The following is a 57,671-nucleotide window of genomic DNA, read 5'->3' as shown; positions in this document are numbered from 1 at the left end:
GAGGAGCCGGCACGACCGTCGGACCGGCTCGACGTCCTGGACCAGCTGCGCGCGTACTACCGGCCACTGTACGAGGCCGGGATCACGGCCGACGTCGTGCACCCCGGGGCCGACCTCTCGGGCTACGACCTCGTGATCGCGCCGCACCTGCACCTGGTCGACGACCAGGACGCGGCGAACCTGCGTGCCGTCGTCGAGCGCGGCGGCGTGCTCCTCGTCGGGCCGTGGTCCGGCGCCGTCGACGCCGACGGCCACCTGCGCACCGGACGGTTCCCGGTGCCCTTCGCCGACGTCGTGGGTGGAGCGGGGGAGGAGTACGTCCCCCTAGGGGACGCCGGCGTGCGCGTCCGGTCGTCGCTGTTCGAGGAGGTGACGGTGCACGACTGGGCCGAGCGGGTCCGGGCCGGTGGTGGCGAGGCGATGGCGACCGTCGTCGGCTCCGACCTGGACGGCTCGGCGGCCGTCGTCCGCAGGCGCCACCCGGCGGGCGGCCAGGGGTGGTACGTCAGTGCGAAGCTTCCGCCAGAGGCGCTCGCCGGGGTGATCGGCGCGTGCGTGGACGCCGCCGGGGTGCTGCCGGTGCTGCCCGGACCGTCTACGGACGGTGTGGAGATCATCAGGCGGGGGCCGGTCCTGTTCCTGCTCAACACCACGGACGCCGCTCGCACCGTCGACGTGGGCGGCACGTTCGACGACGTGCTGACGGGCGACCGCGTCGAAGGCGTCCTGCACCTGGCGCCCGAAGGTGCCGCGGCTCTGCGCGTGCCTGTGTCCTGAGCGAGAGGGGCAACGCCGCGTCGGCATCACGTGCGCGCCGCAAGGGGCTACCCACTGCGTCGGGACGCACGGCTAACGTCCGTCCGTGTGATCGTCTGGCTCAACGGAACCCACGGCGTCGGCAAGACGACGACGAGCGCTCTCGTGCAGCAGCTGATCCCGGACTCGCGAGTGCTCGACGCCGAGAAGGTCGGCGAGACGCTCATGGACATCACGCCGGGGCTGCCCGCGACCGACAACTTCCAGCACTGGCCGCCGTGGCGCCTCCTCGTCGTCGAGACCGCCCGCCGTGTACTCGACTACACCGGCGGGACGTTGGTGATGCCGATGACCGTGCTGGTCGAGCAGTACTGGCGTGAGATCAGCACGGGCCTGGCCGACCACGCCATACCGGTACGGCACTTCGTCCTCCATGCCGACCAGGCGACCCTGCGCGCACGGATCGCAGGCGACACACTCCTCGGCGCCGACTCGCCGTTCCGCCTCACGTACCTCCAGGCCTATGCCGAGGCGTCACGCGGCTGGCTGCACACGGAGGCGGAGGTCGTCGACACCACGAATCTGACCGCCGGCCAGGCCGCCCGGCGGATCGCGGATGCGGTGGACGAGGGCCCCGCGCTCACAGGCGGGAGCGCACCCGGTTCGCGCGGCGAACCTTGAGCACCAGCAGCAGGAGACCGATGAAGAGCACCAGCAGGCACACGTCCCGAGTGATCTCACCACCGCTTGCGCGGTCGACGACGGCGAACGCGACGTTGACGACGCCGATGATCACGAGCAGCACGTACAGCACGACGAAGACCATGTGGCCGAGCCAGGCCGGGTAGCTCTCCGCGCGCACCATGGCGCCGAGCCTAGGCCGCCATCAGCCGTCGGCGACCGGGGCTCTGTCCTCGATCGACGGCCGTACCCAGGCAGGCCCGATGCAGGGCCACATGGGCACATGGGCCACCGGGCCACCGGGCCACTGCGCCGGACGCGTCCCTGTCGCGGGAGGGCGCGACGGTCCGGTGGACGCGCTCACATGCAGCCGCGAGTGGCCGATGGGACTCCGACGCACGTACTCGCCGACCTGCTCGACTCGGCTCCGTCCACCTGCTCATCGCCGGTCCGCCCGCCGACGTCATCCTGGAGTCCTTCATGGGGTCATCCCCGCTGCACGAGCGCGACCGTCTGGCCGCTCTCGCCCAGACCCGGCTGCTGGACACCGGACCCGAGGCGGAGCTCGACGCGGTGGTCGCGCTCGCGGCTCACCTGCTCGCGACCCCGATGGCGTCGATGACGCTCGTCGACGACCACCGCCAGTGGTTCAAGGCCAAGATCGGTCTGACGCATGCGCAGGACCCGCGATCGGAGTCGCTGTGCGCCGTCGCCGTCGACCGGAACGAGCCGTTGGTGGTGCCCGATGCGCGTCTGGACCCCCGGTTCGCGCACATCCCGGCGGTGCGGCGCGGTGCGTTCGTCTCGTACGCCGGGGTACCGATCTCGGGGCGAGACGGTCTGCCCCTGGGCACGCTGTGCGTCCTGGACGTCGTGCCCCGCGCGTTCGACCCCGCGTGGCTGGAGGTGCTGCGGTCCCTGGCGCAGCTCCTCGGCGACCAGCTGGACCTGCGCCGGCTCGACGGGCAGCGAGGCATCGACTCGGGCACCGCCAGGCACGACACCCAGGAGCTCAGCCGGGCAGTCGCACGCGACCAGCTGCGGGTGCACTACCAGCCGATCGTCGACCTGCGCAGCGGTCGGGTCGACGCCGTCGAGGCGCTCGTGCGGTGGCAGCACCCGACCCGCGGGCTGCTGACACCCGACGCCTTCCTCCCTCTGGCCGAGGCGGCAGGCCTCGTCCACATCGTCGACCGCTGGGTGCTGCGCACCGCAGTGACGTCCGTCGCCAGGTGGCGGCGGCTCTCGCCGAGCCTGCGGGACCTGCGGGTGGCGGTGAACATCAGCGTCGGCCCCTTCCTCGACGAGGTGTGGGCCCACGAGGTGCAGGACGTCCTGACGGCCACCGGCCTGCCCCCGGCGGCCCTCACCGTCGAGGTCACCGAGCGGTCGCTGAGCAGCACCTCCCCGGAGTCGCTGGCGGCTCTGGAGGTCCTGATCCGGAGCGGGTGCCATGTGGCCATCGACGACCTGGGCACCGGGACGTCCTCGCTCGCGCTGCTCGCCGACATCCCGGCGACCGAGCTGAAGATCGACCGCTCCTTCGTCCAGTCGATGGCCACGGACCCACGACGAGCGGCCCTCGTCCGCGCCATGGCCTGCCTCGGGTCCGAGCTGGGCCTGGACGTCGTCGCCGAAGGGGTGGAGGACCGCCGGACCGCTGAGATGGTGACCGAGGTCGGCTGCACCCACGGGCAGGGCTACCTGTGGTCCGCCCCCCGGGACGTCAGCGGACTGCTCACCCTGCTGCTCCCCTGAGCAGCGCCGCTCGACGGACCGCAGCCGCGGTCGGCGCGCGTGGGAAGGGTCGCCGGTGCGCCCGCCGTCCGGTGCGCCCGGCGTCAGGGCTCCGGGGGCACGTGGCGGCCGCGGGAGACCACCAGGGCGACTGCGCGCAGGGCGTCCACGTCGAGCATGGGGTCGCCGGTCACGAGCAGCAGGTCGGCGTCGAGCCCGGCGCGCAGCCGGCCGGTGCGGTGCCCGAGTCCGCAGGCGTCCGCGGCCGCGCTGGTCGCCGACGCGAGTGCCGCTGACGGCGGTACGCCGCACTGCACGAGGTCGCTGACCGCGACCGGCATGACACCGTGCGGCTTGCCGGGGCTGATGCCCGAGTCGCCACCGCTGACCAGCGTGACACCGGCTCGGTGCAGCTCGGCCACCTGGGCCAGGCGCGCCTCCCAGGTCATGCCGGTGCGCGCCATCACGGCGAGGACCTGCGGCGGCGGTGGTGCGTCGAGGTTCCGGCCGAGCGTGGGGCACACGGCGATCCCCGCTGCGGCGATGCGCTCGGCCAGCTGTGGTGGCGTACGGAAGCCCGCGGCGGTGAAGCAGGAGCAGTGCTCGATGCCGTCGACGCCGGCGTCGACGACCTGCTCGACAGCCGCGAGCGCGTGCGCGTGCGCGGTGACGGGAAGGCCCCACCGGTGCGCCTCGTCGCATGCTGCCCGCAGCTCCTCGGAGGTGAACTGGCAGGCCAGCACGTCGGTCGTCGTGGTCATCGCTCCGCCGCTGGCCATGACCTTGACCACGTCGGCGCCGCGCTCGTAGCGCTCGCGCACCGCTCGGCGGACCGCGTCCACGCCGGACACCTCACCGCCCATGAACCAGCAGTGACCCTGCACGGACGTCAGCGGCGGCCCGGACGCGACCACGGTCGGGCCGGAGCCCTCGCGGTGCCGGTCGACCACCGCCCACCGCGCGTCACCGAGGTCGCGCACGGCCGTGACACCGGCGGCCAGCTGGTGGGCACCAGCGGTCCTGATCGTGGCGTCCAGCTGGTCGTCGGAGAGCTCGGGCAGCTGGTCGAGGGCACGAGGGCCGCTGTCGCCGCACAGGTGGGCGTGCGCGTCGACGAGTCCGGGCAGCAGCGTGGTGCCCGGGAGGGAGGTGACCGGGCAACCGTCCGGCACTGCGGCGGCGGCAGGCTCCACCCCGACGATCCGGCCGTCCTCGACGAGGACGAGCGCACCGCCGGGCAGGCGGCGCTCGCCGTCGTACGCGGCGTCGGCACGATAGGCGTGCACCGGCCCTCCCCGTGTTCCTCGACGGTGTGGCGGTCACCGGCCCCGACGTCTGCCTCCGACGCGGGGCCACGTCGGTCAGCCGTCGTCGAGGCCCTCGAAGACGTCCGTGAGCACCGGCGTGCCGACGGCGCGCGGCGGCCACGCGACGACGTGCGTCTCGCGCGAGTTGCCGGCGGTGAAGACGGTGTCGTCCACGGGATGGGCGAACAGCACGTGCATCTGGCTGCGGTGCTGCTGGATGCCCGCGAAGACGCGGTCGGCGACCTTCCGGGTCGGGACCTTGACCCCGATGTGCTCGTCCGGCGTGCCGCGCAGGTGGTAGAGCCGGTCCGGCTCCCACTGCGGCAGCCCCTGCTCGTGCAGCCACGCCTGGTGCTTGCGGAAGTACGTCTCGGCGAAGCCCGCGTGCAGCAGGCGCCTGAGGCCGGGCCCGCCGTCACGTCGGACGGCATGGAAGGCCGTGTCGGTCGCCCGGCCGATGGTGATGTGGTCCGGATGGCCCGTCATGCCGTGCGGGCCGAACGTGCACACCACGTCGGGCCGCTCGTCGTCGAGCAGCCTGGCGACGTGGGCCACCACCTCGCCGAACGGCGCCCGCGACAGCTCCCCGTCGGGGTAGCCCAGCCAGTCGTGGCGGTCCGGGACGTAGCCCACAGCAGCCCACGCCAGCTCGTCCTCGCGGCGGCGGTGTGCTCCCAGGCCCTCAGGACCCACATCGACGCCCGGGGCGATCTGGCCGGCGTCGCCGTCGGTCGCGTGCAGCACCGCGAGCCGGAACCCGGGGTCGTCCCGGTGCAGGGCCACGGTCCCGTAGACCTGGAACGTCTCGTCGTCCGGGTGCGCCACGCACACCGCCAGACGCCGGCTCACCGGCCCTCACCAGCGACGCCCGCCACGTCGGCCCCCTCTGCGCGACCCACCCGGCCGTGGTCGGGCCCGAGCAGCGACGAGCGTTCCACCTCCACGTGCCATCCGTCGAGCCCCCCGGGTCAGGGGCGGTCCTCACATCGGCCCGACGACGGTCGATGGCGGGGACGTGCCTGTCAGCGCGCGGAGATCGTCGCGGGGGAGCACAGCCACGGCCGGAGCCGCACCCGCACCGGCCGTCACCCGTCGAGAGAGAGCCCGCGTCATGCCCGCACAGCGGAACCGCTTCGCCAGTCAGCTGCTCCGCCGTGCGGGAGCCGTCGCCGCCGCGCTGGGGCTGATGACGAGCACCGTCCTGATCACCGCCCCGGTCGCCGGGGCGGCAGGCGCGGCCCTGAGCCCGCTGGCCGGGGAGACCTTCACCGGGCCGACGACGTCGTCACCGGACTGGCAGGTCGTCCGCGCCGGTTCGAGCACCGCGGCCTGCCTGACGGCCGGCACGACGACCGCGGGGCTGCCGATCGGCGGCTGCTCGTCCACGGCGATCGACCCGGCCGGGTCGGGCGTCCTGCGGTTGACGACCAACGCGACCGGGCAGGTCGGGACCGTCTACAACGCGACCAGCATCCCGGCGAGCAAGGGGATCGACGTCACGTTCAACACCCACCAGTACAACGGGAACGGCGCCGACGGCATCGCCCTGGTCCTGGCCGCCACCGACCCGACGAATCCCCGGCCGCCGGCGGTCACCGGACCGGCCGGTGGCTCCCTCGGCTACAGCGCCATCGGCAACACCCAGGCGGGTGTCAGCTACGGGTACCTCGGCATCGGGATCGACGTCTTCGGCAACTACCGCAACTCGGCGTTCGGCGGCCCCCTCTGCCCCGCGAGCTCGGCCTCGCCGCAGAACGTCACCGTCCGCGGCCCCGGCAACGGCAACAACGGCTACTGCATCGTGGGCACCGCGTCGTCCGCCGGTCGTCTGGACCGGCTCGCGGCCGGCCCGCGGCCGGTCCCGGTCCCGGTCCAGGTCGCCCTCAACCCCGATACGGTGGCCGCGACCACGGCCTCCGGGCTCACCGTGCCGGCGTCGAGCTGGCTGGTCTCGTGGGTCTCCTACGGCGCTGCGCGCCAGACGCTCACCGGCGCACTGCCGAAGGCGTCGACGCTGAGCGCGCTGGGCTTCCCCGCGTCGTACATCAACCCGACGACGGGTCTTCCGTACCAGCTGACCTTCGGGTGGTCGGCGTCCACCGGCGGGTCGACCGAGATCCACGAGATCAGCAGGCTGTCGGCCACGACGCTGACCGGACAGCTGCCGGCGTACGACCTGGCGATGGGGGACGACCAGGGCGGTCGGTTCCTCACCGGCGGCAGCGCCGTGGTGTCGGTGACCCCGTCGCTCGACCCGCTCCAGGCGGCCGAGCACGAGGCCGCCACGGTGACCACCACGTTCCCGAGCGGTCTGACCCCCCGCAACCCCGCCTCCGGCGACTACGCGTGCACCACGACCGGTCAGGTCGTGACCTGCCGCCACACACCGGCCCAGGCGATCCTGCCGGGTGCGTCGCTCCCGACGCTCGCCATCCCGGTCGCCGTGACCGCGGCCGCCGGCAGCACCCCGACCGTCACCGCCAAGGTGTCCTCCGTCGACGCCAGCCCGCAGACCGCCAGCCGGACCGTCGCGATCGATGCCGTGACCGCCTCGGCGACGCCGACGTCCGTCGGCTACGGGTCGTCGGCCACGCTCGCCACGGCTGGCCTCCCTCCGGAGGCCACCGGCACCGTCACCTTCCGCTCGGGCGACGAGGTGCTGTGCGTGGCGACCCTGCCCGCCACCAGCTGCTCCTCCCCGACGACACTCCTGCCGGGCGACTACCCGGTCCGGGCGGAGTACTCCGGTGACAGCTCGTTCCCGGCGGTGACGGCGAGGACGTCCTTCGCCGTGTCCCGCGCGCCGGCCGTCCTCACCGCCACCGCGACAGCCGGCGAGGTCCCCTACGGGAGCGCCAACACCCTCACGGCCTCGGTCGCGCCCGCCGGCGCCACCGGACCGGTCAGCTTCGCCACCGCGGACGGCACCGTGCTGTGCACCGTCGAGGACCTCGGGTCCGCGTCCGGATGCACCACCGACACGTCCCTCGACGTGGGCGGCGTCACCGTCACCGCCGCCTACGCCGGTGACAGCCGTTTCGCCGGCGCCGTCTCCACCCCGTTCACCTTCACCGTGACCCAGGCCGCCGCACCCTTCGCGGCGGCGGCAGCGGCTGCCACCTCGTCCTACGGGACGGCGAACACGCTCTCGTTCTCCGGCCTGCCGGCCGGAGCGACCGGGTCGGTGACCTTCGCCGGTGGCGGGACGGTGCTGTGCACGGTCGCCGACGTGACCGCCTCGGCGGGATGCTCGACACCCTCCGACCTCGCCACGGGCCGGTACCCGGTCGTCGCCACCTACTCCGGTGACCGGCACTTCGCGTCCTCGACGGCCGAGACCCTCTTCCGGGTGGAGCCGGCCGGGACGGCGCTGGTCGCCGCGGTCAGCGACCCGACGGTGCCGTTCGGGTCGGCCACGACCCTCAGCTTCTCCGGGATCCCGGCCGGTGCCGGCGGCACCGTGGTCTTCAGCTCCGGCGAGACCGTGCTGTGCCAGATCACCGACCTGTCCACGACGAGCTGCGTGTCACCGGTCGCCCTGGAGGCCGGGACCTACCCGGTGACGGCGACGTACTCGGGCGACGCCAACCTCCACGGGTCCAGCGCCACGACGGCGTTCACGGTGAGCCCGGCCGGCGTCCCCGACTTCGCGGCCGGCGTCTCCGACCCCGCGCCGTCCTACGGCTCGCCGGTCACGATGTCGTTCTCCGGCCTGCCGGACGGCGCGACCGGCACCGTCACCTTCCTCTCGGGCGACCTCGAGCTGTGCACGGTCGCCGACGTCACCACCGGGTCGGGGTGCGCCGCTCCGGCGGACCTGGGAGCCGGACCCCGCCCGGTGGCGGTCAGGTACTCCGGGGACCGGAACTTCGTCCCGGCGACCACCAGCACCACGTTCACCGTGCAGCGCGCGGCCACCGGGCTGACGGCCGCGGTGTCCTCCGGCACCACCCCCTTCGGTACCCCCGTGACCCTGTCCTGGGCCGGGCTGCCGGCCGGCGCCACGGGATCGGTGACGTTCACCGCCGGGGACGACGTGCTCTGCACCGTCGGCGACGTCACCGCGGCGAGCAGCTGCGCGGCCCCTGCCGAGCTGGCCGTGGGCCGGTACGCGGTGACCGCGACCTACAGCGGTGACGACAACCACCTCGGCTCCACGAGCCGGACCGAGTTCAGGGTGGTCCCGGTCGAGAGCCCCGACTTCACCATCGCCGCGACCCCGGCCTCGACACCGTTCGGCACGTCCACGGTGCTGTCCTTCGTCGGGCTCGCACGCGGTGCCACGGGGACCGTGACGTTCTCGTCCGGCGGGGCGGCCCTGTGCACCGTCGACGTCGCGACGCAGGCGAGCTGCCTGCCCGGTACGGGCCTGCCGGTCGGTCAGCACGAGGTCACGGCGACGTACTCCGGCGACGCCGATCGCGCGCCGGCCACGGCCGAGGGCCGGTTCGCGGTCGTCAAGGCCGACGTCTCGCCCGTGGTGTCGCTCGGGCAGCCGACGGTGACCTACGGTCACCCCGCCGTGCTGTCGGTCGCCGGGCTGCCGACGGGAGCCACCGGCACCGCGACGTTCGCCGTGGGGGACCGCACGCCCTGCACCGTCGACCTGGCCGAGGCGACGAGCTGCCTGACGCCGGCCGACCTGCCCGCGGGCGAGCACCCGGTGACGGTCACCTACTCCGGCGACGACCGGTACACCAGCTCGACCAGCACGGCCGTGACCCTGACGATCGTGCCCGCGTCGACGTCGATCACCGTCCAGGTCTCGGACGCCGCGCCCGGCTACCTGCAGGGCACCACGCTGTCGCTCGGGCAGCTGCCGACGGGCCTCACCGGCGGCAAGGCGACCTTCACCTCCGGCGACACCGCGCTGTGCGAGATCCCGGACGTGACCGTCCCGGGCGCGTCCTGCGAGGTGCCGAAGGACCTGCCGGCCGGCGGCTACCCCGTGACCGCGGTGTACGCCGGGGACGCCAACCACCTCGGGTCCACGGCGACCGGCAGCTTCGCCGTCCAGCCGCTCCCCACCGCCGTCGCGGTGGCCGTCCCCGACGTGGTGTTCGGGACCGCCGCGGTGCCGTCGATCACCGGTCTGCCGGCCACCGCCACGGGGAGCGTGGCGCTGTCCGACGCCACCTCGACGTTGTGCACCCTCGACGTCACCACCGGCACGGGCTGCGAGGCGGTCGACGGACTGGCCGCCGGCACCCGCACCGTCACCGCGGTCTACGGCGGCGACCGCAACCACCTCGGGTCCTCGGCCACCGCCACGTTCGCGGTGACGCGGCAGCCGACCACCTTCTCCGTGACCGTGCCCGACGTGACGTACCCGGCCGTCGTGGTGCCGGTCCTGGCCGGTCTGCCGGTCGGCGCGAGCGGGACCGTCACGCTGACCGCCGGGGACACCACGCTGTGCGAGCTGCAGGTGCCGGCCGGCACCGGCTGCGAGACGCCGACCGTCGTCCTGCCCGGGAGCCACACCGTCCGGGCCGCCTACTCCGGCGACGCCGACCATGCGGCGTCGGAGGCCGTGACGACGTTCGACGTCATCCGGGCGACCACCGAGGTCGTCGGCACGACCGGCGGTCCGCTCCCGGCGGGCACGACCACCGTGCTGACCGCCGGCGAGCTGCCGGCCGACGCCACCGGCACGGTCAGCTTCGTCGCGAACGGTGTCGTGCTCTGCACGGTCGAGCTCGAGGTGGCTCGCTCGTGCGAGGTGCCGGGCGACCTGCCGCCGGGGGAGTACGCCGTCCAGGTCCTGTATGCCGGCGACTCGAGGTACGCGCCGTCGGCGTCCACGGTGACCCTGACCGTGGCGGACGCCGAGCCGGCGGCGCGGACCGACGTGGTCACCCCGGCGTGGACCGCCGGACCGACCACCCGCGGCCCCGCACCGCAGCCGCACCCCGCGCGCACGTCCCTGGCCGACACGGGGGCGTCCGTGGCCGCGTGGTCGGGCCTCGGCGCGGCGCTCATCGCCGTCGGCGGGATGCTGCTGCTCGGTGCACGACGCCGGCAGAGGACGGCACCGCGCTGACCCGTGGGACCCGGACCCTGCTCGCGGTTCCCGGGGTCCCGTCGTCCCACCTGTGGGCGGTGACCGTGGCCGACACGGCACCGCCCACAGGCGGTCGGTCGACGGGCCCGTGGGCGGGACACCTAGTCGGTGGTGATCGCCCGCAGCACGTCGATGCGCGTCGCTCGCCACGCCGGCAGGACGGCCGCCAGCACCCCGACGACGGCGGAACCGACGAGCACCACGACGACCGTGGGCCACGGCACCGACAGGACCTCCAGGCCGTCGTCGACGAGCTCCTGCTGCAGGGCGACGCCGAAGGCGAGACCGAGGGTCACCCCGAGGAGCGCGCCGAAGACCGTGGTGGCCACGGACTCGATCGTCATGGTGCGGCGCAGTTGCGGCCGGGTCAGCCCGATGGCCCGCAGCAGCCCGATCTCGCGGGTGCGCTCGACGACCGAGAGCGCCAGGGTGTTGACCACCCCGAGGGTGGCGATGACGAGACTCAGCCCCAGCAGGGCGTACAGCAGCCCGAGCACGGTGTTGATCTGGGCGGTCTGCTCCCCGGTGAACTCCCCGGCGTCGAGCACCGACAGGGTGAGGTACTGCGCGGCGACGTCGGTCACCCGCTCGCGCACCTCCGCGACGTCGCTGCCGTCGGCGACGTCGACCACGACGTACTGCACGCCGCCGGACCCGTCACGGCTCTGCAGGTCGGCCGTCCCGGCCGCGTAGACGTCCGCCGAGACCAGCACGTCCGACCCGATGATCTGGGAGTCCTCGTGGACGGCGAGCACCTCCCGGTCGGCGCTCTCGCCGGTCCCGACCTGGACCAGAACGCTGTCACCGACGTCCGCACCGACCTCCTCGGCCGCCGACTCGCTCAGCCACACGCCCTCCCCGAGCTCGTCGAGGGACCCCTCGAGCGCGGTGAGGGTGACCAGGTCGGGCAGGGTCCCGGGGTCGACCGTCATCGCCAGTGCGTCGTCGCCGTCGAGCTCCGCGGGCGTGAACGGCAGCGCCAGCACCGCGGCGACGCCGTCCACCCGCGCCACCTGGTCGGCCACGCCGACCGGGATCGTCGGCGGGCCGCCGTCGCTCACCACGAGCTCGCCCTCCAGCTCGTTCTCGACGATGTCGGCGACCGACGCGGTCGCGGAGCTGGACAGCACCGAGACCGCGCCGACCAGTGCCACGCCGACCATCAACGCGCTGGCGGTGGCGGCGGTGCGCCGCGGGTTGCGCAGGGCGTTGCGCTGGGCGAGCCGGCCGACGGCGGTGCGCGCGAGCGGTGCGGTGAGCAGCCACACGACGGGCTTGGACACCGCGGGGCTCGCGATCGCGATGCCGAGGAAGACCGCCGCGACGCCGGTGCCGAGGACGGGCAGCGCGTTCTCGGTGATGCGGTCCGTGAGGACCAGTGCCATGGCGGCGGCGCCCCCCGCGGCGAGCCCGAGCCCGGCAGCGGCTCGCGTCCGGACCGTCGTGCTCGGCAGTGCCTGGTCGTCTCGCATCGCGGCCACCGGCGCGGTGGCCGAGGCGCGCCGCGCGGGCAGCACCGCGGCGACGGCGGTGACGACGACCCCCACCACGAACGTCGCGACGACCGTCCGCGGCTGGACCGGCAGCCCGTCGAGCTGTAGGCCGAACAGGGAGGCGACGAGGGCCTGCAGCGCCGCCGCGAGACCGACGCCGAGGCCGAGACCCGCGGCGGCGCCGGCCAGCCCGACGAGCACCGCCTCGGCGAGCACCGACCGCACGACCTGCCCCCGCGAGGCGCCGACGGCTCGGAGCAGCGCGAGCTCGCGGGTGCGCTGCGCGACCAGCATGGTGAAGGTGTTGAAGATGATGAACGCGCCGACGAACAGGGCGACGCCGGCGAAGACGAGCAGGAACGTCGTGACGAAGCCGAGGGCCTCCTGCAGCGTCCTCTGCGTCTCGTCGGCCTGCTGCTGACCGGTGATCACCTCCGCGCCGTCCGGGACGAGCGGCGCCACCGTGGCGACGACCTCCTCCTGCGTGGACCCCTCGACGCCGGTGACCAGGATGCTCTGCACCACGCCCGTGGGTGCGAACTGCTCGCGAGCCAGCGCCGCCTCGACGAACACGACCGTCGCCCCGGCGGTGGGCAGGTCGTTCGTGGCCTCGCCCACGATCGTCACGTCGGACGGCGTGCCGTTGACGATGACGACCGTCTCGTCGCCGACGGCGAGCCCGGAGCGCTCCAGCGTGGTCTCCTCCACGACCACCTCGTCGGCGGCCTCGACGCCGCGGCCGTCGAGCAGGCGCACGGCGGGGTCGTCCGGGTCCCAGGCGAAACCCTGCGACGGCGCCCCACCGCTGCGGACGGCCGTGCCGTCGGCACCCTGGAGCAGGGCGCTGCCGGTGAGCTGCGGCACCGCACGGTCGACCCCGTCGAGCCCCTCGATGTCCTCAGCGAGACCGATCTCGAGGCCGGGCAGCTCCGGTCCGGCCGCCTCGTCGTCGTCGTCTTGGGGGAGTCGTACCACCGCGTCCGTGGACTCCGCCGTGGAGAAGATCGCGGAGAACGTGCGGTCGAGGGAGTCGGTGAGGACGAAGGAGCCGGCGACGAACGCCGTGCCGAGCGTCACCGCCAGGCAGGTGAGGAGCAGGCGGACCAGGTGACCCCGCACGCCGGCGAGGGTGACCTTCCACATCACAGGTCCCCGAGGGTCTTCATGCGGTCGAGGACCCGCTCGGCGGTGGGGCGCCGCATCTCGTCGACGAGGCGGCCGTCGGCGCAGAACACCACGCGGTCCGCGTAGGCCGCCGCCGACGGCTCGTGCGTCACCATGACGATCGACTGGCCGAACTCGTCGACGCTGCGGCGCAGGAACCCGAGCACCTCGGCCGACGAGCGCGAGTCGAGGTTGCCCGTCGGCTCGTCGGCGAAGACGATCGCCGGCCGACCGATGAGGGCCCGAGCGGCGGCGACGCGCTGCTGCTGCCCGCCGGAGAGCTGGTTCGGCCGGTGCCCGAGCCGCGGGCCGAGGCCGAGGATGTCGACGACGGTGTCGTACCAGCCGACGTCCGCCTTCCGCCCGGCGATGTCCAGGGGCAGGGTGATGTTCTCGGCGGCGCTGAGCGTGGGGACGAGGTTGAACGACTGGAAGACGAACCCGATCCGGTCGCGGCGCAGCCGGGTGAGCGCGGCGTCCTTGAGGGTCGACACGTCGACGCCGTCCACCACGACGGTCCCCGACGTCGGGGTGTCGAGGGCCGCCATGCAGTGCATGAGGGTCGACTTGCCCGAGCCGGACGGGCCCATGATCGCGGTGAACTCCCCACGCGTGAAGTCGACGTCGACCCCGGCGAGGGCGTGGACGGCCGCGTCACCGGACCCGTACACCTTCGTCAGCGCGCGAGCGGAGGCGACCGGCGTGGCGTCGGCCGCGTGCCGTCCGGTGACGGTGGCGGTCCGGCTGCTGGTGTCGCTCACGATGTGGTCCGTCTCCTCAGGGGGTGCGGCCGGTCACGTCACGACCGCCGGATGGTCGACCGCGCACAGCCAACCACCCGCGCGTCAGCCGGCTCCATCGGTGAACCCCCTGGTCGTCGCGATGGTTCCCGCCGAGCCGAACCCGGGGTCGACCCCGGGGCGGAACCCGGTCGAACCCGGGGTCGGACCCGGGACGGACGGCGCCGGGTGCACCCGCGTGGGGCCTGCGACCGGTCAGGGTGCCGTGCTGCTCGACGTCCCGGTCCAGGGTGCGGGCGGAGCGCCCGCCAGCTGCGCCCTGACCTGGTCGCACGCCCAGGTCCGCACCGCCACGACGTCGGTGCGCCCCGGTCGCGTCAGCAGCTTGCCGGCCCGCGCGAGGTGCTCGGCGACGTCGAGGGCGTGCTGCAGCGCGGCGACGTCGGCGCCGGCGTCCGGGGGCAGCTGGAGCTCCAGGTCGAGAGAGGCCGGCCCGGAGGCCGGAGAACCCGCCTCCGGGCCGAGTGGCGTCGACGCCGGGACATCGGTCCCACGGGTCGACTCGATGGCCGCTACGGCGGCGTTCGAGACGAGGAAGCGGGCCCGGTCGGCAGCGACGAGGTCGACCGCGACGTCGTGGCGCGTCCGGTAGAACGCCAGCTCGCGGAGGATCGCGTCGTGGTGCTGGCGGGCGACCAACCACAGCGCCGACGGCAGGCCCAGGAGTCGGACGGTCGTCGTCGTCGTCGCCGTCGACCGGGCGGAGGGGACAGCCAGGCCGTCCAGGTCCCAGCTCGCGCTGTCCCAGTCGGCGCGCGGTGCGCCCTGCGGTCGCTGACCCACCGGCGTCCCGGTGGTGAACCAGAGCGTCTTCCCGCCGGGGCCGGCGTCGGCGACGCCGTACTCGTCGCTGACCATCGCGACCAGACCCAGCCCCCGGCCCGTGGTGGCGTCCACGTCGTAGTGGCGCTGGAGCGGCAGCGTCGGGTTGAAGTCGCGGACGGCCACGCGCACGCGGTCGGTGACCTCCACGGTGAGGTCCAGGTCGGTGTGGGCGTGCAGCAGCACGTTCGTGACGAGCTCGGTGCACGCCAGCTCCGCCTCAGGGACGCAGTCCGGCCGGCCCGCGTCGGTGAGCGTCTCGCGCACGAGCAGCCGGGCCGCCGCCGGAGCCCCGACGTCGCCGGTCAGGCGCACCGTCCGCCGGGTCGGGCCGAGCAGGTCCCGTCCGACCCCCTCGTCCGCGCGCTTCACCACGGTCGCGTCCTCGACGCGCGGCAGGGCAGCTGGCACACCCGAAAGACCTCCGACAGAGCACTGAGCCGCAGGGGCGGCACCGCGCTGTGCCGACGAGGCGCAGCGACGTCCGGCGTGCAGTCTGCCAGGACCTCGCAACCGGGCGCCGGTCTTCCAGGGCTGTCGCGGTCCCCTCGAGCCGTGCCCGGCCGGCGTGCACGGTGACCGGGGCCGGTGCCAGGAGCAGGAACGGCGTCGGCGCCTCGTCGACCACCCGCCTGGGGTCCGGCTGACGCACACGGCGCTGCAGGCTCCGTCCCGGTCCGACGAGATCCTCCTGACACCTGCGTGCACCAGCACGGCAGAGCCACCCACGCTGCCGACGACGCGCCGCTTCCGTCGTCCGTGGGCGGCTCGGAGTGGCGGGTCGGGGTGGCGGGTTTACGCTGCATACTGGTGGTGCTCGCGCAGCCGGACGCATCGCACCGAGACGAACGCGGGACGCCCTCTCGAACGGAGTCCTCGTTGCTCGACCCGGCCGTCTACCGCCGCGCTCTGACCACCTTGCCGTCACCCGTCCTCCTTCTCGGCGAGGACCTGACCATCGAGGACTCCAGCGAGAGCTACCTGGAACTGGTCGGGCGTGCCCGCGAGCAGCTGATCGGCCGGCACCTCTTCGACGCCTTCCCACCACCACGCGGCGGGCCCCACCCCCTCGACGCGTCCATCCGGACCGTGCTGGCCACCGGCCGCACGCACGGGATCCCGCTGCTTCCCTACGCCCTCGCGCCCGGGTCCGGGTCCGGGGAGGCGGTGCAGCGCTTCTGGTCCGTGGTCAACGCCCCGATCCACGACGACGAGGGCCGGCTCGTCGGGATCCTCACCGCGGTGGAGGACGTCTCGCAGACGGTGCACCACCAGGCCCGGAGCGAGCTGGCGCAGGCGATGGCGGAAGACCTGCGCCGACGGACCGAGACGCTCTCGCATGACGTGCAGCAGTACTCCTCCGCGCTGGGCGCGGCGCGGGCCGAGGAGGTCCGCAGCACCTTGCGGCTGGCCGCCCTGGCGGAGGTGGCCCTGCAGCTGGCGGCCGCTGAGTCGATGGAGGAGCTCACCGACGCCGTGATCGGGCAGGGGCTGGCGGTGTTCGGCGCCGACGGCGGCGCCGTGGCCGTGCCCACCGGCCCGGACACCCTTCGCCTGCACCTGACCGAGTCGCTGGGCGAGCCGGCACGTCGCGTGTACCAGGAGATCCCGCTCAGCGGCTCGCTGCCCGCGGCGGTGGCGATCCGCACCGCCCGGCCGGTCCTGCTCGGGAACCGGCAGGCAGGTGTCGCCTTCTCGGCGCAGATGGCGCAGGTGTACGAGACCGCCGGCAAGCAGGCGTGGGCGTCGTTCCCGCTGGCGGTCGGCGGGACCGTCCTGGGGTCGTTGACCGCCAGCTGGGACGCCGAGCAGGACTTCGCGACCGGCGACGTGGAGCTGCTGCGCGCGTTCGCGGCCCAGTGCGCCCTGGCGCTGCAGCGCCTGATGCACCGTCAGCAGGAGCGGGAGGCCACGCGCACCGCCACCCAGCTGGCGCACCTGCTGCAGATGACCCTGCTGACGCCGCCGATCCAGCCCGACCACCTGCAGATCGCGGTGCGGTACCAACCAGCCGTGCGCGGCGCGACGGTCGGTGGCGACTGGTACGACTGCTTCACCGTCCGTGACGGGAGCACCCTGCTCGCGCTCGGCGACGTCACCGGTCACGACCTGCAGGCCGTCGTCGACATGGCCCAGCTCCGCAACATCCTGCGCGGGGTCGCCCACGCCGCGATCCAGCCGCCGGCGGCCGTGCTGACGTCGCTGGACGACGCCATGCGCGACCTGGGCATCGCGACCTACGCGACCGCGATCGTGGCCAAGGTCGAGCAGACCGCGGCGGAAGCGGCTGCAGGGCTGCGGACGCTGCGCTGGTCCAGCGCCGGGCACCTGCCGCCCCTGCTCCTGCGCGCGGACGGTCGCGCCCACCTGCTCCAGCGCCCGAGCGACCCGCTCCTCGGTCTCGACACGGGTGTCGTCCGGAACGACCACACCGCCACCCTGCACCCCGGCGACACGGTCATCTTCTACACCGACGGGCTGATCGAGCGCCGCCACAGCCTCCTCACCGCCAGCCTGGAGCAGCTGCCCGGTGTCGTCTCCTCCATCGCCGCGCACAGTGCCGACCTCGACGACCTGTGCGACGCGATCCTCGGACGTCTGGGGGCCAGCACCGACGACGACATCGCCATCCTCGCCCTGCGCGCGCACCCCGAGGATGCGCCCCGGCCGCTTGAAGCCGGTCCCAACGTCGCCGCCGGTGACCTGAGCGACCGCCGGACGGCGCCCAGGCGGGCGACGACTTCCGCAGAGCGGCCCGGCACCGCGGCGGGTCACCACGCCCGGACGACAGGACCTGCCGTGCGAACGTGAGGGCCGGTTCCGGTCAGGTGGCTCTCTTGGCCTGGTACATCCGCGCGTCGGCGATGTCGATCAGGGCCGCCGCGTCCGTGCCGTCGTCGGGTGAGAAGGCGAAGCCGATCCCGGCGGTGAGCGTCAGGCTGCTCCCCGCGATCTCGACGGCCGGGTGGAGCGCGGCGTGCAGGTGCTCGACCACACGGCGCACCGAGTCGCTGCGGCCGGCGGGCAGGTCGGTCAGAACCAGGAGGAACTCGTCGCCGCTCAGGCGGGCGAGCATGTCGCCGGAACGGACGACCGAGCCCAGCCGGTGCGCCGCCTCGATGAGCGTCTGGTCCCCGACGGCGTGACCGAAGGCGTCGTTGATCTCCTTGAAGCGGTCGAGGTCGATGAAGACGACGGCGACGCCAGCTCCGGACCGTGCGCTGCGGCGCAGCTCCCGGTCCAGGGTCTCGAGCACGTTCGCCCTGTTGGGCAGCCCCGTCAACGGGTCGTGGTACGCGAGGTAGGTGGTGCGCTCCTCGCGGTCGACGCGGTCGCTGACGTCGACCTGGTTGCCGATGAAGTGGGTGACGTGGCCGTGCGCGTCGCTCACCGGGCTGATGGTGATCTCGTTCCAGAAGGTGGTGCCGTCGCGTCGGTAGTTCAGCAGGGTGACGTGGGCGTCGCGCCCGGCGATCAGGCGGCTCCCGATCACCCGGGTCAGGGTGGGGTCGGTTGCGGGTCCCTGCAGCAGGCGGCAGTTCCGGCCCAGGACCTCCTCCTGGGTGTAGCCGGTCATCTGCTCGAACGCGGCGTTGACGTAGACCAGCGGCATGTCGTGCGCCCGGGCGTCGGCGATGACGATGCCGTTGCTCGCCGTGGAGATCGCTCGTGTCAGCAGCGCAGGGAGCTCCGCCTTCGGCACGCCATGCAGCACCGTGGCACCGCCGGGTGCCTCGGTGCGGGCCTCCGCAGGCGAGTCGCCGCCGGGGTGGCGCCCTGCGTGCACCGGTGCCCCGGGAGCGGGGACAGGTCCCTGAGCCGTGCGCGGACCGGGCCTGCGGCTGGTCGGGGTGCGTGCCTGCACCTTGGCCATGAGCAGCGTGGCGGCTGCGACGACCTGGTCACGGTCGTAGGTCAGCACGTACTCCATGCGGCGCGGCTGCCCGCCCGGGTGCGCCCCAGCCGGCTGCGTCGCCGTCCCCGGGCCGACGACCGGATCGTCCTGGCCGGCGCCTGCCGACGCGCTCACATCCCGCGCGGCCAGGGCAGCGGCGAAGTGCGGGCTGACCACGGTGACGACCCACTCCTGAGCCAGCGGGTCGCTCTCGTGCAGGGCTGTGCCGAGGACGCCGGGCACGGGTTCGGGCCGCACCCCGGGAGCGAAGATCACCGTCAGCGCAGTGGTCATCCCCAACGACTCGTAGCGGCGGAGGGTGGAGGGGGTGACGAACCGGACGTGCTGGAAGCACGCGAGCACGACGGACATGTCGTCCAGGAGCATCGCCTGCCGCTCCACCTGCCGGGTCAGCGGCGCGAGCAGGGCGGGAGTGGTCGGCTGCGCCGGCACGCTGCGGCTGATCAGCTCGAAGGGGCTCACGGCCACGGGTGGCGGCTCCGGTGCGGGGGGCAGGCGCAGCGCGGAGCCGCGGTGCTGTGCCAGGGGACCGGGGTGGGCGAAGTGCCACCCCTGGCCGAGCGTCGCTCCCAGGCTCAGTGCACGCCTCAGGTGCTCGGCGGTCTCGATGCCCTCCGCCAGCACGAGCGCGCCCGAGCGTTGAGCCGCGGCGTTGACGGCGTTGACGATGGCCGCCACGTTCAGGGTCGGCCGTGCGCGGACCAGGGCCAGGTCCAGCTTGATCACGTCAGGGCGCAGGAACGGCATCAGCGCCAGCGCGGACGGCTCCGCCCCCACGTCGTCGACGGCGATCCGCCAGCCCAGCTCCCGCACCCGCTGCACCCCGGCGAGCAGCTGGGCAGGCTGGCTCAGCAGACCACGCTCGGTCACCTCGACGACGACCTGCACGCCCGGAGGCAGTCGCGCCGCCAGCTCGGCCACGGTCCTGCGGGAGAGCACCGCCAAGGTGGCCGGCTCAACGTTGACGAACAACGTCGCGTCGGCGCCCAACGCGGAGGCCGAGCCGATGACGCACCGCAGGCACGCCTCGTCGAGGCGCAGCACCGCTGCGGGCCCCTCCCGACCGGCCTCGGCGAACAGCTCGGCGGGCGAGACGCTCGTCGAACCGCGCGCACCCCGGATCAGGCCCTCCGCCGCCACCACGCGCCCGCTGCGCAGGTCCACGATCGGCTGGTACAGCGCCCGCAGGTCCGGCGCCGCCGGAGGTCGACTGGTCACCGGGTCACCCTGCCCCATGCGCTGTGGTCCCGCGACGGGCGGACGGCGGCCGCTCCCTCACGCCCCTGACGGCGGGCGGCGAGGACGGACACCACGGCGGCGACGACCGGGATCACCAGCCATGCCGGGGATCCCTCCCCGGTCAGTCCCGATCGGGGCAGCGGTGCGCGTCGGTGCCGGTCGCCGGCCCGGCGCCGGTGTCGCCGGGCCGGCCCGTGAAGATCGCCAGCAGCTCGTCGACGTCGTGCGCGGCCGTGGTGGGATGGCGGAACGGACGGTGCGGATGGACGGTGTACCGGTTGCGCCGGCCGATCCGCTGCCGTTCGAGGTAGCCGGCGTGCTCGAGGTCCTCGAGGATCATCAGCGCCGCCCGCTCGCTGATGCCGACGACACCAGCCAGGTCGTGCACCCGCACGTCCGGGTCCCGCGCCACGGCCAGCAGCAGATGGGCGTGGTTGGTCAGGAACGTCCAGTGCGCGCTCACGGCGGCCACCTCCCCATGGGCCGGTCGTCGGACGGGAGGCAGCATGGCAGATGTCCCCGCTTCCGCACCGCCGGTGCGGCGGCCCCGGCCGGTGCCATGGTGGCACCGACCGGAGCCGCGTCGGTGTCAGCCGATCGGACGCGACACCGGGTCGGGCTCGGCACCCTCCTGCGCGCCCGGACGGTCGTCGGACGGCCCGCGACGGCGCCGCCACAGCGGCTCGAGCGCGGCGAGCTCCGCCTCGGTGGCGGTGCGGAACGGCGGCTCGGTGACGGGCGCGAGGGCGCGGCGCCCCTGCCCGCGGGTCGCCCGGAGGCTCGCCACGACGGAGACCGTGAGGATGGTCGTGATGACCGCCAACGACACCGTCGTGGGCACGTAGAGCACGTCGACCTTGAGCAGCATCTTGATCCCGACCCAGACCAGCACCAGGGCCAGACCCAGCTTGAGGTACACGAAGCGGTGCATGAGGTCGGCCAGCAGGAAGTACATCGCCCGCAGGCCCAGGATCGCGAACGCGTTGGCGGTGAAGACCAGGAAGGCCTCGTCCGTCACCGCGAAGATGGCCGGGATGGAGTCGACCGCGAACACGACGTCGGTGACCTCCACCAGCACCAGCACGGCCAGCAGCGGGGTGGCGAGCACGATCCCGCCCTTGCGGACGACCAGACGCTGGCCGTGGTACGCGTCGGTCATCGGGACCCAGCGACGGAACAGCCGCAGCGCGCGGGACGAGGTCGGGTCGACGTGCTCGTCGCGGTGACGGACCATCCGCACACCGGTGTAGACGAGGAACGCGGCGAACAGGTACAGCACCCACGAGAAGGTGGCGATCAGCACGGACCCGGCCGCGATGAAGCCGCCGCGCAGCACCAGCGCCCCGAGCACGCCCAGGAACAGCACCCGGTGCTGGTACTCACGCGGCACCGCGAAGTACGTGAAGACGATCGCCCAGACGAACACGTTGTCCACGGCGAGCGACTTCTCGATGAGGTAGCCGGCGAAGTACTGCTGGCCCAGCTCGGCGCCGTACCGCCACCACACCAGCGCGCCGAACGCCACGCCCGTGGCGACCCACACCGCCGACCACGCGGCGGCCTCGCGGACGGCGATGACGTGCGCCCTGCGGTGGGCGAGCAGGTCGATCGCGAGCATGACCACGATGACGGCGAGGACCGCCGCCCACCCCCAGAACGGGACGTGCATGAGAGCACCACCTCCGGTCGAGTCACTGACCGGAGGTCTTGCCGACCCGTCACCGGGCCGCTCCGCCGGGTCACCGTCCTGAGGTGCCGTACTGACGACAGGAGCGTCGGGGCTACTCCCCTCCGAGGCAAACAGTGAAGCGCACTGCACCCTTTGCGTCAACATCGGCGGGCGACCGGTCAGGCCACGGGCGCACCGCGCCGCTCGCCCCGTCGCGTGCCAGCGGCTACGGGTCGAGCCGGACGGCCAGGAGCACGATGTCGTCCTCGGTGGGATGCGGCATCGACAGGACGGCGTCGCAGAACGCCTCCAGCGGCAGGTCCGCGAGGTCGCCGACGCGGTCCAGGAGGCCGGAGATGCTCGCGTCGATGCCCTGGTTGCGTCGCTCCACGAGCCCGTCGGTGTAGATCAGGACGGTGGACCCCGGCTGGAGGTCGACGTGGTGGTCGCCCCTGGGGGCCTCGGGCCGGACGCCGAGCATGAGCTCCGGGTCGCTGCTGAGCAGCTCCACGTGCCCGTCGGGGCCGACGAGGACGGGAGGCGGGTGGCCGGCGTTGGACCACATGAGACGCCGGTGCCCGGCGGGCAGCCCGGGACCGGCCGGTCCCACCTGCGCGAGCACGGCGGTGGCGAGGACGCCGTCCTGCAGGTCCCGCACGGCGCGGTCCAGCCACGACAGGACCACGGCGGGGGGTTCCGTGACGGCGTACGCGATCCCTCGCAGGACGTTGCGGACCTGTGCCATGGACGCTGCCGCCTCCCGGTCGTGGCCGCTGACGTCCCCGACGACGAGGTGGACCGTCCCGTCGGGCGTGACGAACGCGTCGTACCAATCGCCGCCCACCTCGGCGTCGCGCGCGGCAGGGGAGTACCGCACGGCGATCTGCAGGCCCGGCGGCTGCGGGGGTGCACTGAGCAGCGAGCGCTGGAGCGACTCGGACATCCGCGCGACGGCGGACGCGGCCGCCCGCTCGGCGTCCAGCGCCTGCAGGCGGTCCAGCGCCTGCGCGCACTGAGCCGCGAAGGTGTTCAGGACGTCGAGCTCGTCACTGCTGGGCTCGTGCTCGTCCAGCCATGCCACGGCAAGGCTGCCCAGGCACTCCTCGCGGACCTGCAGGGGGAGCGCGACCCAGCCCCGGCGGCCGGTGACCCGGTAGACCTCCTCCATCACCGGGTCGAAGGCCAGCCCGTCGGCGACGGTCGGCAGGATCAGCCGCTGCCCCGTGCGGGCGGTCCACGCCGCCGGGTTGGCGCTGTCGTAGGGGAACCAGGCGTAGTCGATCTGGGTCCGGGTGCCGAGCGTGCTGCTGATCGTCGCCCGCCAGCTGCCGTCCTCGGCGCGGGACAGGATCGCCCCGCCGTCGGCGCCCAGCACGACCAGGCCCTCACCCACGACGATCCGTTCCAGGTCGGCGACGTCCCGCGCGCCGGTCAGCCGGAGCGCGATCTGCCCCAGCCGCGCGAGGCGGGTCGCGGCCATGTCCTTGGCGTCCAGCGCGGCGGCGATCTGCTGCATCCGGGCGTACAGGTCCGCCTCGACCAGCTCGGCACGCTCGCGCCACTGCCTTCCCTGCTCGAGCTCGGCGTGGTGGGTGTCCCTCTGCTGGACGTAGTCGGTGACGTCCTCGATCCGCTGCACGACCAGTGACGAGCGCCCGTCGACGTCCGGGAGCGGAGCGGCGACCAGCGACCAGTAGCGAGCGGCGGTGCCGCCGGTCTCCGGCTCGACCACGTCGTACTGGAACAGCGGCAGCACCTGCGGCCGTCCGGTGTCGTGAGCCGCCTGGAAGGACCGCTGGAGCGGGTGGACGCCGTCCTCGTCGAGGGCATCGGGGGCGGGCGGGAAGACCTCGAAGACGTCGCGACCGATCAGGTCCTCGCGGCTCCGGCCCAGCAGGTCCAGATAGGCCGTGCTCACGTCGACGACCCGCCAGTCCGTCGTCATCAGCAGCAGCGCAGCCGGCAGCCCCGCGAAGACGGCCTGGTAGTCGGGGGCGTCGTCCCGGTTCACGCTGACCGGTGGCCTGGCGCAGCGCACCCGTCGAGATCAGTCATGGTCGCGATCTTGGCATCTAGGCCCCGTGACGTGCGCAGAACGCGACCGGCTCCGTTCCCCCGGAGGGCGCCGTGTCCGATTCGAGCCCACGTCGCGTGCGCTCAGGGGATGCTGGGCACGTGCCGGGATCTCGGGGAAAGGCGACCGCCTCCATCGACCGCCTGCTGGCGCAGGCGCGGGCGGGGCTCGACCGCGTCGACGTGGGCGAGCTCGCCGCGGAGATCGACGCGGGGGCGCTGGTGGTGGACACGCGCCCCGCCGAGCAGAGGCTGAGAGACGGCGCGCTGCCCGGTGCCGTGGTGGTCGACCGCAACGTGCTGGAGTGGAGACTCGACCCGACGAGCCCCCACCGGCTGCCCGACGCCGACGACCCTCACCGTCGCATCATCGTCGTCTGCAACGAGGGCTACAGCTCGAGCCTGGCTGCGGCCACCTTGCGCCGGCTCGGTTGCGTCCGTGCGACGGACCTGGTCGGGGGGTTCCAGGCCTGGCTGCGCGCCGGTGGCCGCCCGGGGTCGGCCGCGACCTAGAGCACGACCCGCCGGTCGTCGGGGAGCCGTCGGGTGAGCCGCGCACGGTCGAGGTGCTCCAGGAGGGGGAGGACGACCCGGCGGCTGGTCCCCAGCCGCGACCGCGCCTCGCTGGTCGTGAACGGCTGGGGCAGGTCGGTCAGCGCGTCCACCGCGCGCCTGTCGGCGTCGGGCATCAGCACGATGCCCGGTGCGAGCCGCAGCAGCCGGCCCGCCTTCGCCGCTGCGGCGACCCGAGCCGCGTCGAGCCCGAGGTCGCGGAGCCGGTCGGCGGTGGGCGCCTGGAACGGGTTACCGGCCAGGTCGTCGGCCAGCGTCGCGAGGGCCCGCTCGAGCTCCGCGGGGAGGACGTCGACCGCCGCGGCCATCACGCGACCGCCCACCACCCGGAGGGGCTCGCGCACCACGGCGGCGACGAGGTCGGGGGACGGCAGCCCGACCCGGTCGGCCAGCACCGTCAGGGGCAGCCCCCGCTCCAGCGGGTGCGCGCGGTCGTGCTCGGCCAGGGTCTGCAGGACCTGGCCGGCGGCGAGCTCCGCCCGGCCGGCACTCATCACCCAGCGTCCGGCCCTGACGACGGGACCGGGGGCCGCGAGGTCGGGGACCCCGACCTGGCGCAGGGTGTCGACGTCCACCACCTGGCGTCGGTCCACCTCGGAGACGAGGTCCGGCTCGCCGCTGACGGCGCGCAGTGCGCGGGCCCGGTCGAGCGCCGCGCCCCGCCGGCGTAGCGGCGGCGGCAGCGGGTCCAGGACCTGCACGCCCCACACCTGCCGGCTGCCCGGGTCCCGCACGAGTGCCCGGTCCCCCACGCGCAGCGGCAGCGGCTGCGGCAGGGTGAGGCGCACCAGGTCGTCGGCCAGCGGCCGGCACCGCACCGTGAGCGACATGGCGCCGACGTGCAGCATCGGCTGCAGCGGCAGGCGGTCCACCTCGCCGACGAGGCGGACGTCGATCACCTCGGTCCAGCGGTGCGCGCCGGGTGTGGTCAGGCAGCCGGTCCGATCGAGGTCCGTCACGTCACCCGAGACGTTGAGCGCGACCCGGGCCAGCCCGGACACCGACTCCACCGTCCGCCCGAGCGTCTGGACGCCCCGCACCCGGACCGTCCCCGTCCCGGTGCCGAGGCGGTCACCGACCGCGACGGTCCCGGCCGGGAGCGTGCCGGTCACGACCGTCCCCGCCCCGCTGATCGTGAAGCGGCGGTCGACCCACAGCCTCACGTCGGCGTGGGGATCGGGGACCGGCACGTGGGTGACCAGCTCGACCAGCCTGGCCCGCAGGACGGGGAGCCCGCTGCCCGTGCGGCTGCTCACCGGCACGACGGGGGAGCCCTGCAGCGAGGTGCCGTCGAGCTGCGCCGCGACCCGGGCCTCGGCCGGGGCAGGGTCGGCGAGGTCGCTGCGCGTGACCGCCACGACGGCGTGCTGCACCTGCAGGGCGTCGAGGGCTGCCAGGTGCTCGGCGGCCTGGGGCATCCAGAGGTCGTCGGCGGCGACCACGAACAGCACGGCCGGTACCGGTCCCACCCCGGCCAACATGGTGGTGATGAACCGCTCGTGGCCGGGCACGTCGACGAAGGCGACGTCGCCGGCGCCGGGCAGGGAGGTCCAGGCGTAGCCCAGCCGGATCGACAGACCGCGCCGGCGCTCCTCCTCCAGGCGGTCGGGATCGGTGCCGGTCAGCGCCCGGACCAGGGCGGACTTGCCGTGGTCCACATGTCCGGCCGTGGCGACGACGTGCACTAGGCCGGGTCCGGGAGGTCGCGGTGGGACGCGACCCGCAGCACGGCGTCCACCAGGAGCGCGTCGTCCTCGGCGGGGACGGCGATCAGGTCCAGCAGCAGCCGGCCGCGCTCGACCCGGCCCATCACCGGCTGGTCCGGGTCGAGCCGCAGCGGGCCTGCCAGGTGGGCGGGCAGGGAGACGGCCGCGCTGGGCAGCGCGACCTCGGGAGCACCCCCGCCGCCCACCGCGGCGCGGGACGGCACGGCCGCCGCGTCGACGGTGGGTGACAGCCGCGCGGCGACCGCCTCCGCCCGCTCCAGGAGGACGGCAGGGCTGGTGGAGAGCGCGGTGACGACCGGCGCCGGTGGTCCGGTGAGGGTGGCCTCGAGAGCGGCGAGCGTCAGCTTGTCCACCCGGAGCGCCCGCGCGAACGGGTGCCGCCGCAACGCCTCGACGAGGTCGGCACGCCCCAGCATCAGCCCGCACTGCGGGCCGCCGAGGAGCTTGTCCCCCGAGGCGGTCACGAGGTCGGCGCCCGCGCGCAGGGCCGACGCGGCGCTCGGCTCGTCCGGGAGCCGGGGGTGCGGCGTGAGCAGCCCCGAGCCGATGTCGGCGACCACGGGCACCGGCAGCGAGGCGAGCTCGGAGATCGCGACGGACGAGGTGAAGCCGGAGACGACGAAGTTCGACGGGTGGACCTTGAGCACGAACGCGGTCCGCTCGCCGACGGCGGCGGCGTAGTCGGCCAGACGGACGCGGTTCGTCGTCCCGACCTCGCGCAGCCGGGCACCCAGGGACTCCAGCAGCTCCGGGATGCGGAAGCCGTCACCGATCTCCACAAGCTCCCCGCGCGCGACGACGATCTCCCGGCCGGACGCGAGGGCGCAGGTGACCAGGGCGAGGGCCGCGGCGCCGTTGTTGACGACGTGCACCGCACCGGCGTCGGGCACCGCCGCGGCGAGCGCCGCCATCGCCGAGCGCCCGCGCCGTGCCCGCCGACCGGTCGCCAGGTCGAGCTCGACGTCGGTCGTGCCGGCCACCACGCCCAGCGCCTCGACGGCTGCCGCCGAGAGCGGCGCCCGCCCGAGGTTGGTGTGCACGACGACCCCGGTGGCGTTGACGACGCGGCGCAGGGCCGTCGCGTGCCGCGGGAGGTCCGCCACCGCCTGCGGCACGACGTCCCCCGGGGCGATCTCGCCGGCCCGGCAGCGGTCGAGCGTCGTCGCCACGACGCGCTTGACCGCAGCGGTGCCCAGGCGCCGCGCCGCCTCCTGCAGCCGCGGGTCGGCCAGCACGGCGTCGGCGCGGGGCGTGGCACGGCGCGGGTCCGTCACGTGCGGGTCCGTCACGTGCCACCTCCGGCCGACGTCGGACCGGAGCCGGCCCAGGGACACACCGTCTGGCGGAGGCGGACGGGAATCGAACCCGCCTGACCGAGATGCTCGGTCACTACGGTGTTGAAGACCGCGCCCGTCACCAGACGAGGAACGCCTCCGCGGTCATCCTAGGGACGCGCGACCTTGACGCACCTCCTAGCCTGGCCCGATGACCAGCGAGCTCGTCGACGTTCGCCTGACCCAGTACGCCGCCGGTGGTGGGTGCGCCTGCAAGGTGCCGCCCGGCGAGCTCGAGCGCGTGCTGGCGGACCTGCCGGGCGGCCGCGCGGCCGGGACCGGGGTCGGTGACCTCATCGTGGGCCTCGAGCACGGGGACGACGGCGCCGCCGTGCGGATCGACGCGGGCCCGGGCGGGCGTGCGGTGATCGCGACCGCCGACTTCTTCACCCCGGTCGTGGACGACGCCTACGACTGGGGCCGGATCGCCGCCGCCAACGCCCTGTCCGACGTCTACGCGATGGGGGGTGAGCCGCTGCTGGCGATCAACCTGCTGGGGTGGCCGCGCGCAAGGATCCCGTTCGAGCTCGCCGCCGAGGTGCTGCGAGGCGGCGCCGACATCTGCCAGGAAGCCGGCGTGCACCTGGCCGGCGGGCACAGCATCGACGACCCGGAGCCCAAGTACGGCCTGGCCGTCACCGGCTTCGGCACCGCTGACACCCTGCTGCGCAACGACGCCGCGACCCCCGGTGCCGCGTTGACCCTGACCAAGCCCCTCGGGCTGGGCATCCTCAACAACCGGCACAAGGCGACCGGGCAGCGCTTCGAGCAGGCCGTCGAGACCATGGTCACCCTGAACCGCGATGCCTCCCGGGCGGCCCTCGCCGCGGGCATCCGGGCCGCCACGGACGTCACCGGCTTCGGCCTGCTCGGTCATCTCTACAAGATGGCGCGCGCCAGCGGCGTCACCGCCGTCGTGGACGCGGCCGCGGTGCCCTACCTCGCCGATGCCCGGGAGTCCTTCGCGCAGGGCTTCGTGCCGGGCGGGAGCCGGCGCAACCTGGACTGGGTCCGCCCCCATCTGGACGCCGGGGTGGACGACGACGAGCTGCTGTTGCTCGCCGACGCCCAGACCTCCGGGGGGCTCCTGGTCGCCGGGGAGCTACCCGGGCATCCCGTCATCGGCGAGCTGATCCCCGCCGGCGAGCTCCCGCTCGTCATCCGATAGGCGGTCAGCGAGGATCGCCGGACCGCCCGCGGCGCCGCAGGTGGTCGCCAGGAGTGCCGGGTCGATGGCGAGAGAGCTGCAGCTCAGGGCCGGCGGCACCGGCCGAGGACCGCGCGCACGAGCTCGTCGGACGCTCTGTCGATGTCGGCGGCGGTCGTCCACCGGCCGATGGTGAGCCTGAGCGCGGACAGCCCCCGGGTCGGCGGCAGACCCATCGCGGTGAGCACGGGCGACGCCTGCTGGCGACCGGCGTGGCATGCCGATCCGGCGGACGCCGCCACGTGCCCACAGGTGTCGAGGAGCTCGTGGGACCGGGTGCCGTCGATGCTGACGTTGAGCGTGTGGGGCAGGCGCCGCTCAGGGTCTCCGTTGAGGTGCACCCGACCTGGCAGAGCGACCTCCAGCCGCCGGTGCAGATGGTCCCGCAGGGCCGCCAGACGCCCGGGAGCACCGTTGGCCAGCTCCGCACCCGCCAGCTCCGCCGCGACACCCAGCGCGACGGCGTAGGCCACGTTCTCCGTTCCGGGGCGCATGCCCCACTCCTGCCCACCACCACCGATGAGCGGGGTGACTGGCACGCCATCACGGACGTACAGCGCGGCGATGCCCTTGGGGGCGTACATCTTGTGCCCCACCAGGGTCAGCAGGTCCACACCGAAGCTGCTCGCATCCAGCGGGAGCTTGCCCACCGTCTGGGCGGCGTCCGTGTGGAACAGCGCACCCGCCTCGTGCGCGATCTGCGCGAGCTCGGCGATCGGCTGCATGGTTCCGGTCTCGTTGTTCGCGTGCATCACCGAGACCAGCACCGTCTTCTCTCCGACGGCCTCGCGGAGGTCCTCGGGGCTCACTCGCCCGAGCTCGTCGACCCGCAGGACGGTCAACCGCGCGCCATGGTGGGCCACCGCCGAGCGGCACGCCGCCAGCACGGCGGGGTGCTCGGTGGCCTGGGTGATGACGTGCGGTGCACGGGTGCCCGCGTCGACCGCTGCTGCCACGACCCCGCGGATCGCCAGCGCGTCCGCTTCCGTCCCGCTACCGGTGAACGTCAGCCGTCCCGCGGGCACACCGATCAGCCGAGCCACCTGCTCGCGGGCGCGCGCCAGCGCCTCTGCGGCGGCCAGCCCGTACGCGTGAGTGCTGGACGGGTTCCCGAAGTCGGTGAGCAGGGTCGACACCAAGGCGTCCACCACCCGGGTGTCGACCGGCGTCGTGGCGTTGTAGTCGAGGTACACCCGGTCCGTCAGCAGGCCAGGCGGCACTCCGGCGCCCCGGCCGTCGGCATCGACGACCGGGTCGCCCGTCGGCGCGGCTGGGGAAGTTGTCGAGACCATGCTTGTCTCCCGCCCGAACGACGTGCTCGTCGGTCTGCTAGGGGTGATCCGCCCGTATTCGCGTTGCGCCCCGAGCTCCGCGACGGCGCTGCAGCGCACCGCCGCGAGGCGAAGGCCGGGTGCAGTCGATCATGGCCCGGAGCACGCAGGTGCACCTGCAGCGGAAGGGGCACCGCCGGCCGGGACGGCAACGAGCTGTGCGGCCACCTGCCGGCGCTGCCCCCGGTGAGGCGCCGTGCGGGGGACGCCGATGATGCGCACAGCACGGCGCTGCGCCCCCGCTCGCGGCAGCGGACGGGGGCGCGGCAGGGGGAGCCGGACGATCAGCCGAACAGCGCGCCGGCAGCCCTCACCGCGTTGTACAGGCCGTAGGCCAGCGGGACGCTGACCAGAGCCCAGGCGAAGGCGATGAGGCCGACTGGGGTGTGGGTGGTCGGCTGCTCGCCGGGGCTCGATGCGGGAGTGCTCATCGGGTCAGGCTCCGATCTGCGGTCGTGGACGCCGCGGTGGGGACGTCGGTGGCCTTCGGCTCAGACCACTTCTCGGCGACCGGCCTGATCAGCAGATTGGCGACGAACCCCACCGCCAGCAGTCCGACCATGATGAACAGCGCGGGCCGGTAGTCACCGGCGGTGAGCTGGCCGGGCGTTCCCCGGGCATCCAGGACGCCGTTGACGATCAGCGGCCCCACGACACCGGCGGCCGCCCAGGCGGTCAGCAGCCGGCCGTGGATGGCGCCCACCTGATAGGTGCCGAACAGGTCGCGCAGGTAGGCCGGGACCGTGGCGAAGCCGCCGCCGTAGAAGCTGATGATGATGGCGGCCGTCAGCACGAAGATCCAGGTGGCCGCGCTGCCGAGAGTGGCCAGGATGATGTACAGCAGCATGCCGCCGCCGAGGTAGATCATGTAGATCGGCTTGCGGCCGATGAAGTCCGACGTCGAGGACCAGACGAAGCGGCCGCCCATGTTGAACAGCGAGAGCAGGCCGACGAAGCCGGCGGCGGTCGCGGTCAGCACCAGCGAGGTGCCACCCCGGCGGAAGAAGTCCTGGATCATCGGCGCGGCCTGCTCGAGGATGCCGATGCCGGCGGTCACGTTGCAGAAGAGCACCGTCCACAGCAGCCAGAACTGCGGCGTCTTGATGGCGTTGTTGGCCGAGACGTTCTCGGTGGTGACCAGCGCCTTCTTCTTGACCGTCGCCGGGTCGAACCCGTGCGGCCGCCAGTTCGGCGCCGGCACCCGGATGATGAACGCGCCGAAGAGCATGAAGACCGCGTACAGCGCGGCCAGGGTCAGGAACAGCCCGGCCACCGCGTTGCCGTTGGGCACGGTGCCGGCGACGGCCGGGTCGTAGCTGGGGTCGTACCAGTTCATGAGCTGGCGGGACAGCGGCGAGGCGATGAGTGCGCCACCACCGAAGCCCATGATGGCCATGCCGGTGGCGAGGCCGGGACGGTCCGGGAACCACTTGATCAGAGTGGAGACCGGGGAGATGTAGCCGATGCCCAGGCCGATGCCGCCCAGGAAGCCGTAGCCCAGGTACAGAAGCCACAGCTGCTCGGTGTAGATGCCGAGGGAGCCGACGAGGAAGCCGCTCACCCAGAACACGGCGGAGGTGAACATCGCGGCGCGCGGGCCGTTCGTGTCCACCCACGTGCCGAAGACGGCGGCCGAGAGGCCCAGCATCACGATGGCGATCGAGAAGATGATGCCGATCGCGGTGAGGCTCGCGTCGAAGTGCTCGACGAGGGCCACCTTGTAGACGCTGGTGGCGTACGCCTGACCGATGCTGAGGTGGACGGCGAGCGCGGCCGGCGGGATGAGCCAGCGGTTGAAGCCCGGCCTGGCGACGATGCGGTCGCGGGCCAGGAAGGCAGGTACGGCCACGAGCGGAACCTCCGGGACGGACGGGACGAGTGACCGGACGGCACGACCGGCGCGGCGTCCGATGACCGTGTGATATCGGTCACCTCCGGCGCACCGTACGTCCTCGCCCGGGAAGGCGCACCTCTGGACTCGCCGCCGCCCCCGTGGCCGGCGTGGCCACCCGCCGCCACCTCGGGTCCGTCGTCCACCGGGGGAGCCGCCCGGGCATCGCCGTGGTCGGGGAGCCGGTTCCCCCGGCGAGTCCCCGCTCGTCAACGGATGAGAGGTCTGCAAGGATCACCGAACCGCCTGCGAGGGAGCGGGTGGTCGACCCACGGGGAGGCGTGGCATGGGCATCGGTGACGGGCTGAGCAAGACGTTCCTGTCCTGGCCGGTCGTGCGCCAGCTCACCGGGCCCGACCCGCTCGGCCGCGGCCCGGCCGCCCGCTCCCGGCACACCGAGGAGCTCACCGCCCGCACCGAGACCGCCGACCGCGTCGCCCGCAGCGTCTGCCCGTACTGCGCGGTGGGATGCGGTCAGCGCGTGTACGTCAAGGACGAGCAGGTCGTCCAGATCGAGGGCGACCCCGACAGCCCGGTCTCCCGAGGCCGGCTGTGCCCCAAGGGGTCCGCGAGCAAGAACCTCGTCACCAGCTCGCTGCGGGAGACCAAGGTGCGCTACCGCAGGCCCTACGGGACCGAGTGGGAGGACCTCGAGCTCGACGTCGCGATGGAGATGATCGCCGACCGGGTGGTCAAGGCACGCAACGACTCGTGGCAGGACCTCGACGACGACAAGACGGTCCGGCGGACGCTGGGCATCGCGAGCCTCGGAGGGGCGACCCTCGACAACGAGGAGAACTACCTCATCAAGAAGCTGTTCACCGCGATGGGCGCCATCCAGATCGAGAACCAGGCGCGTATTTGACACTCCGCGACGGTCCCCGGTCTGGGGACCTCGTTCGGGCGCGGCGGCGCCACCGGGTTCCTCCAGGACCTGGCCAACGCGGACTGCATCGTCATCCAGGGCTCCAACATGGCCGAGGCCCACCCGGTGGGCTTCCAGTGGGTGATGGAGGCCAAGGCGCGCGGTGCCAGGGTCATCCACGTCGACCCCCGGTTCACGCGCACCAGCGCGCTCGCCGACACCTTCGTCCCGCTGCGCGTCGGCACGGACATCGCGTTCCTCGGCGGCGTCATCAACTACGTGCTGCAGAACGAGCTCGACTTCCGCGAGTACGTCGTGGCCTACACCAACGCCGCGGTCATCGTCAGCGAGGACTTCCAGGACACCGACGACCTCGACGGGCTGTTCTCCGGCTTCGACCCCGAGACCCGGACCTACGACCCCACGAGCTGGCAGTACGAGGGGAGCGAGACCTCCGAGGACGGCGGCGGGGACCAGGACCACGTCCTCCAGCGGGAGACGGCCAGTGGCCTGCAGCACGAGACGCACGGAGCCGGTGTCACGAGCGACCCTCCGCGCGACGAGACCCTGCAGCACCCGAGGTGCGTCTACCAGATCCTCAAGCGGCACTTCGCGCGCTACACCCCCGAGCTGGTCTCGCAGACCTGTGGCGTCTCGACCGAGGCCTTCCTGGAGGTGGCACGGGCCTTCGCCGAGAACTCCGGGCGCGAGCGCACCACGGCGCTCGTCTACAGCGTGGGCTGGACCCAGCACAGCGTGGGGGTGCAGTACATCCGGACCGGCGCCATCCTCCAGCTCCTCCTCGGCAACATGGGGCGCCCCGGCGGCGGGATCATGGCGCTGCGCGGGCACGCCAGCATCCAGGGCTCGACGGACATCCCGACGCTGTTCAACCTGCTCCCGGGCTACCTGCCGATGCCGACCGCCGGCAAGGACGACTCCCTCGACGAGTGGCTCGACGGGATCAGCCACCCGGGCTCCAAGGGGTACTGGGCCAACGCGCGCGCGTACGGCGTGAGCCTGCTCAAGGCCTACTGGGGCGACGCCGCGACGCCGGAGAACGACTTCTGCTTCGACTACCTGCCGAAGATCACCGGCGACCACGGCACCTACCGCACGGTGCTCGACATGATCGACGGCAAGGTGAAGGGCTACTTCCTGCTCGGGCAGAACCCTGCGGTCGGCTCGGCGCACGGCAAGGCGCAGCGTCTGGGGATGGCCAACCTGGACTTCATGGTGGTGCGCGACCTGTTCGAGATCGAGAGCGCGTCGTTCTGGAAGAGCTCGCCGGAGGTCGAGACCGGGGAGATCGTTCCCGAGGAGTGCCGCACCGAGGTGTTCCTCATGCCCGCCGCGTCGCACGTGGAGAAGGAGGGCACGTTCACCCAGACCCACCGCATGCTGCAGTGGCGCGAGAAGGCCGTCGAGCCGCCGGGCGACTGCCGCTCGGAGCTGTGGTTCTTCTACCACCTCGGCCGGATGATCCGGGAGCGCCTGGCGGGGTCCACGGAGGACCGCGACCGACCGCTGCTCGACCTCGCGTGGGACTACCCGATGGTCGGCGAGACGGACGACCCCGACGCCGAGGCCGTGCTCATGGAGATCAACGGCTTCGACGTCGCGACCCGCCGGCCGCTCTCCTCCTTCACCGAGATGAAGGAGGACGGGTCGACGATCGGCGGCTGCTGGATCTACACCGGGGTGTTCAAGGACGGGGTGAACCAGGCGGCCCGGCGCAAGCCCGGGTCGGAGCAGAGCTACGTGGCGCCCGAGTGGGGCTGGGCCTGGCCGGCCAACCGCCGCACCCTGTACAACCGCGCCTCCGCCGACCCGGAGGGGAGGCCGTGGAGCGAGCGCAAGGCCTACGTCTGGTGGGACGCCGAGCGCGGTGAGGCGGGGGAGTGGACCGGTCACGACGTCCCCGACTTCGAGGTCACCAAGGCGCCGTCCTACCGCGCGCCGGAGGGCAGCGACGGGGTCGCGGCGATCGAGGGGGTGGACCCGTTCATCATGCAGGGCGACGGGAAGGGGTCCCTCTACGTCCCCAAGGGACTCATCGACGGTCCGCTGCCGACGCACTACGAACCGGTCGAGTCGCCGTTCCCGAACCCGATCTACGCGCAGCAGGCCAACCCCACGCGCAAGGAGTACGCCCGTTCGTCGAACCGCCTGAACCCCAGCCCGCCCGAGGCGCACGCCGAGGTCTTCCCCTACGTCTTCACGACCAGCCGGTTGACCGAGCACCACACCGCCGGTGGCATGAGCCGCTACGTCGCGCGGCTCGCGGAGCTGCAGCCGGAGATGTTCGTCGAGGTCTCGCCCGAGCTCGCGGCGGAGCGCGGGCTGGAGAACGGTGGCTGGTGCCACGTGGTCACGGCCCGCGCGGCTGTCGAGGGGCGGGTGCTGGTGACGGACCGCCTGTCGCCGCTGCGCGTCGAGGGTCGCACCGTCCACCAGGTGTGGCTGCCGTACCACTGGGGCACGGGTGGCATGGTCACCGGCGACTCCGCCAACGACCTCTTCGGCATCGCGCTCGACCCGAACGTCCTCATCCAGGAGAGCAAGGTGGGCACCTGTGACGTCCTGCCAGGACGCCGCCCGACGGGCCCCGACCTCCTCGCGTTCGTCGCGGGCTACCAGCGCCGGTCCGGCGTGCACGACGACCATGTGCGGCCCATCGTGACCGCCGGGCCGGGTGCCGGGATGCTGCACTCCGGCGACGAGACGCCCGACCCCACGGGAGGTTCATGATGGCAGGCGAGCGCAGCTTCTTCGGTCCGGTCGACCCGGCGGCCGACGCGGGCTACGACGAGGACCACCCCAAGCGCAAGGGGTTCTTCACCGACACGAGCATCTGCATCGGCTGCAAGGCCTGCGAGGTGGCGTGCAAGGAGTGGAACGACGTGCCGGCCACGCACTTCGACATGCTCGGCTCGTCGTACGACAACAGCTTCTCCCTGAACGCGAACCAGTGGCGGCACGTCGCGTTCATCGAGCAGGCGAAGCCGATGGGGGAGCAGGAGTCCGGGCTGCGGCGCCAGGCCGTCGCCCTCGGCATGCCGACGATGGGGCCTCCCGGTAGCGTGCCGCCGGAGCCGGGGGAGGACGACGCCGTCGACCGTCCCGACTTCCGCTGGCTGATGTCCTCCGACGTGTGCAAGCACTGCACGCACGCGGCGTGCCTCGACGTCTGCCCGACCGGTTCGCTGTTCCGCACCGAGTTCGGCACGGTCGTCGTGCAGGACGACATCTGCAACGGCTGCGGCTACTGCGTCCCGGCCTGCCCCTACGGCGTGATCGAGCGCCGCAAGGGCCCCGAGGGCGCCAAGAACGTCGGCATCGCGCAGAAGTGCACGCTCTGCTACGACCGCCTGGGTGCCGGCAGCACCCCGGCCTGCGCGCAGGCGTGCCCGACCCAGTCGATCCAGTTCGGGGACGTCGAGGAGCTCCGCGAGCGGGCGAACGCCCGGGTCGAGCAGCTGCACGAGGCGGGGATCATGGACGCCCGGCTCTACGGCAACGACCCCGAGGACGGGGTCGGAGGGACCGGGGCGTTCTTCCTGCTGCTGGACGAGCCGGAGGTCTACGGCTTCCCGCCGGACCCGGTGGTGACGACGAAGGACCTGCCGCACATGTACAAGCGGGCCGGTGCCGCCGCGCTGACGCTGCTCGCCGGTGCCGCCCTCGCGTTCGTCGGTGGACGCCGGTGACCGCCTCGCCGGACGACGGGAGCGGATCGGTCGGACGCGAGGGCGTGCAGGACACCCGCCCGGACATCGCCGCCACACCGGGCTCCGCCGGGGGGCGCAGGAGGCGGCGGGGCGGCCGCAGCGGGGGTGGCGGCGGGGGCGACCGGTCGATGGTGCCTGAGGCGACGTTCACCTCCTACTACGGCCGGGCGATCGTCAAGCCGTCGCCGTGGGAGGCGGACATCCCGACGTACCTGTTCGCGGGCGGGGTCGCCGCGGGGTCCTCGCTGATCGCCGCCGGTGCGGACCTGACCGGTCGGCCGATCCTGCGACGGTCCGGACGCCTGGCGGCGATCGCGGCCCTAACGGTGTCCATGGTGGCCCTGGTGCACGACCTCGGGAGGCCCGAGCGCTTCCTCAACATGCTGCGGGTGGCGAAGGCGACCTCGCCGATGTCGGTCGGCACCTGGATCCTGAGCAGCTACGGACCCTTCGCCGGGGCGGTCGCCGCCACCGAGGTCGTCTCGATGCTGCCGTCACGCCTCCGTGTGGGGCCGCTGCGGCTGGCGCGCCTCGTGGACCGCCCGGCCGGCCTGCTCGCCGCCCTGCTCGCCCCGCCCGTGGCCGCCTACACCGCCGTGCTGCTCTCCGACACGGCGACACCGTCGTGGCACGCGGCCTACCGGGAGCTCCCCTTCGTGTTCGTCGGCTCCGCGGCCGCCGCCTCGGCCGGCCTCGGGCTCGTCGCCGCGCCGGTCCACGAGACCGGCCCGGTGCGCAGGCTGGCGCTCGGCGGGGCGGTGCTCGAGCTCGTCATGGAGCACCGGATGGAGCGGACGATGGGGATCACGGCCGAGCCGCTGCACCAGGGCACGGCCGGCCGCCTCATGCGGGCGGCCAAGGTCCTGACCGCCGCCGGGGGAGCAGCATCGTTGTTCGCGGGCCGGAGTCGCACGGCCGCGGTCGTGTCCGGGGTGGCCCTGCTCGCGGGGTCGGCGTGCACCCGCTTCGGCGTCTTCGAGGCGGGGCAGGAGTCCGCCAAGGACCCGAAGTACACGGTCGTCCCCCAGCGGGAGCGCCTGGAGCGGGGCGAGCCCGTCCGCTTCCGCGAGCGGTCCGGGTCGCCGGCGCCGAGCCCGACGGACCCGGTCACCGGCGACCGGAGCGGCGACCACCGACCAGCCGCCGACACCTGATGAGCGGTGCCGTCCGGCCGGGGCCGACCCGTCGTGGTGCTGCCGCTGCGGGCACAGCGGGCAGGGAGCGGGCCTAGTCGCTCGGTGCTCTCCAGCCCACGACGGGGTGCATCGCCGCGAGGAGCACCGTCGTGGGGAGGTGGTCGGCCACCCGGAGCGCCGCGGTCCTGGCCGCAAGCGCCGGGGGACGGTGCGCCTGGCCCACGCGCCCCATCAGGGTGGACTGCCGCGCGATCCTCGTCGTCCGGGACAGGCGGGCGGCTGTGTAGCGCTCCAGCGCCGTGCCCAACGGCCGCCCGGGCAGGGAGACCTCGCGCGCGAGCACGACCGCGTCCTCGATCGCCGTGCAGCCACCCTGACCCAGATCGGGGGTCATGGCGTGCGCCGCGTCCCCGACCAGCGCGGTGCGGCCGGCGTGCATCGCCGGAAGGGGTCGCGCGAGGTGGACGGAGTCGTGACGGAGCGCCTCCGCCGCGGTCGTCGACCGGATGAGCGTGGGGATGGGCTCGTGCCACGTGCCGAAGTGCGCCAGCAGAGTGGCCCTCTCGTCCGCCGTCGGCGACGCCCCGCGCGCTGGGCTGGACGCGGTCGCCCAGCAGTAGACCCGCCCGCCCGCCAGGGGGAGGGCGCTGAAGCGTCGACCGGGACCCCACGTCTCGAACTGGTACCGGAGGGTCGCTCCCACGGCCGGCCGCGGCAGCAGGCGCCAGGTGGCGTAGCCGGCGTACCGCAGCTCGCGATGCTTGGGGAACAGCGCCGCCCGGGTCGACGACGCCGCGCCGTCGGCGGCGACCACGAGGTCGGCCTCGAGACGGTCCGAGCCGGTCGTCCTCACGGCGGCGCGCCGGCGAGGGCTCCCCGGCTCGGCCACCGAGACCGTGACGCCCGTGCGCAAGGCGCTCTCGGGCAGCTGACGCGCCAGGGCGTCGATCAGCTCGCTCCGCAGCAGGACGACGGCGACCTGACCACGCTCGCGAGCCGTCGAGCCCAGGTCCCGGCGCAGGAGCCATCGACCGTCGGGGGTGCGGTAGCCGCCCGGACCGGTCAGCGCACGCGATCGGAGCTCGGGGCCGACCCCGATGACGTCCAGCGCGCTCATGGCGTTGGGGAACAGGACCAGCCCGGCGCCCACCGGCGACAGGTCGGCGGCACGCTCGAGGACTTGGACGCGCCACCCGCGCTGGTGCAGGGCGACCGCCGCGGTCAGGCCTCCGACCCCGGCGCCGATGATCACCGCTGTGCGACCTCCCGCGGCCTCGCCGTCCTCCATCGCGCCATGCTGGCACGGCTCGACCCGCGTCCGGCAGGGCGTGAGCGCATGTGACGGCGCCGGTCGCGGTCCGGCCCGGGCCCCGCTCGGCTACCGTCGCGACCCGTGACCGTCGTCCTGCACCGATCCGCCGTCCGGACCATCGACCCGCTCGAGCTCTACGCGATCCTGCGCCTGCGGGTGTCCGTGTTCGTCGTGGAGCAGGCGTGCCCCTACCCGGAGCTGGACGGGCGGGACGTCGAGGCCGGCGCCGAGCTGCTGTGGGCCACGGACTCCGGCGACGTGGTCGCGACCCTGCGCGTGCTGCACGACGCCGACGGCGCTCTGCGCGTGGGCCGCGTCGCCACGGCGCCGGCCGCGCGGTCCCGGGGTGTCGCGGCGGAGCTCATGCGCGCCGCCCTGGACCGCTGCGCCGAGATCGACCCGTCCGCCGCCGTCGTCCTCGACGCCCAGGCGCACCTGGCTCCCTGGTACGGCCGGTTCGGCTTCACCGTCGACGGGGACGCGTTCGACGAGGACGACATCCCGCACGTGCCGATGCGGCGCGAGGCGCAGGTCGCGCCCGGTGCGCCGGGCGCGACGGACGGCGACCCGGCGCACCGGGCGCGCGCCTAGGAGCACGTGATCGCAGTCGTGCGGGCGACGGAACAACCCGTGGCCGGGCGACGCTGCACTGGCGTGATCGACCCCGAGGTGCGGCTCTCGCTGCTGGACAGGTCCCGCACGCGCGTGGACGAACCGGAGGGCGTGGCACTGCGGGGCACCGTCGCGCGCGCGGGCCACGCCGAACGGCTGGGGTACGACCGGTTCTGGGTCGCCGAGCACCACGGGGTCCCCGGTGTCGCCGGCGCGGCACCGGCGGTGCTGCTGACGGCCGTCGCGGGCGCGACGCGCACCATCCGCATCGGCTCGGCGGGGGTGATGCTGCCGCACCACCAGCCGCTCGTCGTCGCCGAGCAGTTTTCGACCCTGTCGGCCTTCGCCCCGGACCGGGTGGACCTCGGGCTCGGTCGCTCGCCGGGCTTCACGGCACCGGTCCGCCGGGCCCTGCGGCAGGTCGACCGTGACTTCGCGGCCGACCTCGCCGAGCTGCGCGCGTACCTCGACGGGACGGCGGAGATCACCGTGCACCCGCGGCCGGACGGCGCGGTGCCGATGTACGTGCTGGCCACGGGCAGCGGCCTGCCGGTCGCGGCGGAGCTCGGTCTCCCGGTGGTCGTCGGGGGCCCGCTCCTCGGGGTGGGTGGTGATCCGGCCCCCGGCCTGGAGGCGCTGGCCGGCTACCGGTGCGCATTCCGCCCGTCCCGGCAGCAGCCCGACCCGTGGGTGGCGGTCAGCCTCGACGTCCTGGTCGCCGGCACCAGCAGCGAGGCGGCCGACCTCCTGCTGCCCGAGGCGTGGGCGATGGCCCGGAGCCGGACCACCGGGGTGTTCCCGCCGCTGGAGCCGGTGTCCGCCGTGCGGACCGCGGCACGTACCCCGCGGCAGCAGCAGTACCTCGAGCAGACCGCAGCAGCCGCGATCGCCGGGACACCCGCCGAGGTGGAGCGCCGGCTCGCCGAGCTGCTCGACCGGACCGGGGCTGCCGAGCTCGTCGCATCCAGCAGCACCTTCGACCGCGCCGCCCTGGCGGCCTCCGACGCGGCGCTGGCCGCGCTGTTCGGCCGACGGCCGAGGGACGCCGCCGCCCCGGTCCCCCTCGGCTAGACCGCCGACCTCCCCGCCGCAGGCGAGGCGACGCAGTCGTCCGTGACCGGCAGGGGGCGCGGCGGATCACGCCTCGCCCGCGAGGGTTGTGGGTGCGGGGGTCCGCGGATGAGGATCAGGACCGCCGGCCGGCTCCGGAGCGGACCCGCCGGCCCGGAGCCGAGCCGGCTGGACGCGTCCCGACGGTCCGCCTCGCATCCCGGTCGGGATGACGTCAGGGTGGACCCAACGGCTCGGGAGCCGGGTGCCGGACGGCCGCGCCGAGCGCGGGAGAAGGAGAGTCGTGGACCTCGTGGTGTACGACGACGACGATCGGCGCTACGTGCCGTGGTGGGCGAGCATCGCCGCCGTCGTCCTGACGGGGGTGCTCGCCGCCGGGATCACGTTCGCGTTCGCCCGCTCCCAACCGGAGCAGGTGGGCGAGCCCGGCGATCCGCAGGTCGCGCGCTCGGCCGACGCGGCGCCGCCGTCGACGGCCTCGCCGGCACCGACCCAGACGGAGGTGCCCGGCGACGCCGCGGGCTCCGCCTGCGCGACGGCGCTCGCGTGGGCGGACGCGGTGGCGCAGCGCTCGACGGCGCTCGACCAGGCGCTCGCGGACCACACGCGGATCATGGACGAGCTGCTCGCGCAGCGACTGACCACCGAGCAGGCGCTCGACCAGACCCTGCCCGTGCTGACGCGTGGGGCGACCGAGCGGGACCGCCTCGAGGACGAGCTGGCCGCCTACCGGTCGTCGCGCGAGGCCTGCACGCCCTGACGGGCGACGGGGCGGGTCAGGGCAGGGCGCTGGCCCAGACCACGACGTTGTCGACGTAGTGGCCGGTGGCGCGGTCGAAGCGCCCGCCGCAGGTCACCAGGCGCAGCTCCGGCTCCAGCCCGGGGAGGTAGACCGCCTCGGTGGGGAAGCGGGTCTTCGGGAACGACTGCAGCCGGTCCACCGCGAAGCGCTGCACGGAGCCGTCGTCACCGACGACCTCGACGACGGTGCCGGGGCGGGCCTGCGGCAGGCGGACGAAGACCGCCGGACCGCTCGTGGAGTCCACGTGGCCGAGCAGGACCGCCGGGCCCGGTTCGCCGGGGCGGGCCCCGCCGTCGTACCAGCCGACGTCGTCCCACTCCGTCGGCACCTCGACACTGCCGTCCTCGGCCTTGCCGACGGCCCCGACCTCGGCGTCGACGCCGAGGTCCGGGATGCGCACCCGCACGGGCACCGGGCCGCGGGCGACCTCCCGCACAGCCGTGAAGTCCTGCGGCGGAGGCGGCGGCGGGCTGACGTCGGGAGCGGGGCTGACCGCGACCGGTCGCGCGGTGGTGTCCGGCACCGACGACGTGCAGCCCGGCAGGACGAGGGCGACGACGGCGGCGACGGCGACGAGGGTGGCGACGCGGCGCACGCGCCTAGTCCCCGTCGGCTCGTCCGCCGCCGCCCGTCGCGGCGCCGCCCTGGGGCAGCCGGGCCGCCACGACGTCACCGATGGCGGTCGCCAGCGTCTGGGCGAGCTCGAACATGTGGCCGTAGCCCTGCTCGGCCTGCGCCTGCGCCTCGTCGAGGTCGTCGACCGCCCAGGCGTCGAGCTGACGCCGCAGGTGGTCGTCGTGCTGGGTCAGCGACGCCGCCAGGTCGATCGCCGGGAGGCGCTGCTCGGTCGCGCCCGCGAGGAAGCGCGCCAGCCGCGGCGCGTAGTCGACGCCGTTCTGCCGCGCCGCGTTGCGGGCCTCCTGGTCGGGGGTGCCGGCGTATTGGATCAGCGCCTCGACGTGGTCCGCCCAGATCGTCAGGAACTCCCCGCTCGCGGGAGCGCCGTAGAGGAGCGACACCGCGGCGCCGAGGTCCGTGGTGTTCGCGTTGATGGCGCGGCCGGCGGCGTCGAAGTCGGGGGAGCGGTCCTGCGCGGCCCGCATCGCCTGGACCATCAGGCCCATGTGCTCGGCCAGGAGCCGGCTCAGGGCCGACTGCAGGTCGAGGCGTGGGGCGTCGAGCTCGGCCGTCGACAGCCCCTTCGCCGCCGCGATCCCCCGCGCCAGCGCGTCGGCCATGCCGATCATGTGGGCGAAAGCGGTGCGCTGCAGGGTGTAGGCCGTATCGAAGTCCCCGCGGTGGAACGCGTCGGCCTGGCCGAGCAGGTGCTCACCGTGCATCGTGGCCCCCGCGGTGAGCGCCTCGAGGCTGAGCTGCCCCCCGGCGACGCCGTGCAGGACGGTCGCGAGCTCGCTCTCCGCCTGGGTGTACTGCGTCCGCGCGGAAGCGGCACCCGCGGCGTCGTCGTCCCGCAGCGCGACGGCGTAGTCGTGCAGGATGTCCACGTGCCGGTGCCAGGCGGTGCCGAAGCTCGCGCCCGTCGCCTCACCGCCGAGCGAGGCCACCGCGTCCACGAGCTGCTGCTCGTTCCGCTCCACCGCGTCCACGGCGGCCGAGGCGCGGGCGTCGTCGCCCGTCAGCGTGCTGCGGACGTGCTCGTCGGCCAGGAGCAGGTGGGCACCCAGCAGCCGCTCGAACGTGCTGCGCAGCTGCACGACGTCCGACGGTGCGACCTGTGTGCGGGGCGTGGTCGCTGCCAGGACGGCCGGGGCACCAGCGGCACCCGGGGCACCCGGGGCACCCGGGGCACCCGGGGCGCTGTGAGCAGCGTGCTCCCGGGGTGGGCGCCCGCCTGCCGCGTCCGCGCCCACCGCGCCCGGTGCCCCGCCGCACGCGGCGGTGGTCAGCAGGGCGCCGAGAGCCAGCGGCACGAAGCGGCGGACGAGGTGCGTCGAGAAGGGTGTCATGCGGCATCTCCGACGTTGCCGGTCGCGCCTGGGCACCAGCCGGGGGGCCGGACCGCGCGATGCCGCCATACTCGCACCGCCAGACGCTGCGCGGGGCGGAACGGCGCGAGCAGGCGAGGTCTACCGGCGAGCGGGGTCCCCGGTCTCCGCGGGCCGACTGTCGTGGTCGGCCGGGTCGGCGTCGTCCTCCGCGGGCCGACCTTCCTGGTCCGCCGGCTCGACGTCGTCCACCGCATCGACGCCCACCGCGCCGACGCTTGCACCCGATCCTCGTAGCAGGCGACGAGGACGAGGTCGGACGACGGTGCGGGTCTGCTCCGGACCCGTCGCGACGGCCCCGTCCACGGTCCCGCCGACGGCGGCCAGCAGGGCAGCGGCGTGGCGTGCCGAGCTCACCGGCGTGCCGCTGAGGCGCACCACGAGGGCGGTGGAGTCCACGGAGAGCGCGACCTCCAGGCCCTCGGGTGAGGAGAGCAGCGGCGGGGTGAGCAGCACGACCACGTCGGCGGTCGTGCGCAGGTCGCCGACCAGCTTGTCGAGGGGAGCGGGCCCGTCCCCGTCGCCCTCGCCGACCCCCGACGCCACGCGCAGCACCCGCACGCGCGGGGCGACCTCCGCGTCGTCGCCCCACCAGCCCAGGTCGTGCGCCTCCGGCATCTCGCCCTCCGGACGGACGGAGTCGCGGGGGCCGGCCATCGGTGGCAGCGACAGCAGGGGCCCCACCCGGTCGGCGCCGGCCGGTGTCACCTCCACCAGGGTCGTCGAGTGGCCGGACGCCCCCAGCGCGAGCGCGAGACCGCACGCGACCACGGCGGCCCCGTCGTCGGTGGAGGTGCTCGTCAGGTGCACCACGCTCGGGCCCGCGTCCCGCCGCGTGGGCAGGAGCGTTGAGCGCAGCAGGCGCAGCGGTGCCGCCACCCCCGCCCCACCCGCCCGGAGCGCCGCGGAGACCATGGCCGCCCCGGCGTTCGGGACCACGGCGAGGACGCGGACGCGCCGCCGCCCGTCCCCCTCGCCCGTGGGGACGACCAGCGCCCTGGCCAGCGACTCCGCGGTGTGGGCGCTGCCGTCGAGGGCGTCCCGCACCGCGGCCGCCACCAGGCCGAGGGCCAGTCCGATGAGGGCGGCCCCGGCCAGCAGGAGGGGTCCGGGGAGCGCGTCGTCGTCGAGCGGCGGCTGGGCGGGGGCGATGACCCGGGCCCAGCCCTGTCGCGCGAGCGCCTCGTCCACGACGAGGGCCGTCCGGGCCTCCTCGAGTGCGGAGCGCTGCTCCCGCAGAGCCGTCCGCTGCGCCTCGGTGGCGGTGACGAGCCGCGCGTCGAGCTCGTCGATGGCGTCCGTGAGCGCGCGGAACGCCGTCTCGCTCTGCTCGACCGCGGCGCTGCGGCGGAGGTCGACGTACGCGTCGGCGTAGGCGTTCGCCGCGGCAGCGGCGCGGTCGGGCGTCGCGGCGGTCGCCGACAGCGTCAGCACGGTGCTGCCCTCGTCCGCCGCGGCGTCCAGCTCCACGTCGAAGCTCAGCTGCTCCTGGACGCGCTGCACCACCTGGGTGCTCCGCGCGATGAGCGCCTCGTCCGCCACGCGGGGGGCGTTGCCCGCCGGAGCGCCCCCGCCCGCGAGCGCTGCGCTGACGTCCACCTGCGCGGCGGCGGTGTACCGCGCCTCGGCACGGGACAGCGCGACCCCCGCCACCGCCGTGCAGATCACCGCGACCAGGACGACGAGCAGGGCTCGCCGGCGCAGCACGCCCACCCACGCGCGCAGGGCGGTGTCCTCCGGCTCGGCCTCGGACCTCGTCAGCGGCCAGCTCACCGTCGACCTGTCCGGCGGTCAGCCGCTGTCACGCGCGCGGCGCGTCGCGTCGACCCAGGCCTGGGGGACCGGCTCCTCCGGCCACCCGGTCCCCCACCAGTCGTGGCGCTCGGTGTAGGCCCAGACGTACCGCTCGCTGTGGTCCAGCGCGTTCTCGAGCGTGGTCTGCCACAGCGCCGTGTCCATCGGCCGACCCAGCCACGGCCGGTCGTACACCCCGAAGGACACGTCGACGGTCGCGGCGTAGTCGGCGCGCAGGCCCGGGGGGACGATGTCGCCCTCGCTCGGCAGCCCGGTGTCCAGCCACGCCCGGGCCGCACGAAACTCCTCGGGGGAGCGCAGGGTGTAGAGCTCCCCGCCGTCCGCGAAGGACGATCCCGTCGCACGCGCGGCCTCGACCATGCCGATGAGGAAGTGCCCGCGGACGGCCAGCGGGCGCGAGATGTCGTTGTAGGGGACGTCCTCGAGGGCGTCGTCCGTGCTCGGGTCGCTCGCCCAGGCGCCGAAGCTCGTCAGGACCGTGAGGCCCGGCGCGGCCTCGACCATGGCGCGCATGGTCTGCGCGCCGCGCTCCCGGGCCACGTCGGCGCACTGCTCGTCGGTCAGACGGGGGCAGACCGTCCAGCGTGACCAGGACGACCCGAAGTAGGACTCGACGTCGAAGAAGATGCCCTCGGCCCCTGCCTCGGACGCCGCACGCGCCACCGCACCGAAGTTGGCGACCGGGGTGGTCCAGGAGCCGGAGAACGGTCCGGCCGGCGTGGCGTAGACGATCACGAAGTTGTGGCTCATCCGGGTCGTCCGGGCGGCGACCATGGGAGCCAGGACGGCGCGCGCGTGGTCGAGGCTCAGGGGGGCCTGGCGCATGACCTTGCTGGAGACGCCGGGGGCGGTCACGACGACGCCGTCGAAGGGCGAGGCCGCCATGGCGGCGGCGTTCTCGGCCACGAACCGCGGGGTCGGGATGTCCCAGCCGTGCTTGAGCAGGAGCGGGCGCTGCGCGGGCTCCGCCACGACGGGGGCCGGGACCTCCTCCGTCACGACCGGGGCAGGGACCTGGGTGGAGCGCTGGTCCGCGGTCGAGAACCCGGCGGTCACGACCGCGGCAGCGACCGCCAGGACCAGTGCTGCCGTCTTGTGCGCCATACGACCACGCCTCCGCCCTGAGGGTTCCGCCGGCGGACGCCCGAGCGCCCGTGCAGATGATGGCTCAGCCGAACAGTACTCCGACCCGAGCGGATCGCCCTAGTCTCCGCAGGGGGGAGGGCCCATGCGCGTGCCTGAGCAGGTGGGGACGGCCGTCCGTGCGGCACGGGACGTACCTGCACGGGCGCCTGCCTCGATGCTCCTGCTGGGCGGCTGGGCGTTCCTGCTGCCCGTGCAGCTCGTCAGCCCGCTCGGCCTGCGCGTGGCCCCGTCGGACCTGCTCCTCCTCGCCTACCTCGGGCTGCGCCTGCCGTGGCTGCGGCGCGTCCCCGAGGCCTGGAGCCCGTGGACCCACGCCCTGACCGGCGCCCTCGCGGTCGGGCTCCTGGTGTCCCTCGTGCGCGTGGGGTCGGTGACGTCGTACGCGCTGGTCCAGAAGGGACTCGGCTTCGGCCTGCTGCTGCTCATCTACCTCTGCGTGGTCGACGCCGTCAGGACGTGGTCCGACGCCCGCTGGCTGCTCAGGGCCTTCCTCTGGGGCGTGCTGCTGCACGCGGCGGTGGCCCTGGCCGCGTTCGGCCTGGCGGCGAGCGGGGTGGCGGAGGTACCGCTCGTGAACCAGCCCTTCCCGCGCGCACGGCTGGCGGGGTTGCTCGTGGACCCCAACGCCTTCGGCGGCCTGGTGGCGCTGGGCCTGGCGCTGCACCTGATGACCGTCGCCAGCTCGGTGCCCCTGCTGCGCGGCGCCGCCGCCCGGTCCGCCGGGTTCGTGCTCCCCCTCGCCCTGGTGCTCACGTTCTCCCGGTCGGCGTGGATCGGCTTCGCCGTCGCGCTCGTCGTGGCGGGCGCGGTGGCGCCGAGGGTGGCCGCGGTCGCGCTGGTGCGCACGGTCGCGCCCCTGGCGGTGGTCCTGCCGGTCGTCGTCCTCACCCTCGTGCCGGACGCGGCCGCTCTCGTGAGCCGTCCGGACCAGGTGGGCGCGCGACTGTCCCTCGCGGCCGGCGCGGTGGACGACTTCGTGGCGTACCCGCTCCTGGGCACCGGCCTGGGGGTGAACGCCGCGACCTCGGAGAACATCGTCCACAACACCGCCCTGTGGACGCTGGCGGAGATGGGCCTGGTCGGGTTCGTCGCCTTCGCGGGCTTCGCCCTGGCCAACGCCGCACGGATGCTCGCCGCCGCGCGCGCCGTGGACGGCGCGGACCGGTCGCTGCTGCTGGCGCTGCTCTCCGCTCACGCGGCGATGCTCGGCGTGTCCACGGGCATCGAGGCCCTCTACCAGCGGCACTGGTGGCTGGTCCTCGCGGTCGGCGGCGCCCTCGTCGCGTGCTCGCGGAGGGAGCGGTGGTAGTCGACGACCGGCCGCACAGGCTGGCCGGCGCGCCGTGGGGCGTCCTGGACCAGGCGATCAGCACGGGGACCAACTTCCTGCTGACGATCGTCGTGGTCCGCAGTGCCTCCTTGGAGGACTTCGGCGCCTTCTCCCTCGTGTACGTCATCTACATCTTCGCGTTGGGCCTGCTGCGCACCAGCGGCGGGAACGTCCTGACCGTCGCCTTCGCCGGCGACGAGGAGCGGCTGGCCGTCGCCTCCAGGTCGTTCCTGGGCTACGCGCTCGGCTGCGGCGGCGCGATCGGCGGCGCAGCGGCGGTCGGCTCCCTCGCCGTGGGCGGCACGGTGCGTCACGCCCTTCTCGCGCTCGCGGTCGCGATGCCGTTGCTCATGGTGCAGGACGCCCTGCGGAGCATCCAGTTCGCCCGCGGGCACCCGGCGCGGGCCGCGGAGACCGACGCCGTGTGGGCGCTGGTGCTGGTGGCGCTGCTCGTCCCGCTCGTCCTCGCGGGGGAGTCACGCCCGTGGGTCTTCCTCGCGGCCTGGGGTGCCGGCGGCGCGGTGGCGGCCGGTGCTGCGCTGGCGCGCGCGCGGCTGCGGCCGGCTCGGCCCTCGGTGCTGCGCTGGCTCCGGGCGCAGTCCCGCCTCGTCGTCCCCATGGTCGGGGCGTACGCGCTCTCGCAGTTCCCGCCGCAGCTGGTCTACCTGTGCATGCCGTTCGTCAGCGATCTGCACGAGCTGGGGGCCGTCCGCGCGGCGTACGTGCTCTTCGGCCCGATGGCGGTGGTCTTCAGCGGGCTCTCCGCCACCGCGCTGCCCGCCGCGGTGCGCGCCGCCGGTGGCCCGGGGGTCCTGCTCCTCACGCGACGGCTGTCCCTGGTGCTGGCGCTCGTGGCGGTCGGCTGGGGAGCCGCGGTGGTGCTCGCTCCGGACCCCCTGGGCGTGCTCGTGCTGGGGCCGAGCTGGGAGGGCACCGCGGCCGTCCGCGCGTTCCTGGCGGTCAGCGGCCTCGGTGAGGCGGTCCTGGTCGGCGCCTGGGTCGCGCTCTCGGCCCTGCAGATGCCCGGGCGCCTGGTGCGCGTCCGGCTGGTGACGGCGCCGGTGCAGCTGGTCGCCGGGCTGGTGCTCAGCTGGCGCTTCGGAGCCGTCGGCACCGCCGCCGCGTTCGCCCTGGCCAACGTGCTGACGGCGGCCCTAGCCTGGCGGCGCGTGCCGAGATCATCCGGATGAACGGGTCCGTCGCAGCAAGGCGACGGCGCGGCAGGAGGCGTCGATGGCGGTCCACCCTGCGGAGCAGGGGTCTGCGCCGACGCTCGTGGTCGCGCCCGAGGCCCGCAGCCCGGCGCTCGAGCGCGACTGGCAGGACCTCGCAACCCGGACCGGGGCGCCGCCCTTCGTCACCCCGGGGTGGTTCTTCGCGTGGCACGACGCGTGCGCGCCGAGCGCCCGGACGCTGCTGCTGACCGCCCGCGAGGACGGTCAGCTGCTGGGCCTCCTCCCGCTCCTGCGCCGGGGGCGCAGGCTGAGCGGACCCGGGGTGGGACCCTGGTACGCGCCGGTCGCCGGCACGGCGAGCATCACCAGAGCGCTGCTGGGCGCTGCGGTGCGGCTCCGCGCCCGGCGCCTGGACCTGCACGGCCTGGACGTGGGCACCGCCGAGGCGCTCGTGCTCGAGGCCGCGCTCGCCGGGAGCGCGGTCTCGGCCGAGGTCACCGAGCGGTCACCGGTCCTGGACGTCACGGTCCCCTGGGAGGCGGTGCAGGCTCGCCTGTCCGCCTCGAGCAGGAAGCACCTGCGCCAGCGGCGGCGCCGCCTGGAGGCCCAGGGCACGGTCACGGTCGAGCACCTGGAGGGACGTCCGGCCGCCGGAGCGCTCCTGTCCGACGGCGCCGCTCTGGAGGCCCGCAGCTGGAAGGGGCAGTACGGTGCGGCGCTGACCAGCCGTCCCGAGCTCCTGCGCTTCTACGCCGACGCCGCGGGCTGGGCCGCCGACGCCGGGCTGCTGCACGTCTTCCTCCTCCGCGTGACCGGTCGGGCCGTCGCCTACGGCTTGTTCATCGAGAGCTCGGGAACCGTGTACGCACTGCGCTCGGCTTTCGACCCCGAGCTGAGCGCCTACGACCCGGGGGTGCTGCTCCGGCAGGAGGTGGTGCGCGCGCTCGTCGCGGACCCCCGGGTGGCGCTCCTCGACCACTGCGGCAACGACGACCCGCACAAGCGGACCTGGGCCGACGGCGTCCGGGACCGCCACCGCGTGCAGGTGTTCGGCGGACCCACCGGGCCGGCCGAGCGAGCCGCGGCTGCCGTGGTGGCACGCGGGGCGGCGCTGGCGCGCGACACCCTGCCACGCGGCGCGGTCCTGCGGCTGCTGTCCCTCCGCCACCGGGCGACGCGGCGCACGGTGGTGGTCCCGCGCGCCGGGACGACGACTCCCGGAGGGCCGACCTGATGCCGCGGATGCTGGTGGTGACCACCGTTCCCAGCACGACGCGGGGCTTCCTGCTGCCCTACGCCCACCACCTGCGCCGGTCGGGGTGGACCGTCGAGGCGGCCAGCGGTAGCGAGCCGGCGCTGTCGGAGATCGAGGCGTCCTTCGACGCGGTGTGGGAGGTGCCCTGGACTCGGCGGCTCCCCGACCCGGCGAACGCGCTGCAGGCTCCGTTGAGGATGCGCCGGCTCCTGCTGAGCGGCCGTTACGACGTCGTCCACACGCACACGCCGATCGCGTCGGCGATCACCCGGGCGGCCGTCGCCTCGCTGCCCCGAGCCTCCCGTCCGGCCGTGGTGTACACGGCGCACGGCTTCCACTTCCACCCGCACGGCTCCCGCGCTCGCAACGCCGCCTACGCCGCGGTGGAGAGGCTGGCGGGCCTCGCGACCGACCGCCTCGTCGTCATCAACGAGCTCGACCGTGACGAGGCCCTGCGGCGGCGGATCGTCCCGCCGGAGCGCCTCGTGCTCATGCCGGGCATCGGCATCGACCTCGACCACTACCGGGCCACCGACGAGCTGCTCGCCGCCGCGCAGGACCTGCGCACCCGCCTGGGGATCGGGCCCGACACCCCCCTCGTCACCGTCGTGGCGGAGCTGGTGCCCCGCAAGAACCACCGCACGCTCCTCGAGGCCCTCGCCGCCGCGGGCCCGGACCTGCACGCGTGCCTGGTCGGGGAGGGACCGCTGCGCGCGGAGCTGCAGGACCGGGCCGAGCAGTTGGGGGTCGCCTCGCGCACGCACCTGCTGGGGCGCCTCGAGGACGTCCGGCCGGCCGTGCTGGCCTCCACCGCCACGGTCCTCCCGTCGTGGCAGGAGGGCCTGTCCAGGGCGGTGCTGGAGTCCCTGGCCCTGGGGGTGCCGGTGGTGGGCGGTCGCACGCGCGGCATCACCGAGCTGGTGGAACCTGACGGCGGCGTGCTCGTGCCGCCCGGTGACCCGCCGGCCCTGGCCCGGGCGCTGGCCACGGTCGGTGATCTGCCGCGGGGACCGGAGCTGCGAGCCCGGCTCGACACCCGGCTGCGGCGGTGCTCGATCGAGGCGCTGCTGGCCGCGCACGACTCGCTGTACGCCGACCTCCTGCGGCAGCGGGCCCGGGCGGTGAGGACGTGACCGGCATGGCATCGTTCGTCGAGGCCACCCACCCGGCGTGGGGGCAGGTCCTGTCGGCGTGCGACCACGACGTCTACCACCTGCCCGGCTACGTCGCGGCCGCCGCCGGGCCCGAGGGCCGCGCGGTGGCCTTCCTCTACGAGGAACCCGGGGGCCGGCTGCTGCAGCCGCTCGTGCTGCGGCCGGTCCCCGGCACCGGCCTGTGCGACGCGGCGTCTCCCTACGGGTACTCGGGGCCGGTGAGCGACGTGCCCGTCGCGGACCTGGCCTTCTGGGAGCGCGCCAGCCGGGCGCTGGTGGCGGAGGCGGCTGCGGCCCGCCTCGTCTCGTGCTTCGTGCGGCTGCACCCGCTGCTGCCCGCACCGACCGAGGCGCTCGCCGCGGTCGGCCGCGTCGTGCACCACGGGTCGACGGTGTCCCTCGACCTCCGGCTGTCCGAGGACGAGGGGTGGTCGCGCCTGCGCAAGGACCACCGCAAGGACATCGCCCGCTTCGTCCGGAGCGGGGGCTCGGTGGTGTTCGACGCGTGGCACCTCCTGGACGAGTGGGTCGACGCCTACCACGAGAGCATGCGTCGACTGGGTGCTGCGGACTCCTACTTCTTCACGCGGGAGCACTTCGCGCAGCTGCGCTCCGAGCTGCCCGAGCAGACGCACCTCGCCGTCGCCCTGGACCGCGAGGACCGGCTCATGGCCGGGTCCTTCTTCTTCGAGCACCGCGGCCTGGTCAGCCACTACGTCGTCGCCACACGCACCGAGCGGTTCGCGGAGCACCCCTCCAAGGCGGTCTACGACGCGATCCGCCGCTGGGGCACCGCGCGCGGCCACCGCTCCCAGCACCTGGGGGGCGGCGTGGGGGCGGGCGAGGACGGCGTCTTCCGCTTCAAGGCCGGCTTCTCCGACCGACGCCACCCCTTCTCGACGTGGCGCGTGGTGCCGGACCCGGCCGCCTACCGGGAGCTGGCGGCCGCCGGGGGAGCCGGCCCGGAGGCGGACGACCTCAGCGGGTGGTTCCCGGCGTACCGGCGTCCGTCGTCGCAGCCGGTGGCGTCCGCGACCCCAGGGACATCGGCGTGATGCCGGCCGCGTCGGCTCCCGGTCCTCGTGGTCGAGCAGGCGCTCGTGGGTCGTCGTCGCGTCCTGGGCTGCAGGCCGTGCGGCGCCTCGGCGCCGTCGTCACGGCCGCTGCTTTCATCCTGGCCAGTGCACTGACCGCCGCCTAGCATGGCGGCGCGTTCCCAAGTTCTCCGGCTGAGCGGGTCCGTCGCGGCGTGGCGAACGGCGCGGGGGTGGAGGCGCCGATGGACCACGTCGCCGAACGAGACGTGCCGCCGCTCGTGGTCGCGCCCGAGGGACGCAGTCCGGCGCTCGAGCGCGACTGGGACGACCTCGCGACCCGGACCGGCGCCCTGCCCTTCGTCACCCCGGTGTGGTTCTTCGCGTGGCGGGACGCGTTCGCGCCGGACTTGCGGACGCTGCTGCTGACCGCCCGGCAGGACGGCCAGCTGCTGGGTGTCCTCCCGCTCCTGCGCCGGGGGCGCACCCTGGCCGGACCTGCCCGCCACTGCCCGTGGTACGCGCCGGTCGCCGGCTCGGCCGGCGTCAGGAGGGCGCTGCTGGGCGCTGCGGTGCGGCTCGGTGCCCGGCGCCTGGACCTGCACGGGCTGGACGTGAGCACCTCCGAGGCGCTCCTGCTGGAGGCAGCGCTCGCCGGCAGCGCGGTCTCGGCGCGGGTCGCCGAGCGGTCACCGGTGCTGGACGTCACGGTGCCCTGGGAAGCGGTGCAGGCGCGCCTGTCCGCCTCCCGCAGGAGGAACCTGCGCCAGGCCCGTCGCCGGCTGGAGGCGCAGGTCACGGTGACGGTGGAGCACCTGGAGGGGCGTCCGGCCGCCGAAGCGCTCCTGTCGGACTGCACCGCGGTGGAGAAGTCCAGCTGGAAGGGGCAGTACGGCGCCGCGCTGACCAGCCGCCCCGAGCTCCTGCGCTTCTACGCCGACGCTGCGGGCTGGGCCGCCGACGCCGGGCTGCTGCACGTCTTCTTCCTCCGGGTGGCCGGTCGGGCCGTCGCCTACGACCTGTCCATCGAGACCGCGGGGACCGTGTACGGACTCCGCATGGCCTACGACCCCGAGCTGCGCAGCTATGCGCCGGGCATCCTGCTGAGCCACGAGGTGGTGCGCGCGTTCGTCGAGGACCCCGAGGTGGCGCTCTACGACCAGTGCGGCGATGACGACGCGCACAAGAGGACCTGGGCCGACGGCGTGCGAGACCGCCACCACGTGCAGGTGTTCGGCGGACCTACCGGGCCGGTCGAGCGAGCCGGGGCGGCCGTGCTGGCGCGGGGGACCTCACTGGCGCGTGACGCCCTGCCGCGCGGTGCGGTCCTGCGGCTGGCGTCCCTGCGCCATCGGGCGACGGCGCCCCCGCTGGACCGGCCGCCCGCCGCAGGGACTCCCTCGGAGGAGCGGACGTGATGCCGCGGGTGCTCGTCACGACCACCGCCACGAGAACGACGCGGGGTCTCCCGTTGCGATACGCCGACCACCTGGCGGACGACCTCAGCGGGTGGTCCCCGGCGTACCGGCGTCCGTCGCCGCAGCCGGTGGCGTCCGCGACCCCAGGAACATCGGCGTGATGCCGGCCGCGTCGGCGCCCGCACCCCGCGGGTCGAGCAGGCGCACGAGGGTCAGCAGGAGGATCCGGACGTCCATCCACCACGACCGGGTGTCGACGTAGCGCACGTCCAGGGCGAAGGTCTGCTCCCAGTCGAGGGCGTTGCGCCCGCTGACCTGCGCCAGCCCGGTGATGCCCGGGCGCACGTCGTGGCGGCGGGCCTGCTCGGGGGTGTACCGGTCGAGGTAGTCCACCAGGAGCGGGCGCGGGCCCACCAGGCTCATCTCCCCGCGCAGGACGTTGAGCAGCTCGGGCAGCTCGTCGAGGCTGGTGCGCCGCAGGAACCGACCGAGCGGGGGGATCCGCTCGTCGTGGTCGGCGAACTCGCGCCCCGGCGCGAGCGGGGGGCGCATGGTCCGGAACTTGAGGATCTCGAAGACGGCGCCGCCGAGCCCGGGCCGGGGCTGCCGGAAGAGCACCGGGCGACCCATCACGAGGCGCACGCTCAGGGCGACCGCCGCGAGCACCGGGGACAGCAGGACGAGCGCGACGCTCGCCACGACGACGTCGGTGAGCCGCTTCACCGGACTGCTCGCAGCGGCCGGCGAGCGGGCGCCCGGCGCGGGGTGGCCAGCACCGCCTCGATGACGCGGTCGCGCTCCAGGTCGGTCATGCCCGACCCGCTGGGCAGGGCCAGCCCCCGCGCGAACAGGTCCTCGCACACGGCGCCGCCGACGACCTGCGCCCCGGCGAACACCGGCTGTAGATGCATCGGCTTCCAGGTCGCACGGGCCTCGATGGAGCACGACTGCAGGTGCAGCCTGACCTGCTCGGCGGTCGCCCCGAACTCGTCGGGCTCCACCAGCACGCAGGTGAGCCAGCAGTTGGAGCGCCCGTGGTCCGCCAGCGGCATGAGCTGGAGGCCGGGGGTGTCGGCGAAGGCCGCACGGTAGGCCGCGCGATGCGCACGACGGCGGTCGACCTTGGCGTGCAGGCTCAGCAGCTGGGCACGCCCGACCGCTGCCAGCAGGTTGCTCAGCCGGTAGTTGTAGCCGATGTCGCGGTGCTCGTAGTGCGCGACGGGCTCGCGCGCCTGGGTCGCCAGGTGCCTGGCACGAGCCGCCAGCGCCGCGTCGGGGGTCAGCAGCATCCCGCCGCCGCCGGCGGTGATGATCTTGTTGCCGTTGAAGGACAGGGCCGCGCTGCGCCCGAAGACGCCGGCCGCCCGACCCCGGTAGGTCGACCCGAGGGCCTCGGCGGCGTCCTCCACGAGCTCCACGCCCGCCTCCTCGCACAGCGGGACGAGGGCGTCGTAGTCGGCGCACTGGCCGTAGATGTCGACGGCGATGACCGCGCGGCACCGCCCCGCGCCGGCCCGCAGGCGCTCGGCCACGAGCGCGGTGTCCAGCGTCCACGTCGACGGGCTGCAGTCGACGAAGACCGGCGTCGCCCCGAGGTACGCGACGACGTTGGCGGTGGCCGCGAAGGTGAACGACGGGACGAGGACCTCGTCGCCCGGGCCCACCCCGGCGAGCAGCAGGCCCAGGTGCAGCGCCGCGGTGCCGCTGGACAGGGCGACGGCGTGCTCGGCCCCGACCACCGCGGCGACCTCGTGCTCGAAGGCGTCCAGGTCCGGGCCCGCGGGGGCCACCCAGCCCGACTCCAGGGCCGCGAGCAGCATCGTGCGCTCGGCCTCGCCCACCTCCGGCGGCGAGAGCAGGATCGCGCCGGGAGCGCCCACGCCTCAGGCCCCCGCCGGGGCGGGGGGTGCCAAGGGAGTCGCGACCAGCCGGTGGAACGGGTTCGCGTCCTCGAGCCGCAGCCCGGCCTGCGCGTGCGCGACCTCGGGCGCGACGAAGGGGTGCGCACCGTGCAGGGCGACGGCGCCCCGCTGCGCCATCGACCGCATCCTGCGCACCAGCTCGGCGTCCGGGGTGGACGGTGCGAGCGCTCGCAGCTCCTCCGGGTCGAGCGGTGGGACGGCGACGTGGGAGATGAGGGGGTGGACGGGGCGCACGTCGCACTCTCCGGGGCCGAAGAGGTCCTCGTGGAGCTTCTCGCCCGGTCGCAGACCGGTGAACTCGATGCGCACCTGGGGCGCCGACGTCTCCACCATCCGCCGGGCGACGTCGAGGATGCGCACCGGACGGCCCATGTCGAGGATCAGCGCCTCGCCCGCCCCGCCGACGGCACCGGCCTGCACCACGAGGGAGACCGCCTCCTCCACCGTCATGAAGAACCGGGTGACGTCCGGGTCGGTGACGGTCACCGGGCCGCCCTGCCGGATCTGCTCGGCGAACGTCACCAGCACCGACCCGCGGCTGCCCAGGACGTTGCCGAAGCGCACGCTCAGGGCCACCATCCCGGTCTCGCAGGCGACCCAGGTGGTGAGCTGCTCCGCCAGGCGCTTGGAGTAGCCCAGGACGCTGCACGGGTCCGCCGCCTTGTCGGTGGAGATGTTGACGAACCGCTCCACGCCCCACGCGGCGGACGCCTCCAGCACGTTGAGCGTGCCCAGGACGTTGGTCTTGACCGCCTCTCCCGGGTGCATCTCCAGCAGCGGGAGGTGCTTGAGCGCGGCCGCGTGGAAGACCACGTGCGGTCGGTGCTCGGCCATGACCGCCGACAGCCGCTGCGAGTCGCGGATGTCGGCGACGACGATGCTCCGGTCGTCCAGCAGGGCGTGCCCCTCCAGCGACAGCTGCACGCCGTGCAGGGCGGACTCGTCGCGGTCGAGCATGACCAGCCGCTCGGGCGAGCAGCGGTTGATCTGCCGGCACAGCTCCGAGCCGATGGACCCACCGGCACCCGTGACCAGGACCCGTCGGCCGGCCAGGTACCCGCAGACCGCCGCGAGGTCCAGGTCGGCAACGGGGCGGCCCAGCAGGTCGGCGGGGTCGACGGGGTGGATGTCGGCCACCGACACCGCTCGCGTGAGCAGCTCGTCGATGGGGGGCACGACCTTGACGACCACGCCCAGCGGGGCGACGCGCTCCACGACGTCCCGGACCAGCTCGTCGTCGGCGCTCGGGACCGCGACCACGACGCCGCTGGCGCGCCGGGTGCGCAGGACGTCGACGAGCGCGTCGCGTCGGCCGAGCACCGGCACGCCGCCGATGCTGAGGCCGGTCTTGGTGCGGTCGTCGTCGACGATGGCCACCGGGAGGTACGGGCTCGTGGGCGAGTGGAGCATCGCCTCGACGACCTGCCGACCGGCCTCGCCGGCGCCGACCACCACGACCCTGGTGGCGGCCTCCGCCGGTCTCAGCCGCCGGTCGGTCTGGCGGCGCGCGACCCAGCGCGCCGACGCCATGGCGAGCAGGACCAGCGGAGCGGCCACGAGGGGCAGGAGCGGCAGGGGCTGCGCCGTCGCGAGGTGCAGGACGACGAGCAGCACCGCGCACGCGGCCACCGAGCGGGACAGGACGTACGCCTCGTCGTAGCCACCCACCCGCCAGCGCCTGGTGTAGAGGCCGCTCGCGGCGCCGGTCCCCAGCTGGAGAGCGACGGCGGCAGCCGCCACGGCTGGTGTGCTGGGTGCGTAGGTGCCGATCAGCACGTCCATCCCGAGGAGGGCGAGCGCCAGCGGCCAGGCCGCCGCGTCGACCAGGGCGATCGGGACCTGGACGCACCACACCGGCCTCCGGGGCAGGTGCGTGGTGAGACCCCCCGGTCGCAGGAGTCGTGCCGTGCTCGTAGAACGCGCTGTGGGCATGGTCGTCCCCTTCGACGGGCCCGGGTGGCAGACATTCAACTGGTCGGCCGGGTAGTGGATCAGCGCTGGTCCACTACCGCGTCATGCTGTCTCCGATGCTAGCCATCACTTCACCCAAATGGGGCAAATCGGACAATTGTTATTCTGGCGCGAGGCGCCGGCGCCCCGACGGGG

At 74.3% G+C, this 57,671-nt stretch carries 42 protein-coding genes and 1 tRNA gene (1 of these 43 only partly in view); 19 read left to right on the top strand and 24 right to left on the bottom strand.

Annotated elements, in window-relative coordinates:
* Both CAE01nite_RS09455 and CAE01nite_RS09450 read left to right on the top strand, forming a co-directional pair.
* On the top strand, nt 1-777 hold the end of the coding sequence (locus CAE01nite_RS09455; protein WP_146903245.1) for a beta-galactosidase. Its footprint begins 1,275 nt before the window's first position; only the last 777 of its 2,052 coding nucleotides appear in the window; its start codon lies beyond the left edge, outside the window; the stop codon is at nt 775-777.
* An 87-nt stretch (nt 778-864) separates the two neighbouring features.
* Nucleotides 865-1,437, top strand: a complete 573-nt coding sequence (locus CAE01nite_RS09450; RefSeq protein WP_146903242.1) for an AAA family ATPase — start codon at nt 865-867, stop codon at nt 1,435-1,437.
* Here CAE01nite_RS09450 and CAE01nite_RS09445 read toward each other — a convergent pair.
* Nucleotides 1,397-1,621, bottom strand: coding sequence for a hypothetical protein (locus tag CAE01nite_RS09445; protein WP_146903238.1), 225 nt, complete (start codon nt 1,619-1,621; stop codon nt 1,397-1,399). The two genes, CAE01nite_RS09450 and CAE01nite_RS09445, sit on opposite strands and share 41 nt — an antisense overlap.
* A gap of 296 nt (nt 1,622-1,917) precedes the next feature.
* Here CAE01nite_RS09445 and CAE01nite_RS09440 point away from each other — a divergent pair, with 296 nt between their 5' ends.
* On the top strand, nt 1,918-3,195 hold the full coding sequence (locus CAE01nite_RS09440) for a sensor domain-containing phosphodiesterase (RefSeq protein ID WP_146903235.1): 1,278 nt from the start codon (nt 1,918-1,920) through the stop codon (nt 3,193-3,195).
* Nucleotides 3,196-3,278: 83 nt separating this feature from the next.
* Here the strand turns inward: CAE01nite_RS09440 and CAE01nite_RS09435 are convergent, their stop codons facing one another.
* A complete protein-coding gene (locus CAE01nite_RS09435) occupies nt 3,279-4,460 on the bottom strand; it encodes an amidohydrolase family protein (protein WP_146903232.1) in 1,182 nt (393 codons plus the stop codon).
* 75 nt (nt 4,461-4,535) lie between these two features.
* Nucleotides 4,536-5,330 carry a PIG-L deacetylase family protein gene (locus tag CAE01nite_RS09430; RefSeq protein ID WP_246131120.1) on the bottom strand — a complete coding sequence of 265 codons (795 nt, stop codon included), beginning with the start codon at nt 5,328-5,330 and terminating at the stop codon, nt 4,536-4,538.
* A 262-nt stretch (nt 5,331-5,592) separates the two neighbouring features.
* On the opposite strand from CAE01nite_RS09430, the gene CAE01nite_RS09425 reads away from it, so the two are divergent.
* Nucleotides 5,593-10,521, top strand: coding sequence for an Ig-like domain repeat protein (locus CAE01nite_RS09425; protein WP_146903230.1), 4,929 nt, complete (start codon nt 5,593-5,595; stop codon nt 10,519-10,521).
* Between the two features lie 122 nt (nt 10,522-10,643).
* On the opposite strand, the gene CAE01nite_RS09420 is transcribed toward CAE01nite_RS09425, so the two are convergent.
* From CAE01nite_RS09420 to CAE01nite_RS09410, 3 genes are all read right to left on the bottom strand, one after another.
* Entirely contained in the window at nt 10,644-13,178 is a 2,535-nt protein-coding gene (locus CAE01nite_RS09420) for an ABC transporter permease (protein WP_146903227.1), read from the bottom strand.
* A complete protein-coding gene (locus tag CAE01nite_RS09415) occupies nt 13,178-13,960 on the bottom strand; it encodes an ABC transporter ATP-binding protein (RefSeq protein ID WP_146903224.1) in 783 nt (260 codons plus the stop codon). The genes CAE01nite_RS09420 and CAE01nite_RS09415 overlap by 1 nt, the downstream gene beginning before the upstream one ends.
* A 234-nt stretch (nt 13,961-14,194) precedes the next feature.
* Nucleotides 14,195-15,232: an ATP-binding protein gene (locus CAE01nite_RS09410; protein ID WP_186816491.1), complete on the bottom strand. Its 1,038-nt coding sequence runs from the start codon at nt 15,230-15,232 to the stop codon at nt 14,195-14,197.
* Nucleotides 15,233-15,700: 468 nt separating this feature from the next.
* Between CAE01nite_RS09410 and CAE01nite_RS09405 the strand changes: the two genes are divergently transcribed.
* Complete coding sequence (locus tag CAE01nite_RS09405) at nt 15,701-17,632, top strand: SpoIIE family protein phosphatase (RefSeq protein ID WP_186816490.1); 1,932 nt, start codon at nt 15,701-15,703, stop codon at nt 17,630-17,632.
* Nucleotides 17,633-17,645: 13 nt separating this feature from the next.
* Here the strand turns inward: CAE01nite_RS09405 and CAE01nite_RS09400 are convergent, their stop codons facing one another.
* The 4 genes from CAE01nite_RS09400 to CAE01nite_RS09385 form a co-directional block, all read right to left on the bottom strand.
* On the bottom strand, nt 17,646-19,955 hold the full coding sequence (locus CAE01nite_RS09400) for a diguanylate cyclase domain-containing protein (RefSeq protein ID WP_186816489.1): 2,310 nt from the start codon (nt 19,953-19,955) through the stop codon (nt 17,646-17,648).
* A gap of 142 nt (nt 19,956-20,097) precedes the next feature.
* Entirely contained in the window at nt 20,098-20,439 is a 342-nt protein-coding gene (locus tag CAE01nite_RS09395) for a helix-turn-helix transcriptional regulator (RefSeq protein WP_307724987.1), read from the bottom strand.
* 126 nt (nt 20,440-20,565) lie between these two features.
* Nucleotides 20,566-21,645: a TerC family protein gene (locus tag CAE01nite_RS09390; RefSeq protein ID WP_146903213.1), complete on the bottom strand. Its 1,080-nt coding sequence runs from the start codon at nt 21,643-21,645 to the stop codon at nt 20,566-20,568.
* Between the two features lie 226 nt (nt 21,646-21,871).
* Nucleotides 21,872-23,656 carry a SpoIIE family protein phosphatase gene (locus tag CAE01nite_RS09385; protein WP_146903210.1) on the bottom strand — a complete coding sequence of 595 codons (1,785 nt, stop codon included), beginning with the start codon at nt 23,654-23,656 and terminating at the stop codon, nt 21,872-21,874.
* A gap of 164 nt (nt 23,657-23,820) precedes the next feature.
* Here CAE01nite_RS09385 and CAE01nite_RS09380 point away from each other — a divergent pair, with 164 nt between their 5' ends.
* The gene (locus tag CAE01nite_RS09380) at nt 23,821-24,231 is read left to right on the top strand and encodes a rhodanese-like domain-containing protein (protein ID WP_222595870.1); all 411 of its coding nucleotides are present in this window, start codon (nt 23,821-23,823) and stop codon (nt 24,229-24,231) included.
* Here CAE01nite_RS09380 and selB read toward each other — a convergent pair.
* From selB to CAE01nite_RS09365, 3 genes are all read right to left on the bottom strand, one after another.
* Nucleotides 24,228-25,976 carry a selenocysteine-specific translation elongation factor gene (selB, locus tag CAE01nite_RS09375; RefSeq protein ID WP_146903204.1) on the bottom strand — a complete coding sequence of 583 codons (1,749 nt, stop codon included), beginning with the start codon at nt 25,974-25,976 and terminating at the stop codon, nt 24,228-24,230. The genes CAE01nite_RS09380 and selB overlap by 4 nt on opposite strands.
* The gene (gene selA / locus CAE01nite_RS09370) at nt 25,976-27,307 is read right to left on the bottom strand and encodes an L-seryl-tRNA(Sec) selenium transferase (protein WP_222595869.1); all 1,332 of its coding nucleotides are present in this window, start codon (nt 27,305-27,307) and stop codon (nt 25,976-25,978) included. The genes selB and selA overlap by 1 nt, the downstream gene beginning before the upstream one ends.
* Before the next feature lie 51 nt (nt 27,308-27,358).
* Nucleotides 27,359-27,453: transfer RNA gene (locus tag CAE01nite_RS09365), tRNA-Sec, on the bottom strand.
* 50 nt (nt 27,454-27,503) lie between these two features.
* Here CAE01nite_RS09365 and selD point away from each other — a divergent pair.
* Nucleotides 27,504-28,520: a selenide, water dikinase SelD gene (gene selD, locus CAE01nite_RS09360; RefSeq protein ID WP_146903201.1), complete on the top strand. Its 1,017-nt coding sequence runs from the start codon at nt 27,504-27,506 to the stop codon at nt 28,518-28,520.
* Between the two features lie 83 nt (nt 28,521-28,603).
* On the opposite strand, the gene CAE01nite_RS09355 is transcribed toward selD, so the two are convergent.
* From CAE01nite_RS09355 to CAE01nite_RS09350, 3 genes are all read right to left on the bottom strand, one after another.
* Complete coding sequence (locus CAE01nite_RS09355; protein ID WP_146903198.1) at nt 28,604-29,851, bottom strand: cysteine desulfurase family protein; 1,248 nt, start codon at nt 29,849-29,851, stop codon at nt 28,604-28,606.
* A 323-nt stretch (nt 29,852-30,174) separates the two neighbouring features.
* Nucleotides 30,175-30,321 (bottom strand): MFS transporter small subunit, encoded by a 147-nt coding sequence (locus CAE01nite_RS18100; protein WP_186816488.1) that lies wholly within the window; start codon nt 30,319-30,321, stop codon nt 30,175-30,177.
* Nucleotides 30,318-31,739, bottom strand: coding sequence for an OFA family MFS transporter (locus CAE01nite_RS09350; protein ID WP_146903195.1), 1,422 nt, complete (start codon nt 31,737-31,739; stop codon nt 30,318-30,320). Before CAE01nite_RS09350 ends, CAE01nite_RS18100 begins: the two co-directional genes overlap by 4 nt.
* A 328-nt stretch (nt 31,740-32,067) precedes the next feature.
* Between CAE01nite_RS09350 and fdh the strand changes: the two genes are divergently transcribed.
* The 3 genes from fdh to nrfD all read left to right on the top strand — a co-directional run bounded on the left by fdh (nt 32,068) and on the right by nrfD (nt 37,531).
* Complete coding sequence (fdh, locus tag CAE01nite_RS09340) at nt 32,068-35,397, top strand: formate dehydrogenase (protein WP_186816487.1); 3,330 nt, start codon at nt 32,068-32,070, stop codon at nt 35,395-35,397.
* Nucleotides 35,394-36,356: a 4Fe-4S dicluster domain-containing protein gene (locus tag CAE01nite_RS09335; protein WP_246131117.1), complete on the top strand. Its 963-nt coding sequence runs from the start codon at nt 35,394-35,396 to the stop codon at nt 36,354-36,356. Before fdh ends, CAE01nite_RS09335 begins: the two co-directional genes overlap by 4 nt.
* 149 nt (nt 36,357-36,505) lie before the next feature.
* Nucleotides 36,506-37,531: an NrfD/PsrC family molybdoenzyme membrane anchor subunit gene (gene nrfD, locus CAE01nite_RS09330; protein WP_146903186.1), complete on the top strand. Its 1,026-nt coding sequence runs from the start codon at nt 36,506-36,508 to the stop codon at nt 37,529-37,531.
* Nucleotides 37,532-37,604: 73 nt separating this feature from the next.
* Here the strand turns inward: nrfD and CAE01nite_RS09325 are convergent, their stop codons facing one another.
* Complete coding sequence (locus CAE01nite_RS09325) at nt 37,605-38,801, bottom strand: FAD-dependent monooxygenase (protein WP_146903183.1); 1,197 nt, start codon at nt 38,799-38,801, stop codon at nt 37,605-37,607.
* Nucleotides 38,802-38,906: 105 nt separating this feature from the next.
* Between CAE01nite_RS09325 and CAE01nite_RS09320 the strand changes: the two genes are divergently transcribed.
* The 3 genes from CAE01nite_RS09320 (at nt 38,907) to CAE01nite_RS09310 (ending at nt 41,268) form a co-directional block, all read left to right on the top strand.
* Nucleotides 38,907-39,416, top strand: a complete 510-nt coding sequence (locus CAE01nite_RS09320) for a GNAT family N-acetyltransferase (protein WP_146903181.1) — start codon at nt 38,907-38,909, stop codon at nt 39,414-39,416.
* Nucleotides 39,417-39,479: 63 nt separating this feature from the next.
* On the top strand, nt 39,480-40,508 hold the full coding sequence (locus CAE01nite_RS09315; protein ID WP_246131116.1) for an MsnO8 family LLM class oxidoreductase: 1,029 nt from the start codon (nt 39,480-39,482) through the stop codon (nt 40,506-40,508).
* 283 nt (nt 40,509-40,791) lie between these two features.
* A complete protein-coding gene (locus tag CAE01nite_RS09310; protein WP_146903178.1) occupies nt 40,792-41,268 on the top strand; it encodes a hypothetical protein in 477 nt (158 codons plus the stop codon).
* 16 nt (nt 41,269-41,284) lie between these two features.
* Here the strand turns inward: CAE01nite_RS09310 and CAE01nite_RS09305 are convergent, their stop codons facing one another.
* The 4 genes from CAE01nite_RS09305 to CAE01nite_RS09290 form a co-directional block, all read right to left on the bottom strand.
* Nucleotides 41,285-41,905, bottom strand: a complete 621-nt coding sequence (locus CAE01nite_RS09305; protein WP_146903175.1) for a class F sortase — start codon at nt 41,903-41,905, stop codon at nt 41,285-41,287.
* A 4-nt stretch (nt 41,906-41,909) separates the two neighbouring features.
* Nucleotides 41,910-43,277, bottom strand: a complete 1,368-nt coding sequence (locus CAE01nite_RS09300; protein ID WP_146903172.1) for a hypothetical protein — start codon at nt 43,275-43,277, stop codon at nt 41,910-41,912.
* 120 nt (nt 43,278-43,397) lie between these two features.
* Nucleotides 43,398-45,089 carry a hypothetical protein gene (locus tag CAE01nite_RS09295; RefSeq protein WP_146903169.1) on the bottom strand — a complete coding sequence of 564 codons (1,692 nt, stop codon included), beginning with the start codon at nt 45,087-45,089 and terminating at the stop codon, nt 43,398-43,400.
* An 18-nt stretch (nt 45,090-45,107) separates the two neighbouring features.
* On the bottom strand, nt 45,108-46,235 hold the full coding sequence (locus CAE01nite_RS09290; protein WP_146903166.1) for a hypothetical protein: 1,128 nt from the start codon (nt 46,233-46,235) through the stop codon (nt 45,108-45,110).
* A gap of 124 nt (nt 46,236-46,359) precedes the next feature.
* Between CAE01nite_RS09290 and CAE01nite_RS09285 the strand changes: the two genes are divergently transcribed.
* The 6 genes from CAE01nite_RS09285 (at nt 46,360) to CAE01nite_RS09260 (ending at nt 53,643) form a co-directional block, all read left to right on the top strand.
* Nucleotides 46,360-47,586: an O-antigen ligase family protein gene (locus tag CAE01nite_RS09285; protein WP_146903163.1), complete on the top strand. Its 1,227-nt coding sequence runs from the start codon at nt 46,360-46,362 to the stop codon at nt 47,584-47,586.
* Nucleotides 47,580-48,797 (top strand): MATE family efflux transporter, encoded by a 1,218-nt coding sequence (locus tag CAE01nite_RS09280; RefSeq protein ID WP_146903161.1) that lies wholly within the window; start codon nt 47,580-47,582, stop codon nt 48,795-48,797. The genes CAE01nite_RS09285 and CAE01nite_RS09280 overlap by 7 nt, the downstream gene beginning before the upstream one ends.
* A 43-nt stretch (nt 48,798-48,840) precedes the next feature.
* Nucleotides 48,841-50,016, top strand: a complete 1,176-nt coding sequence (locus tag CAE01nite_RS09275; protein WP_146903158.1) for a GNAT family N-acetyltransferase — start codon at nt 48,841-48,843, stop codon at nt 50,014-50,016.
* A 17-nt stretch (nt 50,017-50,033) separates the two neighbouring features.
* On the top strand, nt 50,034-51,170 hold the full coding sequence (locus tag CAE01nite_RS09270) for a glycosyltransferase (protein ID WP_186816485.1): 1,137 nt from the start codon (nt 50,034-50,036) through the stop codon (nt 51,168-51,170).
* Nucleotides 51,171-51,175: 5 nt separating this feature from the next.
* Nucleotides 51,176-52,246: a GNAT family N-acetyltransferase gene (locus tag CAE01nite_RS09265; protein WP_246131148.1), complete on the top strand. Its 1,071-nt coding sequence runs from the start codon at nt 51,176-51,178 to the stop codon at nt 52,244-52,246.
* Nucleotides 52,247-52,470: 224 nt separating this feature from the next.
* Nucleotides 52,471-53,643, top strand: a complete 1,173-nt coding sequence (locus CAE01nite_RS09260) for a GNAT family N-acetyltransferase (RefSeq protein ID WP_146903150.1) — start codon at nt 52,471-52,473, stop codon at nt 53,641-53,643.
* 84 nt (nt 53,644-53,727) lie between these two features.
* On the opposite strand, the gene CAE01nite_RS09255 is transcribed toward CAE01nite_RS09260, so the two are convergent.
* From CAE01nite_RS09255 to CAE01nite_RS09245, 3 genes are read right to left on the bottom strand one after another with little or no spacing between them, the layout of a single operon-like run.
* Nucleotides 53,728-54,366, bottom strand: a complete 639-nt coding sequence (locus CAE01nite_RS09255) for a sugar transferase (RefSeq protein WP_146903147.1) — start codon at nt 54,364-54,366, stop codon at nt 53,728-53,730.
* Nucleotides 54,363-55,523 (bottom strand): DegT/DnrJ/EryC1/StrS family aminotransferase, encoded by a 1,161-nt coding sequence (locus tag CAE01nite_RS09250; RefSeq protein WP_246131115.1) that lies wholly within the window; start codon nt 55,521-55,523, stop codon nt 54,363-54,365. The genes CAE01nite_RS09255 and CAE01nite_RS09250 overlap by 4 nt, the downstream gene beginning before the upstream one ends.
* Before the next feature lie 3 nt (nt 55,524-55,526).
* The gene (locus tag CAE01nite_RS09245; RefSeq protein ID WP_146903144.1) at nt 55,527-57,497 is read right to left on the bottom strand and encodes a nucleoside-diphosphate sugar epimerase/dehydratase; all 1,971 of its coding nucleotides are present in this window, start codon (nt 57,495-57,497) and stop codon (nt 55,527-55,529) included.
* Between the last annotated feature and the right edge of the window lie 174 nt (nt 57,498-57,671).

It is taken from the genome of Cellulomonas aerilata, from assembly GCF_007991755.1.
GTDB classification, from domain to species: Bacteria; Actinomycetota; Actinomycetes; order Actinomycetales; family Cellulomonadaceae; genus Pengzhenrongella; species Pengzhenrongella aerilata.
Note: the sequence above shows the minus strand (reverse complement) of the source record. Positions and strands in the feature narration are given on the sequence as shown.

Bases quoted from the DNA above. Each gene is read 5' to 3' on its own strand.
- CAE01nite_RS09445 (WP_146903238.1), bottom strand. From the start codon at position 1,621: ATGGTGCGCGCGGAGAGCTACCCGGCCTGGCTCGGCCACATGGTCTTC.
- CAE01nite_RS09440 (WP_146903235.1), top strand. From the start codon at position 1,918: ATGGGGTCATCCCCGCTGCACGAGCGCGACCGTCTGGCCGCTCTCGCC.
- CAE01nite_RS09425 (WP_146903230.1), top strand. From the start codon at position 5,593: ATGCCCGCACAGCGGAACCGCTTCGCCAGTCAGCTGCTCCGCCGTGCG.
- CAE01nite_RS09420 (WP_146903227.1), bottom strand. From the start codon at position 13,178: ATGTGGAAGGTCACCCTCGCCGGCGTGCGGGGTCACCTGGTCCGCCTG.
- CAE01nite_RS09390 (WP_146903213.1), bottom strand. From the start codon at position 21,645: ATGCACGTCCCGTTCTGGGGGTGGGCGGCGGTCCTCGCCGTCATCGTG.
- selD (WP_146903201.1), top strand. From the start codon at position 27,504: ATGACCAGCGAGCTCGTCGACGTTCGCCTGACCCAGTACGCCGCCGGT.
- CAE01nite_RS09355 (WP_146903198.1), bottom strand. From the start codon at position 29,851: ATGGTCTCGACAACTTCCCCAGCCGCGCCGACGGGCGACCCGGTCGTC.
- CAE01nite_RS18100 (WP_186816488.1), bottom strand. From the start codon at position 30,321: ATGAGCACTCCCGCATCGAGCCCCGGCGAGCAGCCGACCACCCACACC.
- CAE01nite_RS09335 (WP_246131117.1), top strand. From the start codon at position 35,394: ATGATGGCAGGCGAGCGCAGCTTCTTCGGTCCGGTCGACCCGGCGGCC.
- nrfD (WP_146903186.1), top strand. From the start codon at position 36,506: ATGGTGCCTGAGGCGACGTTCACCTCCTACTACGGCCGGGCGATCGTC.
- CAE01nite_RS09325 (WP_146903183.1), bottom strand. From the start codon at position 38,801: ATGGAGGACGGCGAGGCCGCGGGAGGTCGCACAGCGGTGATCATCGGC.
- CAE01nite_RS09300 (WP_146903172.1), bottom strand. From the start codon at position 43,277: ATGACACCCTTCTCGACGCACCTCGTCCGCCGCTTCGTGCCGCTGGCT.
- CAE01nite_RS09290 (WP_146903166.1), bottom strand. From the start codon at position 46,235: ATGGCGCACAAGACGGCAGCACTGGTCCTGGCGGTCGCTGCCGCGGTC.
- CAE01nite_RS09285 (WP_146903163.1), top strand. From the start codon at position 46,360: ATGCGCGTGCCTGAGCAGGTGGGGACGGCCGTCCGTGCGGCACGGGAC.
- CAE01nite_RS09275 (WP_146903158.1), top strand. From the start codon at position 48,841: ATGGCGGTCCACCCTGCGGAGCAGGGGTCTGCGCCGACGCTCGTGGTC.
- CAE01nite_RS09265 (WP_246131148.1), top strand. From the start codon at position 51,176: ATGGCATCGTTCGTCGAGGCCACCCACCCGGCGTGGGGGCAGGTCCTG.
- CAE01nite_RS09260 (WP_146903150.1), top strand. From the start codon at position 52,471: ATGGACCACGTCGCCGAACGAGACGTGCCGCCGCTCGTGGTCGCGCCC.
- CAE01nite_RS09245 (WP_146903144.1), bottom strand. From the start codon at position 57,497: ATGCCCACAGCGCGTTCTACGAGCACGGCACGACTCCTGCGACCGGGG.